Source organism: Streptomyces sp. NPDC050674 (genome assembly GCF_040654575.1).
Taxonomy (GTDB): Bacteria; Actinomycetota; Actinomycetes; order Streptomycetales; family Streptomycetaceae; genus Streptomyces.
Genome location: NZ_JBFAIG010000013.1, coordinates 109755 through 167246, shown reverse-complemented (window position 1 = coordinate 167246; position 57492 = coordinate 109755). Strand labels below are relative to the sequence as shown.

48 protein-coding genes (2 of these 48 running past the window's edge) are annotated in these 57492 nt (G+C 72.7%); 22 read left to right on the top strand and 26 right to left on the bottom strand.

Annotated features, from left to right (window positions below; all coding sequences use genetic code 11):
• The 5 genes from AB0I06_RS22485 to AB0I06_RS22465 form a co-directional block, all read left to right on the top strand.
• Positions 1-2312: the 3' portion of a glycosyl hydrolase 115 family protein gene (locus AB0I06_RS22485; protein WP_363120670.1), read on the top strand. 550 nt of this gene lie to the left of the window's left edge; 2312 of the gene's 2862 nt are visible here — the last part of the coding sequence; its start codon lies off the left edge, out of view; its stop codon occupies positions 2310-2312.
• Between the two features lie 414 nt (positions 2313-2726).
• Positions 2727-4115: a cytochrome P450 gene (locus tag AB0I06_RS22480; protein ID WP_363120605.1), complete on the top strand. Its 1389-nt coding sequence runs from the start codon at positions 2727-2729 to the stop codon at positions 4113-4115.
• Between the two features lie 575 nt (positions 4116-4690).
• Positions 4691-5101, top strand: coding sequence for a hypothetical protein (locus AB0I06_RS22475; protein WP_363120604.1), 411 nt, complete (start codon positions 4691-4693; stop codon positions 5099-5101).
• Between the two features lie 192 nt (positions 5102-5293).
• A complete protein-coding gene (locus AB0I06_RS22470; RefSeq protein WP_363120603.1) occupies positions 5294-8203 on the top strand; it encodes an AAA family ATPase in 2910 nt (969 codons plus the stop codon).
• Positions 8204-8333: 130 nt separating this feature from the next.
• Positions 8334-9410 carry a GDSL-type esterase/lipase family protein gene (locus tag AB0I06_RS22465; protein WP_363120602.1) on the top strand — a complete coding sequence of 359 codons (1077 nt, stop codon included), beginning with the start codon at positions 8334-8336 and terminating at the stop codon, positions 9408-9410.
• Positions 9411-9434: 24 nt separating this feature from the next.
• Here AB0I06_RS22465 and AB0I06_RS22460 read toward each other — a convergent pair whose 3' ends face one another.
• Positions 9435-10916, bottom strand: coding sequence for an MFS transporter (locus AB0I06_RS22460; RefSeq protein ID WP_363120669.1), 1482 nt, complete (start codon positions 10914-10916; stop codon positions 9435-9437).
• Positions 10917-11151: 235 nt separating this feature from the next.
• On the opposite strand from AB0I06_RS22460, the gene AB0I06_RS22455 reads away from it, so the two are divergent.
• Positions 11152-11757: a response regulator transcription factor gene (locus tag AB0I06_RS22455; RefSeq protein WP_363120601.1), complete on the top strand. Its 606-nt coding sequence runs from the start codon at positions 11152-11154 to the stop codon at positions 11755-11757.
• Between the two features lie 250 nt (positions 11758-12007).
• Here the strand turns inward: AB0I06_RS22455 and AB0I06_RS22450 are convergent, their stop codons facing one another.
• From AB0I06_RS22450 to AB0I06_RS22420, 7 genes are all read right to left on the bottom strand, one after another.
• A complete protein-coding gene (locus tag AB0I06_RS22450; RefSeq protein WP_363120600.1) occupies positions 12008-13411 on the bottom strand; it encodes a cytochrome P450 in 1404 nt (467 codons plus the stop codon).
• Positions 13412-13543: 132 nt separating this feature from the next.
• On the bottom strand, positions 13544-14650 hold the full coding sequence (locus tag AB0I06_RS22445) for an FAD-dependent oxidoreductase (RefSeq protein WP_363120599.1): 1107 nt from the start codon (positions 14648-14650) through the stop codon (positions 13544-13546).
• A gap of 194 nt (positions 14651-14844) precedes the next feature.
• Positions 14845-16008: a substrate-binding domain-containing protein gene (locus tag AB0I06_RS22440; RefSeq protein WP_363120598.1), complete on the bottom strand. Its 1164-nt coding sequence runs from the start codon at positions 16006-16008 to the stop codon at positions 14845-14847.
• A 41-nt stretch (positions 16009-16049) separates the two neighbouring features.
• Entirely contained in the window at positions 16050-17105 is a 1056-nt protein-coding gene (locus AB0I06_RS22435; RefSeq protein ID WP_363120597.1) for an ABC transporter permease, read from the bottom strand.
• Entirely contained in the window at positions 17102-18652 is a 1551-nt protein-coding gene (locus AB0I06_RS22430) for a sugar ABC transporter ATP-binding protein (RefSeq protein ID WP_363120596.1), read from the bottom strand. The genes AB0I06_RS22435 and AB0I06_RS22430 overlap by 4 nt, the downstream gene beginning before the upstream one ends.
• A gap of 54 nt (positions 18653-18706) precedes the next feature.
• Positions 18707-21964 carry a SpoIIE family protein phosphatase gene (locus AB0I06_RS22425; RefSeq protein ID WP_363120595.1) on the bottom strand — a complete coding sequence of 1086 codons (3258 nt, stop codon included), beginning with the start codon at positions 21962-21964 and terminating at the stop codon, positions 18707-18709.
• Between the two features lie 157 nt (positions 21965-22121).
• On the bottom strand, positions 22122-22544 hold the full coding sequence (locus AB0I06_RS22420) for a secondary thiamine-phosphate synthase enzyme YjbQ (protein WP_363120594.1): 423 nt from the start codon (positions 22542-22544) through the stop codon (positions 22122-22124).
• A gap of 146 nt (positions 22545-22690) precedes the next feature.
• Here AB0I06_RS22420 and AB0I06_RS22415 point away from each other — a divergent pair, with 146 nt between their 5' ends.
• A complete protein-coding gene (locus tag AB0I06_RS22415) occupies positions 22691-23767 on the top strand; it encodes an NAD(P)-binding domain-containing protein (protein WP_363120593.1) in 1077 nt (358 codons plus the stop codon).
• Positions 23768-23791: 24 nt separating this feature from the next.
• Here AB0I06_RS22415 and mltG read toward each other — a convergent pair whose 3' ends face one another.
• Positions 23792-24637, bottom strand: a complete 846-nt coding sequence (gene mltG / locus AB0I06_RS22410; protein WP_363120592.1) for an endolytic transglycosylase MltG — start codon at positions 24635-24637, stop codon at positions 23792-23794.
• Between the two features lie 43 nt (positions 24638-24680).
• Positions 24681-26483: an ABC transporter ATP-binding protein gene (locus AB0I06_RS22405; RefSeq protein ID WP_363120591.1), complete on the bottom strand. Its 1803-nt coding sequence runs from the start codon at positions 26481-26483 to the stop codon at positions 24681-24683.
• An 86-nt stretch (positions 26484-26569) separates the two neighbouring features.
• On the opposite strand from AB0I06_RS22405, the gene AB0I06_RS22400 reads away from it, so the two are divergent.
• Complete coding sequence (locus AB0I06_RS22400; RefSeq protein ID WP_363120590.1) at positions 26570-27019, top strand: MarR family transcriptional regulator; 450 nt, start codon at positions 26570-26572, stop codon at positions 27017-27019.
• Between the two features lie 75 nt (positions 27020-27094).
• On the opposite strand, the gene AB0I06_RS22395 is transcribed toward AB0I06_RS22400, so the two are convergent.
• From AB0I06_RS22395 to AB0I06_RS22385, 3 genes are all read right to left on the bottom strand, one after another.
• A complete protein-coding gene (locus tag AB0I06_RS22395) occupies positions 27095-28516 on the bottom strand; it encodes a cation:dicarboxylase symporter family transporter (RefSeq protein ID WP_363120589.1) in 1422 nt (473 codons plus the stop codon).
• A gap of 172 nt (positions 28517-28688) precedes the next feature.
• Complete coding sequence (locus tag AB0I06_RS22390) at positions 28689-30293, bottom strand: peptide-N4-asparagine amidase (RefSeq protein WP_363120588.1); 1605 nt, start codon at positions 30291-30293, stop codon at positions 28689-28691.
• A 41-nt stretch (positions 30294-30334) separates the two neighbouring features.
• Positions 30335-31066, bottom strand: coding sequence for a L,D-transpeptidase family protein (locus AB0I06_RS22385; RefSeq protein ID WP_363120587.1), 732 nt, complete (start codon positions 31064-31066; stop codon positions 30335-30337).
• A gap of 395 nt (positions 31067-31461) precedes the next feature.
• On the opposite strand from AB0I06_RS22385, the gene AB0I06_RS22380 reads away from it, so the two are divergent.
• The 4 genes from AB0I06_RS22380 to AB0I06_RS22365 all read left to right on the top strand — a co-directional run bounded on the left by AB0I06_RS22380 (position 31462) and on the right by AB0I06_RS22365 (position 36007).
• Positions 31462-33267: an ABC transporter ATP-binding protein gene (locus AB0I06_RS22380; protein ID WP_363120586.1), complete on the top strand. Its 1806-nt coding sequence runs from the start codon at positions 31462-31464 to the stop codon at positions 33265-33267.
• A complete protein-coding gene (locus AB0I06_RS22375) occupies positions 33264-35045 on the top strand; it encodes an ABC transporter ATP-binding protein (RefSeq protein ID WP_363120584.1) in 1782 nt (593 codons plus the stop codon). Before AB0I06_RS22380 ends, AB0I06_RS22375 begins: the two co-directional genes overlap by 4 nt.
• Positions 35046-35255: 210 nt before the next feature.
• Entirely contained in the window at positions 35256-35726 is a 471-nt protein-coding gene (locus AB0I06_RS22370; RefSeq protein WP_363120583.1) for a DUF5709 domain-containing protein, read from the top strand.
• A 35-nt stretch (positions 35727-35761) separates the two neighbouring features.
• Positions 35762-36007, top strand: coding sequence for a type B 50S ribosomal protein L31 (locus tag AB0I06_RS22365; RefSeq protein WP_363120582.1), 246 nt, complete (start codon positions 35762-35764; stop codon positions 36005-36007).
• 20 nt (positions 36008-36027) lie between these two features.
• Here AB0I06_RS22365 and AB0I06_RS22360 read toward each other — a convergent pair whose 3' ends face one another.
• Positions 36028-36822 (bottom strand): metal-dependent hydrolase, encoded by a 795-nt coding sequence (locus tag AB0I06_RS22360; RefSeq protein ID WP_363120581.1) that lies wholly within the window; start codon positions 36820-36822, stop codon positions 36028-36030.
• A gap of 145 nt (positions 36823-36967) precedes the next feature.
• On the opposite strand from AB0I06_RS22360, the gene AB0I06_RS22355 reads away from it, so the two are divergent.
• The 4 genes from AB0I06_RS22355 to AB0I06_RS22340 all read left to right on the top strand — a co-directional run bounded on the left by AB0I06_RS22355 (position 36968) and on the right by AB0I06_RS22340 (position 42043).
• Positions 36968-39481, top strand: coding sequence for a DUF3516 domain-containing protein (locus AB0I06_RS22355; RefSeq protein WP_363120580.1), 2514 nt, complete (start codon positions 36968-36970; stop codon positions 39479-39481).
• A 37-nt stretch (positions 39482-39518) separates the two neighbouring features.
• Complete coding sequence (locus AB0I06_RS22350; RefSeq protein WP_363120579.1) at positions 39519-40391, top strand: acyl-CoA thioesterase II; 873 nt, start codon at positions 39519-39521, stop codon at positions 40389-40391.
• Between the two features lie 127 nt (positions 40392-40518).
• Complete coding sequence (locus AB0I06_RS22345) at positions 40519-41415, top strand: DMT family transporter (RefSeq protein ID WP_363120668.1); 897 nt, start codon at positions 40519-40521, stop codon at positions 41413-41415.
• Positions 41393-42043: an SDR family NAD(P)-dependent oxidoreductase gene (locus AB0I06_RS22340; protein ID WP_363120578.1), complete on the top strand. Its 651-nt coding sequence runs from the start codon at positions 41393-41395 to the stop codon at positions 42041-42043. Before AB0I06_RS22345 ends, AB0I06_RS22340 begins: the two co-directional genes overlap by 23 nt.
• Here the strand turns inward: AB0I06_RS22340 and AB0I06_RS22335 are convergent.
• The 4 genes from AB0I06_RS22335 to AB0I06_RS22320 form a co-directional block, all read right to left on the bottom strand.
• Positions 41925-42710, bottom strand: coding sequence for a DNA-formamidopyrimidine glycosylase family protein (locus AB0I06_RS22335; RefSeq protein WP_363120577.1), 786 nt, complete (start codon positions 42708-42710; stop codon positions 41925-41927). The two genes, AB0I06_RS22340 and AB0I06_RS22335, sit on opposite strands and share 119 nt — an antisense overlap.
• Before the next feature lie 10 nt (positions 42711-42720).
• Entirely contained in the window at positions 42721-43092 is a 372-nt protein-coding gene (locus AB0I06_RS22330; protein WP_363120576.1) for a VOC family protein, read from the bottom strand.
• A gap of 99 nt (positions 43093-43191) precedes the next feature.
• Positions 43192-44115 (bottom strand): DUF6397 family protein, encoded by a 924-nt coding sequence (locus AB0I06_RS22325; RefSeq protein ID WP_363120575.1) that lies wholly within the window; start codon positions 44113-44115, stop codon positions 43192-43194.
• A gap of 125 nt (positions 44116-44240) precedes the next feature.
• Entirely contained in the window at positions 44241-44654 is a 414-nt protein-coding gene (locus AB0I06_RS22320; protein ID WP_363120574.1) for a roadblock/LC7 domain-containing protein, read from the bottom strand.
• 103 nt (positions 44655-44757) lie between these two features.
• On the opposite strand from AB0I06_RS22320, the gene AB0I06_RS22315 reads away from it, so the two are divergent.
• Positions 44758-45186: a PPOX class F420-dependent oxidoreductase gene (locus AB0I06_RS22315; RefSeq protein ID WP_363120573.1), complete on the top strand. Its 429-nt coding sequence runs from the start codon at positions 44758-44760 to the stop codon at positions 45184-45186.
• Positions 45187-45207: 21 nt separating this feature from the next.
• Here AB0I06_RS22315 and AB0I06_RS22310 read toward each other — a convergent pair whose 3' ends face one another.
• From AB0I06_RS22310 to AB0I06_RS22285, 6 genes are all read right to left on the bottom strand, one after another.
• Entirely contained in the window at positions 45208-45813 is a 606-nt protein-coding gene (locus AB0I06_RS22310; protein ID WP_363120572.1) for an ATP/GTP-binding protein, read from the bottom strand.
• 97 nt (positions 45814-45910) lie between these two features.
• Positions 45911-46321, bottom strand: coding sequence for a DUF742 domain-containing protein (locus AB0I06_RS22305; protein ID WP_363120571.1), 411 nt, complete (start codon positions 46319-46321; stop codon positions 45911-45913).
• Between the two features lie 22 nt (positions 46322-46343).
• On the bottom strand, positions 46344-46781 hold the full coding sequence (locus tag AB0I06_RS22300; RefSeq protein WP_363120570.1) for a roadblock/LC7 domain-containing protein: 438 nt from the start codon (positions 46779-46781) through the stop codon (positions 46344-46346).
• Positions 46778-47893 carry an ATP-binding protein gene (locus AB0I06_RS22295; protein WP_363120667.1) on the bottom strand — a complete coding sequence of 372 codons (1116 nt, stop codon included), beginning with the start codon at positions 47891-47893 and terminating at the stop codon, positions 46778-46780. Before AB0I06_RS22295 ends, AB0I06_RS22300 begins: the two co-directional genes overlap by 4 nt.
• Before the next feature lie 515 nt (positions 47894-48408).
• Positions 48409-49494: a nitrate- and nitrite sensing domain-containing protein gene (locus tag AB0I06_RS22290; protein WP_363120569.1), complete on the bottom strand. Its 1086-nt coding sequence runs from the start codon at positions 49492-49494 to the stop codon at positions 48409-48411.
• 111 nt (positions 49495-49605) lie between these two features.
• Positions 49606-50379, bottom strand: coding sequence for an MHYT domain-containing protein (locus AB0I06_RS22285; RefSeq protein WP_363120568.1), 774 nt, complete (start codon positions 50377-50379; stop codon positions 49606-49608).
• Positions 50380-50665: 286 nt separating this feature from the next.
• Here AB0I06_RS22285 and AB0I06_RS22280 point away from each other — a divergent pair, with 286 nt between their 5' ends.
• On the top strand, positions 50666-51265 hold the full coding sequence (locus AB0I06_RS22280; RefSeq protein WP_363120567.1) for a class I SAM-dependent methyltransferase: 600 nt from the start codon (positions 50666-50668) through the stop codon (positions 51263-51265).
• Positions 51266-51274: 9 nt separating this feature from the next.
• Here AB0I06_RS22280 and AB0I06_RS22275 read toward each other — a convergent pair whose 3' ends face one another.
• Positions 51275-52174, bottom strand: coding sequence for an oxygenase MpaB family protein (locus AB0I06_RS22275; RefSeq protein WP_363120666.1), 900 nt, complete (start codon positions 52172-52174; stop codon positions 51275-51277).
• A gap of 100 nt (positions 52175-52274) precedes the next feature.
• Between AB0I06_RS22275 and AB0I06_RS22270 the strand changes: the two genes are divergently transcribed.
• Both AB0I06_RS22270 and AB0I06_RS22265 read left to right on the top strand, forming a co-directional pair.
• Positions 52275-52571 carry a hypothetical protein gene (locus tag AB0I06_RS22270; RefSeq protein ID WP_363120566.1) on the top strand — a complete coding sequence of 99 codons (297 nt, stop codon included), beginning with the start codon at positions 52275-52277 and terminating at the stop codon, positions 52569-52571.
• 134 nt (positions 52572-52705) lie between these two features.
• Positions 52706-53572, top strand: coding sequence for a hypothetical protein (locus AB0I06_RS22265; RefSeq protein ID WP_363120565.1), 867 nt, complete (start codon positions 52706-52708; stop codon positions 53570-53572).
• A gap of 191 nt (positions 53573-53763) precedes the next feature.
• On the opposite strand, the gene AB0I06_RS22260 is transcribed toward AB0I06_RS22265, so the two are convergent.
• On the bottom strand, positions 53764-53946 hold the full coding sequence (locus tag AB0I06_RS22260) for a hypothetical protein (RefSeq protein ID WP_031107015.1): 183 nt from the start codon (positions 53944-53946) through the stop codon (positions 53764-53766).
• A gap of 223 nt (positions 53947-54169) precedes the next feature.
• Here AB0I06_RS22260 and AB0I06_RS22255 point away from each other — a divergent pair, with 223 nt between their 5' ends.
• On the top strand, positions 54170-57034 hold the full coding sequence (locus AB0I06_RS22255) for a DEAD/DEAH box helicase (RefSeq protein ID WP_363120665.1): 2865 nt from the start codon (positions 54170-54172) through the stop codon (positions 57032-57034).
• Positions 57031-57492, top strand: partial view of an SWF or SNF family helicase gene (locus AB0I06_RS22250; RefSeq protein WP_363120564.1) — the 5' portion only. Its footprint extends 849 nt past the window's final position; only the first 462 of its 1311 coding nucleotides appear in the window; its start codon is at positions 57031-57033; its stop codon lies off the right edge, out of view. The genes AB0I06_RS22255 and AB0I06_RS22250 overlap by 4 nt, the downstream gene beginning before the upstream one ends.

The following is a 57492-nucleotide window of genomic DNA, read 5'->3' as shown; positions in this document are numbered from 1 at the left end:
ACCGGGGCATCTTCATCAACGACGAGCAGAACCTCACCACCTGGTCCCGCCGCACCCAGGAGCCGGACAAGAACATCGGCCCGAAGACCTACGAGCGGGTCTTCGAGCTGCTGCTCCGCCTCAGGGCCAACTACCTCTGGCCGGCGATGCACCCCTACTCCGACTTCTTCAACAAGCACCGCGAGAACCCCGAACTGGCCGACCGCTATGGCATCGTGGTCGGCTCCAGCCACCCCGAGGCCATGCTGCGCAACGGCGTCCACGAATGGCAGCCGTGGGCCGAGGAGCACCGGGCCGCGGACGGCACGCTCCCCCTGTACGACTACACGGTGAACCCGTCCGTCATCTCCGACTACTGGCGGGCGCGGGCGCGCCAGAACGCCGCCTACGAGAGCAGCTGGACGATCGGCATGCGCGGGCTGCACGACTCGGCGCTGGAGACGAAGCACGCCACCACCGTCCCGGAGAAGGTCGCGGTGATGAACGACATCATCGCCGACCAGCGCCGCATCCTGGCCGAGGAGGTCGGCCCGGCCGCCGAGCCGCAGATCTTCATCCCGTACAAGGAGGTCCTGGAGCTGTACAACGCGGGCGTGCAGGTCCCCGAGGACGTCACGCTGATCTGGCCGGACGACAACCACGGCAACATGCGCCAGCTCCCGAACGACGCCGAGCGCCGCCGCCCCGGCGGCAACGGCATCTACTACCACCTCTCCTACTGGGGACGCCCCCGCAGCTATCTGTGGCTGGACACCACGCAGTTGAGCAAGGTGTGGCAGGAGCTGCGCCGGGTCCACGAGCACCGGGTGGACCGCATGTGGATCTTCAACGTCGGTGACATCAAGTCGATCGAGACGGGGCTGTCCTTCTGCCTGGACATGGCCTGGGACGTGGACCGGTGGGGCCCTGAGAACGTCGAGGACTTCCTCGTGGAGTGGGCCGGCCGCCAGTTCGGCCGACGCTACGGCGCGGAGATCGCCGCCCTGCGCACCGAGTACTACCGCCTCGCGGCGGAGCGGCGCCCGGAGTTCATCGACCGGGCGGTCTTCTCGACGGTGCACCACGGCGACGAGGCCGGCCGCCGCATGACGGCCTACGAGAACCTGCTGGAGCGGGCGCGCCGGCTCGGCGCGAAGCTGCCCGAGTCCTGCCGGGACGCCTACTTCGAGCTGATCGAGTACCCCGTCCACGGCGCGTACTTGATGAACCTCAAGTACTACTGGGCCGATCGCAACGCGCTCGCCGTCCGCCAGGGCCGCGGGGCCGGCACGAACCGTTTCGCGGACCTGGCCGAGGCGGCGCACGCCGAGGAGCAGGCGATCACCCGGCGCTACAACACGCAGATCGCGGGCGGCAAGTGGGACGGCATCGTCAACCCCTACCCGTCCGAGATCCCCAAGGCACCGGGCCGCCCGGCCGTGGCCAGGCTCCCCCGCCAGGAGACCTCGGGTCTGGGCATCGCCTCCGAGGGCAACGAGACGGGAACCGAACGGCCGTTGTCCTTCTCCTCCTACACCCGCGACCGCCGTTTCGTGGACGTCTTCAACACCGGCTTCCTGCCGCTGGAGTGGCGTGCCGAGCCGAGCGCCCCGTGGATCAAGCTGAGCACGACGGGCGGTGAACTCACCGACCAGCTCAGGGTGTGGGCCGAGATCGACTGGGCGCGGGTGCCGGAGGGCACGCACCGCCCGGCGCTGACCTTCACCGGCGCCGGCCGGAGCATCGAGGTGCCGCTGCTGGTGGTCGACGACGGGGAACGGGCGCGCCGTCGTGCCCGCGGCTTCGTCGAGGCCCACGGCTATGTGTCGATCGACGCCGCGCACTTCGACCGCGAGGTGTCGCGCGGCGGGGCGCGGTGGCGGGTGGTGCGCGGGCTGGGCCGCCGTACGGCGGCGGTCGAGGCGGTCCCGACGACGGCACCGCCGGTCACCGAGGACCTCACCACCCGGTCGCCGGAGCTGCGTTACCGGGTCCGCTTCTCCACGGCCGGCACGTTCCCGGTGACCGTCTTCCGTCTGCCCTCGCTGGACGAACGCGGCAAGCGACGTGTCGCCGTCGCCCTCGACGACCAGCCCCCGGCGGTCGTGTCGGGGCAGGCGGTCGCCACCGGCAACCGGGGCGACGCCTGGGCGCGCAACGTGGAGGAGGGCGTCGAGAAGCTGACGGCCCGGGTGACGGTGACCGCTCCGGGCGACCATGTGCTGAGGGTGTTCATGGTGGATCCGGGGATCGCGGTGGACCAGATCGTGATCGACACGGGCGGGGTGGGGGGCGGGTATTTGGCGCCGCCCGAGAGTTATCGCCGCTCCTGATCCGGGGCCGGGCGGCCCGGCGGCTCCGTGAGCGAGCCGTCGGTGCCGCCCGCCTGCTCTCGGCAGCATTTCCGGACCGGTGCATATCGGTGTATACGGAAAAGACGTGAGGACGCCCCGAGAAGCGCGAGTGACGGAAGAACACCGCTTTTTGCCTGACGTGCTTCGGAAGTGATGCACTCAGCGCTTCCCTGTGCACCCGTGCGCCCCCTTGGAGAAAGGGTTCGTCAAGTCAGCGGCGGGGTTGGACTGGGCAGGACATGGTGCAAGCGCCACGTCGGTGAAACGTCACCGTTTTCCCCGGTCGACCGAAGCGGGTGGTATTCGATGAACAGCCGCGTTCCCGAATCACAACAGGCATGGACGGTTGGTACTGCTCCAGGCATATTCCCATCCATCGGCCACGGTATCGCCTTGTTCCGCCGTCCGCTGGAGTTTCTGAATTCTCTTCCCGAGCAGGGTGATCTGGTCGAGATACGCCTGGGCCCCCAGCGGGCCTGGATGGTGTGTCACCCCGAGCTGGTCCACCTGATGCTCAGGGACACCCGCACGTTCGACAAGGGCGGACCGCAGTACGAGCGGCTGCGGGCGCTGATGGGCAACGGCGTCGTCACCTGCCCGCACGGGGAGCACCGGCGTCAGCGCCGCATGCTGCAACCCACCTTCCGCCCATCCCGGGTCGCCGCGCAGACGGACCTGATGGCCCGGGAGGCCGAGGCGTTGTGCCGTGACTGGCGGGACGGGCAGAAGGTCGACGTCAGTGCCGCCACGCTGACTCTGACGACCCGGCTGATCAGCCGGCTCCTGCTGTCCGACTCGCTCGGTCCGGCGGCGGCCGACGAGGTGCGGCACTGCCTCGCCGCCATCGTGCGCGGCCTGTTCGTGCGCACCGTCGTACCGGTCGACGTCCTGTTCCGTCTCCCCACTCCGGCCAACCGCCGCTACCGGCGTGCGGTGGAGCGGGTACGCGAACTCATCGACGCGGCCGTCGCCGAGCGCCGCGTGGGTGCGCCCCGCGACGATCTGCTGGGGCTCCTGCTCACGGCCGCCGCGGCCGAGGACGGCACGCCCCCGGTCACCGACCGGGAGGTCCAGGACCAGCTGGTGTCGCTCCTGCTCACCGGTTCGGAGAGCCCTTCGATGTGTCTGGCCTCGGTGTTCGGTCTCCTGGCCCAGCACCCGGAGGTGGAGCGGCGGCTGCACGCCGAGGTCGACACCGTCCTCGGCGGCCGGCTGCCGGACGCCGATGATCTGCCGCGTCTTGTGTACACCCGGTCCGTCCTCACGGAGACCCTGCGCCATTCCCCGCCGGGCTGGCTCTTCACCCGGGTCACGACCCGCGAGACGGAGCTGGCCGGGCGCCGGCTGCCGAGGGGGACCACCGTCCTGTACAGCCCGTATCTCCTGCACCACGACCCCGAGTCGTTCCCCGAGCCCGACCGGTTCCTGCCCGAGCGCTGGCTGGAGGGCGGTGCGGCCGCCGGTCCGCACGGGGCGCTGATCCCGTTCGCCGCCGGCAACCGCAAGTGCATCGGCGACCTGTTCTCCATGGCCGAGATGACCGTGGCCCTGGCCACGATCGCCGGACGCTGGCGGTTACGGCATCCCACCGGACGCGTCGCCCCGCCCCGCCCGGGAGCGACCCTGGGACCGAGGTCCCTGACGATGATCTGCGCCCCACGGGCGGACGCGCCGGGCGGCACCGCGCCGCACGCCGTCGCCGCCGCGCCCGGAGCCGCGCCGGCGGCGCCCGGGGTGGACAAGAGCCGGAGGGACGGTGACGACGGTGTCCACCACGCATGAGGAAGCGGCGATCGTCACGCCGGGCGGAACCGCCCCCGCGAGCCTGGTCGAGCTGATCGACACCCAGCTCCACATGCCCTTTCCGTTCCGGTGCAACACCCACGAGCCGGACGCCGCGGCGGCCGTCGACCACTGGCTGCGCGTGACCGGGCTGAGTGACGAACCGGGGCTGACGGCCATGATCTCCCGCACCCGCCCGGCCGAACTGGCCTCTTACAACAGCCCCGACGCGGATCCCGGCATCCTGCGGCTCGTCGCCCTCCAGATCGCCTACCAGTTCGTCTTCGACGACCGGGCCGAGGAGGTCGGCCGGCACGGGCCGGGGCTCCTGCTGCCGATGCTGTGCGAGAGCATCGCGATCCTGCGGGACGGCGCGGCACCCGCTACCCCGCTGGGTGCCGCCCTGGCCGACCTCCACCGCCAGGTCGGCGAACGCTGCACCCCGGCGCAGGCCGCGCGCTGGGCGTGGAAGAGCCGCGAGTACGTGCACGGGCTGCTGTACGAGGCGGTCGCGCAGAGCCACCCCTCCCCCCTCCGGTCCGGGCTGTGCACCTCGATACGGTCTCACCGCGGGCGTGGAGCCCTTCCACCCCCTGTGCGAGGCCGCGCAGCCGTGCGAGCTGACCCCCGGCGAGCTCCACCACCCGCTCATGCGGCGGCTCGCCCGGTTGTCGGCCGACGCGGCGGTGTGGATCCCCGACCTCTTCTCCGCGGTCAAGGAACAGCGGTCCGGCGGAATGATCAATCTGGCCCTCGCCTACCAGCGGGCCCATCAGTGCCCCCTGCCGGTGGCCGTCACCCTGGCCATCGAGCGGATCAACCGCACGATCCGCGAGTTCCAGGAGCTGCGCGCCGAGATCGAACCGTCGTTGAGCCCTTCGGGCGTCGGCTATGTGGAAGGCATGGCCGGGTGGATCCGCGGCTGCTACTACTGGTCCCGCACCGTGCCGCGCTACGCGGACGCGGCGGGCCCCCTGGCGGGGTGAGGGGGCGCTGATCAGGCCGCGCAGAGGGTGCCCATTCGGGCAACGGTACCCGCGGGATCGGTCTTTCACGCGGCTGTAGCAGGTCATTCACCCTTCTTCGTCGAGCTCGTTCCAGAATCCGGAACGGTGCCCATCGGGAGGCGTACGCTCTCGCTGCCTCCCGATGGCCGACGACAGGAAGCGGTACGCCCCATGGCGAACGAGCTGCGGCAACCCCCGTCCCAGACCCGGCCGTTGCTCGAGCGCCGCAAGGAGCTCCGCGCACTCGACTCGGCGCTGACGGGTCTGCGCGACAGCGTCGACGGCGTGCCTCAGGCGCCGCGCGGCGGGGTCCTCGCCTTCACCGGTCCGGCCGGGATGGGCAAGACCGCCCTGCTGACCGAGGCCCGGATCCGCGCCGGGGCGCAGGGGTTCACGGTGCTGTCGGGCAGGGGTGGTGAGAAGGAGCAGGGGCTCGCGTTCCACCTGGTGCGCCAGATCGTCCAGCCCGTCCTGGCCGCCATGGAGGAGGAGGAACGGCGCACCTTCCTGGGCGGCTGGCACGACATCGTCGCCGCCGCGCTCGGCCTGGTCGCGACGCCGGGCGGCCATGTGCCGGATCCGACCGGGGTCCGTGACGGTCTCGACTGGGTGATGACGCGCCTGGCGGTGACGAAGTGCCCTCTCGTGCTGCTGCTGGACGATCTGCACTGGGCCGACGTCGAGTCGCTGAGCTGGCTCGCCTCGTTCGCGCCCCGGGCCATGGATCTGTCACTGCTCGTCGTGGTCGCGTTCCGGCCCGACGAACTGCCGCTGGAGGCCGCTGCCTTCACTTCCCCGGCCGCCGATCTGGGCAGCCGTCCCTTCACTCTGGCGCCGCTCAGCGCCACGGCCGTGGCCCGGATCGTCCGGGACGAGGTCGGGGAGGAGGCCGAGGACGAGTTCTGCGAGGAGTGCTGGGAGGTCACCGCGGGGAGCCCGTTCGAGGCCGTGGAGCTCTCCATCAGGCTCGGCGAGCGCAGTCTGCGGGGCACCAGCGAGGACCTGCCGGCGATGCGTGACCTGGCGGCCGCGGTGAAGGGGCCGGGGCTGATCGAACGGCTTCAGGGGCTCGGCACCACCACCGTCCGCTTCGCCTACGCGGCGGCCGTGCTCGGGCAGGCCATCTCTCCGGAACTGGCCGCCCGTATCGCGGCGATCGGCAGCACCGCGGCGGCCGAGGCCACGCAGAAGCTGCGCGCCGCGCGCATTCTGGCCGACGGCGAGGGGCCCGGGGAGAGCCTGGACTTCGTGCACCCGCTGATCGCCACGACGATCTACCGGTCCATCCGTCCGAGCCTGCGGGAGGGACTGCACAACTCGGCCGCGGAGGTCGTGCGGGCGGCCGGGCTCGGCGACGCCGCCGCGGCCCGGCACCTCCTGGAAGTGCCCTGCGAGGGCAGCGGCGAGGCGGTGGCCTGTCTTCGGCGGGCCGCCCGGGAAGCTCTGCACTCCGGCGCGCCGGAGGCGGCCCGACGGCTGCTGAACCGGGCTCTGCAGGAGCCGCCGCTGCCGGAGGACCGGGCCGCGCTGCTGCACGAACTCGCCTGCGCGACCTTCCTCATCAAACCCACGGCCACCGTCACGCATCTGCGGGAGGCCCTCGCGGAACCTGACATCGACCCCGAGCTGCGCGCCTCGATGGTGTACCGGCTGACCCAGGCGCTGGCCCACACCGACCGGATGGCGGAGGCCGCGACGGTGGCCGCGGACGAGGCGCGGCGGGCCGCCCATCCGCGGATCCGGTTGCGGATGCAGGCCGACCACTTCGTGTGGAGCGCGTTCCGCGCCGACGAGTCGGATTCGTCCGCCCGCTCGCGGGCGCTGGCCCGGCTGGCCGACCGGCTGCCCGGGCGCGGTCTCGAGGAGCGGTACATCCTCGGGTCGCGCGCCTGGGACGCCATGATGTGCGGCGAGCCCCGGCACAAGGCGCTCGCGTTCGCCGAGGAGGCCTTGCGCGGCGGACTGAGCTGGACCCATGAGAACCGGGGCTTCGAGGTCCCCGTCTCGGTCGCGCTGGTGTTCATGTACTGCGACCAGCCACGGCGGGCCGAGGAGCTGTTCGCCAAGGGCATGGCCGAATGCGAGTCGAAGGGGTGGCGCGGCTCCCACCTGGCCCTGGGGCAGACCCTGGCCGGGTACATCCGGTACCGCCGCGGCTGCCTGGCCGAGGCCGAGAACCTGGTGCGGGAGGGGCTGCGCATCGCCGACCGGGTGGAAGGCGCGGTGCCGGCCCAGTGGTTCGCCATCGGCATCCTGATCCAGACGCTGCTGGCCCGCGGCCGGGTCCTGGCGGCACGCCGGCTCGCCGACACCTACCGCTACGGCGAGAGCATTCCGAACTCCGTCATCTATCCCGACCCGCGCACCGTCCACGCCGAGCTGCTCCTGGCGGAGGGCCGGCCCGACGAGGCCGCCGTCCTGCTGACCGAGGTCGGCGAGTGGCTGGAGGGCCGGGACTGGCGCAACCCCGCGTGGTGCCCCTGGCAGCTGGGACTGGCCTCCGCCCTGTCGCGCAGCGCCCCGGACCGGGCGGTGCGCCACGCGCAGGACGCCGTGAAGCGGGCCCGGGACTTCGGCGCGGCCTCCGCGATCGGCCAGGCCCTGCACGCCCAGGCGGAGGTGACGGGCGGGGACGCCGCGCTCGGACTGCACGCGGAGGCCGTCGACCACCTCCAGCAGTCGCCCGCCGCGTACGAACTGGCCCGTGCCCAGGTCGGCCACGGGGCCGCGCTGGCCCGGGCCGGGCACCTGCACGAGGCCGCCGACCGGCTCTACCAGGGCCTGGAAGGCGCGGTCCACTGCGGGGCCGAGGGCCTCGCCGCCCGGGCCAGGAGGGAACTGTCCGCCGCGGGCCTGCGCCCCCTGCCCCTGCGCTACGCCCAGACCGACATGCTCACGGCCCAGGAACGCAAAGCCGCCGAGATGACCGCCCAGGGCCACCCGGCCCCGGTGGTCGCGAAGCAGCTCCGCATCACCGAGCAGGGGGTGCGCCGTCAGCTGTCCTCGGTGTACCGAAAGCTCGGCACCGACGCGGCCGGTCTGGTGGCGGCCCTGGAGGCCTGCCCGCGGCCGGGGCGGTGAGCAGGGCGGCGGGTTCGTCCTCAACTACCGTACTGCGCACACTGCTTGACGTTGAACCGTTTCACTGCTTCCCTCATAAGGCTGCCTATGGGAGCGCTCCCAGCCCACACCCCCACGTGAAGGGAACCCCGTGCAGACCTCCCCCCACACCTCCCCCGGACGCGCCCTGCCCTCCCTGCTGACAGCCATGCTCATGGCCTGTCTGCTGTCCTTGACCGGCGGTTCGCCCGCGCAGGCCGCCCCGGGCGACGTCACGCCGAAGGCGGCCGCCCCCGGGCAGCCAGGCGATCCGAACATCAAGTTCGTCGGCCGCTGGGACACCACGAGTTCCAGCACCGCCTACACCCCGTACTGGGCGGGCGCGTACTACCGGGCCGGCTTCACCGGCCGGACGGTCAAGCTGAAGCAGCGGGGCACGATCGACCTGTGGGCGCGGATCGACAACGGTCCCGTGAAGTTCTACGACGACGTCAAGGGGACCGTGAACCTGACCCCGACCGCCCTCTCCCCCGGCAACCACACACTTCAGGTCAACTACCAGGTGGTGGCGGGCTCCTACCGGGGCGACGCCGTCTTCCAGGGGCTGGTCCTGGACAGCGGCGCGACGACGTTCGCGCCCGCGGCCCCGTCGAAGCTGGTCGAGTTCGTCGGCGACTCCATCACCGTGGGCACGACGAGTTCGCAGAACGCCCGTACCGCGTACGGCTGGCTGATCGGTGAGCGGCTGGGCGTCGAGCACACGCAGATCGCGCAGGGCGGGGCGTGCCTGGTGGCCGCGGCGGACGGATGCGTGGGACTGGAGCGGCAGTTCACCAAGCTCAACCCGAACGCGTCGACGCCCGACTGGAACTTCTCCCGCTACCGGGCCGACGCGGTCGTCATCAACCTCGGCACCAACGACGTGGGCCACGGGGTGAGTACCACGCAGTTCCAGTCGGCGTACAGCAGTCTGCTGCGCAAGGTGCGGGCCGCCTATCCGCAGGCGTGGATCTTCGCGCTGGAGACGTTCCGCGGACGGTTCGTCCCCCAGACCCAGGCCGCCGTGAAGGCCGCCGTAGCCGGAGGGGACGCCCGGGTCTCCTTCGTCGACACCACCGGCTGGCTGGGGTCGGGCGACCTGACGGACTCGGTGCACCCCAACGACCGGGGGCACCGGGTCATCGCCGACCGGCTCGCGCCGGTCATCGCGGCCCGGATCGGTTCGTAGGAGCCCGAAGGCCGGGGGCGGGCCTCACATCGGGCCGGGGCCCGCTCCCCCCTTGAGACGTTCGAGGTCCGAGGGTCGCACCTGGATGACGAGCAGGGCGATCAACGCGGCGACGGCGGTGAAGATCGCCGCCACGATGAAGGCGGCCGAGACGCCGGCGGTGAGGATCTCGTCGGACCAGGGCTTGGGCAGTTGCCCGGTGCGTTCGAACCGGATGCGCTCGGCCGGGGTCGCCTGCCGGAGGAAGTCCGGGACCTGCTTGTCCGCCTCGTTGGTGCTGGCGGTGCCGTACATCGTGACCAGGATGGACAGGCCGAGGGAGCCGCCGACCTGCTGGGTGGCGTTGAGGAGCCCGGAGGCCGCGCCGGTCTCCGGTGTGGGCACGTTGGACAGCGCCATGAGGGTCAGGGACACGAACTCCATGCCCATGCCCAGGCTGAAGACGAGCATCGGGCCGAGGACGCTGCCCGCGTACGTGGAGTGCACGTCGGTCAGGGTCAGCCAGGCCAGGCCCGTCGCGGCCAGGATCGCGCCCACCACCATGAACGGCTTGGGCCCGTAGACGGGCAGGAACCGTGAGGCCAGTCCGGCGCCGATGGCGATGACCGCGCTGACCGGCAGGAAGGCCAGTCCGGCCGAGAGCGGGCTGAACCCGAGCACGTTCTGCACGAACAGCGTGAGGAAGAAGAACATGCCGAAGATGGCGGCGGCCAGGCACAGCATGATGCCGTAGGTACCGGCGCGGTTGCGGTCGGCGAACATGTGCAGCGGTGTGATGGGCTGTTTCGACCGCCGCTCGATCGCGATGAAGGCCGCGAGGACCACGACCGCCCCGGCGAAGGAGGCGAGGGTGAGCGGGTCCCGCCAGCCGTCCTGCGCGGCTCTGATGAAGCCGTAGACGAGCAGCACCATGCCCGCGGTGGAGGTAAGGGCTCCGGCGATGTCGAAATGCCCCGGGTGACGCTCCGACTCCTTGATATAGCGCGGCGTGGCCAGGGCGATGAGCAGCCCGATCGGGACGTTGACGAAGAGCACCCAGCGCCAGTTGAGCCACTCGACCAGGACGCCGCCCGCCAGCAGCCCGATGGCGCCGCCGCCCGCGGAGACCGCGGCGAAGACACCGAAGGCCCGGTTGCGTTCGGGGCCTTCCCGGAAGGTCGTGCTGACCAGTGAGAGGGCCGTCGGCGAGGCGATGGCGCCGCCGACGCCCTGAAGGGCGCGGGCGCCCAGGAGTTGGCCGGCGTTCTGGGCGAACCCGCCGAGCAGGGAGGCGAGCGCGAACAGCAGCACGCCGAAGACGAAGACGCGCCGTCGGCCCAGGATGTCGCCGACCCGGCCGCCGAGGAGCAGCAGACCGCCGAAGGTGAGGGTGTAGGCGTTCACCACCCACGACAGGCTCGTGGTGGAGAACTCCAGCGCACTCTGGATGTGCGGCAGCGCGATGTTCACGATGGTGATGTCGAGGACCACCATCAACTGGCAGGAGGCGATGACCAGCAGTGCCATCGCGTTTCCGCCACCACCGGGTTCCCTGGTGGTGGTCGCCTGTGGTGAAGCCGGCTGCGGGCCGCCTGCGGTGTCCACCGTTCGACGGTACGCCCGCCTCTCCCGCCCCACCACTCGATCACCGTCGGGCCGGGCGGGGCCGGTTGGGTCGCGGCCGAGCTGAGATTCGCGCGCCGTGCGGGGATAATCCGGTCAAGGTGGCCCAGTGGGCCGCGTACGGCGGAGAGGAGCGACCGTGATCCGCGTTCTTCTCGTCGAGCGGACCCGTCTCGTGCGGGGTGCCTTCGCCGCTCTGCTGTCGCGGGAGGACGACATCGAGGTCGTCGCGGAGGCCGACGGCGACGGTGACGTCCTGGCGCGTGCCCTGGTGTGCCGGCCGGACGTGGCCGTGATCGGCGTGGACTCCAGGGAGGGCGAGGAGATCGCCGTCCGGGGCGAGCTGCGGGCGCGGCTGCCGGAGTGCCGGCTGCTGCTGATGATGGCCTCGACGACACCCGAGCGGCTGCGCCGCATGCTCGATCTGCACGCCGCCGGTGTCATCTGCACCAACGCCCCTCCCGACCGGCTGGTGCACGGTGTGCGCAAGCTGGTGCGGGGGCAGCGGTTCGTCGACCCCGAGTTCGCGCTCGCCGCGCTGGACGCGGGAGCGAACCCGCTCACCCCGCGCGAGGTGCAGGTGCTGCGGCTGACCGCCGACGGCACTCCGACGCGGGAGATCGCCGAGCGGCTGTGCCTGTCCGCGGCGACGGTGCGCAACCATCTGTCGGCGATCACCCGGAAGACGGGCGGGCGCAACCGGATCGACGCCATCAGGATCGCCACGGAGTCGGGCTGGGTGTGATCCTCCATGCTCCTGCACGCCCCCTCACGCCCCCGTCGCGGGCCCTGGCGCAGGGACGGCCGGGCAGGTCATCGAGGTGTACCTGCCCGGCCCCCGCGGGCCCTCGCGCCCTTCCCGGGATCTGCTTCGAGCATCCCAGCACGGGGGCGCCGTCCACCAGCGCCTTTTGTCACGCGTGCGGTGTGAAGGCGTCCTTCCCGGACCGTGAGGAACGTCGGTGCGGGATGGGCGTTCGAACTCGGTTGCGGGGTCAGCGGCCGCCGCGGATGAGGCCCGTCAGATAGCGCCAGAGCGAGGAGCGCTGCCGGGCGGCCGGGTCCGGCAGGACCTCCTCGGCCGCCCCCGGCGCGGGCTCGTCGGCCCACGGCCGGGGAGGCGGCGCGGAGGCGAGGTCGTACCGCACGGGCAGCGAGCGCAGGCCGCGCATGAAGGGCGAGGAGCGCCACGGCAGTTGGTCGGCGGGCAGGGCGAGGTCGAGGTAGTCGAACCGCTCGAAGAGGCGCCCCACCCCGGCCGCCGCGACCGCCGAGGCCAGTTCCCGCGCCGGGCACTGGCGCGGGCCCGCTCCCCAGGACAGGTGGGCCCGGGTGCTGATGGTGGTGCCCGAGGCGATGTGGTCGGCGAAGAGCGGGTCGGCGTGGGCGGCGCCCGGGGAGACCCAGACCGGGTCGCCGGCCCGGATGGTGTAGTTGCCGAGCGGGGTGTCCCGGGCGGCGAAGCGCGGGACGAAGTTGACCAGCGGCGGCTTGCGCATGACCACCCGGTTCATGGTCTCCCTGACCATCCCGGCGGACAGGCTGGCGCGCACACTGCCCTCGCCCGAGATGACCTCCACGACGGTGTTGGAGATGAGGATGCCGACGTGGTCGGAAGTCATGCCCAGCAGCATGAACAGCTCTCGGGCGAGATGGTCCAGCGACAGGTCCGGGTGGGCGGCCAGCAGGTAGGAGGGGAAGTCGTCGCCCGGCTTCTCCAGCTTGAGCGCGGCCAGTTCGGCCAGCGTCGCCAGCAGGCGCTCCAGTGCGGCCTCGGCGTCCGGGCCGGCGTCGAGCACCCGCCACATGTCCATCAGCGCGTCGTCGCCCTGCGAGCCGGGGAAGCCCAGCAGGTGGCTGGCCACCATCAGGGGCAGCGGCCGGGAGAACTGGGCGGACAGGTCCGCGAGGCCGCTCTTGCCGCCCTGCCCGATGAGGGTGATCAGTTCGTCGGCGTAGGCGGTGACGGCGGCCTTCAGGCGCTTGGCCTGGGGGTGGCGGGGGTCCTGGAAGGGCTTGAGGGCGACGTCCCAGGCGGTGCGCAGCGGCCGGTAGCCGGCGCCGCCCTGGATGAGGATGTGGTTGACCTCCAGGGAGGGTCCCAGCGGCCAGTCCGCGGGCACCCTGCCCTCGGAGCGGGCCCGCCAGTTCTCCAGGCCCTTGGGCCAGCCGTCGTCGTCCTGGAGCACCTGGAGCGACTCCCGGTAGCCGAGCACCAGCCAGGCGGGCACCCCCAGCAGGTCGACCGGCGCGACGGGGCCGTGCTCCCGGCGCAGCCGTTCGTAGACGAGCGCGGGACGCGTCTCGTAGTCCCTGGTCAGCAGCGGTTCGGGACTGAGTGTCTCCAGCCTCGTGTCGTCCAGGTCCACGGATCCGCCGTCACCCCACTGGGATTCCATCGTCTTGCCACCCTCCGACACGCCCTGTACCGGCGCACCATCAGTCGGTAGCCGGAAACGGTGGGGACCCTACCCCAGCTGAACCCACGGGTAACGACGGGGGTCGGGTGGTGGGGGCGGTGCCGTGGCGTGTCAGGCCGCCGTGTAACCGAGTTGGCGGCGCATGTAGGGCGTCATGAGGCTCTTCGCCTTGGCCAGGGTGGTGGTGCGGCCGCCCAGCACGGCGGATTCGCCGCCCGGCACGGGCAGCACGGTCAGTCCGTCGGCGGGGCCGAACGGCACGATGAGCGGGGTGCGCCGGATCGGGCGGTACAGGCGCGGCTCTTTGCGGTGCCTGCCCGGACTGCGCAGGTGGGCGCGGATGTTGTGGGCGGCGAGGTCCGCCTGGGCGAGCGCGGCGGGGGTGATCTTGAGCTCGCTGACGTCGTTCACGTCGCCGACGGCGAACACGTCCGGCCTGCCCTCGACGCGGAGCGTCCGGTCGACCTTGACGCGTCCGGCGGCGTCGAGCCAGTCGCCGTGCCCGGCCAGGCGCAGCCAGAGCGTGTTGGGGGTGGTGCCGGTCGCCCAGAAGGACAGGTCGGCCTCGATGACCGTGCCGCGGGCGTCGCGGTAGGTGCCGAAGTCGGTGCCGGGCGACATGAAGGACTCGAGCCGCACCTCGATGTCGTGGGACTCCAGCCAGGCCAGCGCCTTGCGTCCGGGGCGGGTCTGGCCGGTGGAGTCGAGCAGTGCGGACCCGGAGTGGGCGAGGGTGACCCGGGCGTCCGGGCGGGCGAGGCGGATCTCGGCGCTGAGTTCGACGCCGCCGGGGCCGCCGCCGACGACCAGGACGTGTTCGGCGGTGGCGATGTCGCGCTGGTGCTCGGCGAACGACTTGACCGCTTCCTCGGTGGTGGTGCCGGTGAAGCGGGCCGGTTCGGGGTAGTCGGCGCCGGTGGCGATCACGACCACGTCGTACGGCAGTCGCTCGCCGGTGGCGAGGACGACGTGCCGTTCGGCGGTGTCGAGGCGGACGGCCTTGCCGGTGACGACGCGGCCGTGGTGCAGCAGCCGGTCGTAGGGGATGAAGGGGGTGTGGGTCCACTCGGGGTGGACTCCGGCGCGCAGGGAGGCGATGCGGTGGAAGAAGACCTCCTTGCGGTCCACCAGCGTCACCCGGGCCGTGGTGTCGAGCCGTCTGGCCAGCCGGACACCGGCGTATCCGCCGCCGATCACCACTACGTCGCCGTCGTGCACACCGAGTCTCCTGTGCCTGTGTGTGGGGGGGGGAGCGAGGGCCGCCGCGGACGGGCCCCGCTCGGATCGACCCTCGGCGGCCACTCGACTGACGCGACAGTAGCGCTTGAAAACTAAAGGGATTCCGAGGTTCGGTGCATGTTCCGTGAAGGGTTCGGCACCTGACCGGCCGTCACGTGCCCCGGATCTTCCCGTCATCTGTCCCAGATCTTCCGGTACGCCTCCCGGTAACCCGACGGATCCCAGGTGGTGGCGCCTTCGCTGTTGTCGGCCGTGGCGATGTGCACCGGTGCCACGTACCCGCTGTCGGGACGGCCGGAGAAGGCGCGGTTGAACTCGTCGACGATCTGCCAGCCCTGGAGGGACAGCGGCTCGGGCACGGTGGCGGCCTGGTACTGCCTGCTGTTCACACGCTGGAAGGCGGAGGGGTCGCCGTCGCCCGCCCCGATGTTGAAGGGCGGCCCTGAGCCCTTCTCACCGGCGGCGCGGAAGGCCGGGGCGGCGTCGGCGAAGTACAGGTCGTTGATGGCCACGGAGTGGGTCCAGCGGTCCCGGAAGCGGGAGAGCAGGGAGGAGATCTCCCGGGGAGTGCGGCTGCTGGCGTCGGGGATCGGGATGTTCTCCACCGAGAGCAGCCGCACGCCCTGACAGCTCGTCAGTTCCTCGCGGATCAGGTCGGACTTGTTGCGCGCGAAGGGGATCGACGCGTCGGTGATGAGCACGACACCGGCGCGGCCGTCGGAGTCGGAGATGATCCACTGCGCGCTGATGCGGGCCACGTCCCGCACGCGGGTGGTGACGTTGGTGAACAGGTCGGGCCGTCGGCTGGGGCCGGGCTCGGGGACGGCGTGCCAGCCGATGAGCGGGATGCGCTGCGCGTTGGCCCTGGCGGTCTGCTGCGCCGTCGAGTCGGGGTCGAACCCGCCGATGACGATGCCCGAGGGACGCAGGGCCACGGCTTCGCTCATGGCCGCCTGGATACCGGCCGGGGTGCCGCCGCCGTCGATGACCCGGACCTTCCAGCCGATGGCCCGCGCGGCGTCCCGCACTCCGTCCGCGGCGCCCGCCACGCCGGGGTTGGTCATGGTCTGGGCGACGAAGACGATCGTCTTGCCCGGCACCGCCTCGGGGCCGCTGGTGGGCCCCGACCAGGGGATGTCGGTGCGCTGCGCGCGGGTGACGGCCTCGCGGGCCCTGGCGTGGACGGCGGGGCAGCCGTTCGGGCCCGTCGTGGACTCCTCCGCGGTCTCGGAGGAACCGCGTTCGCAGCCGGTGAGGGCGGCGGCCGCGGCCAGCAGGGCGCACGAGGCCAGCCGCGCGGTGCGGACTGCGGGGGCGGCCTTGCGGGTGCGGTGCACGGGAGCTCCAGTGAGGGTTCGGCGCGGGCGTGCCGGACGGGTCAGGGCGGTGACGTGCCGCCGTCGGGCGCCGGGGCGGACGGGGACGGCGCCGCGGGTGTGTCGCGGGCCGCGCCGCCGCGCAGCCTGCGGCGGGCCGCGTATCCGGCCAGGCCCACGGCGATCAGGAGGGTGCCGCCGTTGAACAGCGGCACCGTCCAGAACTCGGCGCCGAGCTGGGCGATGCCGGTGAGACCGACGGCGAGGACGGCGACGGCGACGAGGGTGCCGAGGGCGTTGGGTCGGCCGGGCTTGATCGCGGTGGAGCCGAGGAGGGCGCCGACGAAGGCGGGCAGCAGGTAGTCGAGGCCCACGCTCGGGTTGCCGATCTGCTGCTGGGCGGCGAGCAGGACCCCGGCGAAGCCCACGATCAGGCCCGAGGCGGCGAACGCGTGGACGGTGTACCTGCGGGTCGGGATGCCCAGGAGGTCGGCGGCGCGCGGGTTCGACCCGACGACGTACAGGTACCGGCCGAGCGGCAGTCGTTCCAGCACCAGCCAGAGGAGGGCCACGAGGGCGAGCACGTAGAAGGCGGGGACCGGGAGGCCGAGGAAGGAGGAGTCGTAGAGGTCGGTGAACGCGGGCGGCAGGCCCTGCGGGCCGGGGACGATCCGGCCGCCGTCGGTGATCCAGCCGGTCACGGCGTACATGATGCTGCCGGTGCCCAGCGTGGCGATGAAGGAGTCGATCCGGCCGAACTCGACGACGACGCCGTTCAGGACGCCCACGGCCAGCCCGCCGGCGAGCACGGTGAGGCAGGCCGGGGCCCAGGGCCAGCCCTGCTCGACGACGAGCCAGAGCACCATCACATGGGCCAGGCCGAGGGCGTATCCGAGGGAGAGGTCGAACGCGCCGGTGACGATGGGCAGCATGGCGGCGAGGGCGAGGACCGCCGGGATCGACTGGTTGGACAGGATCGAGTCGAGGGTGTCCAGCGTGGGGAACGTGTCCGGCAGGGCGAGGGAGAAGACCAGGTAGAGCAGGGCGGTGAGGGCGAGCAGGCCGTAGGCGCCGACGAGGTGGCCGCCGGGGCGGCGCCCTGGCCGCGGCGGCGTCATGGGTGCCCTGCCGGGGGCGGGGGCAGGGCCGAGGATGCCCGGGTCAGTCCGGCGACGGTGAGGGCGGGGCCGCTCAGCTCTTCCGTCACGGTCCCGCGCACGAAGACCAGCGTGCGCCTGCACACGCTCGTCACCTCCTCGAAGTCGGTGGACAGCAGCAGGACCGCGAGACCCGCCTCCAGCGCCTCGGCCAGCAGGCGGTGGATCGCCGTTTTGGCCCCGACGTCGACACTCGCGGTCGGCTCCTCCAGGATCAGCAGCCACAGGTCCGACCGCAGCCGGCGGCCGATCATGACCTTCTGCTGGTTGCCGCCGGACAGCGTGGCGATGGCGTTCTCGGGATCCGGCGGGCGCACCGCGAACCGTTCGATCAGGGCGGCGGCCCGGGCCCGTTCGCCGCGGGGGCCGATCCAGCGCGGTGCGCGCGGGCCTCCCGCGCGGGGGTCGGCCAGGAGGTTCTCCCGTACGGTCAGCTCGGCGAGGCAGCCTTCCCGCAGCCGGTCGCCCGGTACGAGACCGACCCCGAGGGCGACGGCCTCCGCGACCGAGCGGGGGCGGTACGGACGTCCCCGCAGCGCGGCCCGCCCTTCGAGCAGGGGCCGGGTGCCGGCGAGGGCTCGGCCGAGGTCCATGTGCCCGGCTCCGGAGAGGCCGACCAGGCCGAGCACCTCCCCGGCCGCCAGCTCCAGACTGACCGGCCCGGCCCCGGCGGTACGAACGCCGTCGAGGGTCAGGACGGGCGGCGCCGCGGCCGGTGCCCTTGCGGGGCGGGGGGTGGCCGGTGCGGCCGCCTCGCCGACGATGTCCTTGACCAGCCGGGCCGGGTCGCGGTCCGCCGTCCGGCCGTGACTGACGAGACGGCCGTCGCGCAGGACGGCGTACGCGTCTGCCACCTGGCGGACCTCGTCCAGGCGGTGGCTGACGTAGAGGAGGGCGTGCCCGCGGTCGCGCAGGTCGTGCAGGACGCCGAAGAGCCGGGCGCTGTCCGCGGCGGGCAGGCGGGCGGTCGGTTCGTCGAGGACGAGGAGCCGGGCGCGGGCGGCGAGGGCCCGGGCGATCGCGACCAGGGAGCGGTCGGCGGGCGTGAGGGTGGAGACCGGTGCGTCGGGGTCGAGGTGGGCGGCGACCGCGTGCAGGGCGCCGGCACAGCGCGCGCGGGTGCGCCGCCAGGAGATCAGCCCGGACCGGCGTGCGTAGCCGGTGGTCAGGGCGAGGTTCTCGGAGACGGTCATCCACTCCACGAGGCCGAGGTCCTGGTGGATGAAGGACATGCTCCGGGTGGCCGCGGGGCTGCCGAGCGGCTCCCCCGCGACGGTGATCTGACCGGCGTCGGCCTGGTGGACTCCGGCGAGGATCTTGATGAGGGTGGACTTCCCGGCGCCGTTGGGCCCGAGCAGGGCCAGGACGCTGCCGGGACGGACGTCCAGGTCGACCCCGGCCAGCGCGAGGGTGCCGCCGAACCGTTTGCTGAGCCCGCGGATGCGGAGCAGGGGTTCCGGCCCGAACGGCGAAGCCGTCTTCGCCGACCTGTCGGGAGTGTCGCGCACCCGATCAAATTACAGCATTTCGGGCACTCTTCGGCTCGTCGCGGCTCCACTCGCTCACGCGGCGTCGATCCCGCATTCGGCCCAGATGACCTTGCCCTCCGGCAGATAGCGCGTGCCCCAGCTCTGCGAGAGCTGCGCGACGAGGAACAGACCGCGGCCTCCCTCGTCGGTACTGGCCGCGCGGCGCAGGTGGGGGGCGGTGTTGCTGGCGTCGGAGACCTCGCAGATCAGCGTGCGGCCGTGGAGCAGCCGCACCCTGATGGGCTCGGCGCCGTGCCGGATGGCGTTGGTGATCAGCTCGCTGAGGATCAGCTCCGCGGCGAACGCGGTGTCGTCGAGGCCCCGCCCGGACAGCCACCGCATGGCGCACGCCCGGACCTCGCCGACGAGGGCCGGGTCGGCGGACAGCTCCCAGGTGGCGACCCGGGCGGGATCCATGGCGTGCACGCGGGCGACCAGCAGGGCGATGTCGTCGTGCGGGTGCGCGGGCGCGACGGTGTCCAGGACCGCCTGGCAGGTCTCCTCGGGGGCGCGCCCGGGACGGGCCAGGGCCTCGCGCAGCTGCTCCAGGACCAGGTCGACGTCGCGGTGCCGGTCCTCGATGAGCCCGTCGGTGTACAGGACCAGCTGGCTGCCCGCCGGGAGGTCGACCTCGACGGCGTCGAAGGGCAGGCCTCCGAGACCGAGCGGGGGCCCGGCGGGGAGGTCGGGGAAGCTCACGGTGCCGTCGGGGAGCACGAGCGCGGGCGGCGGGTGACCGGCCCGGGCCATCAGGCACCGCTGCGTGGTCGGGTCGTGGATGGCGTAGAGACAGGTCGCGCCGATGACGCCGGCGCCCTTGCCGTCCGGGTCCTCCCGGTCGAGGCGGCCCACGAGGTTGTCCAGGTGGGTGAGGACCTCCTCCGGCGGGAAGTCGAGCTCGGCGAAGCTGCGCGCGGCGGTGCGCAACCGGCCCATCGTGGCCGCGGAGAGCATGCCGTGGCCGACGACGTCGCCGACGAGCAGTCCGACACGGGCACCGGACAGGGGGATGACGTCGTACCAGTCACCGCCCACGTCGGACTCGGCGGGCAGATAGCGGTGGGCGACCTCGACGGCGTCCTGGTCGGGCAGGCCGTGCGGGAGGAGCCGGCGCTGGAGGGCCAGGACCATGGTGCGTTCGTGGGTGTAGCGCCGGGCGTTGTCGATGGACAGGGCGGCGCGGGAGGCGAGCTCCTGAGCCAGGGAGCGGTCGTCGTCCCCGAAGGAGCCGCCCGCTCGGTAGAAGCTGGCGATGCCGAGGACCACGCCCCGGGCGAGCAGGGGCACCGCGATCAGGGACTGCACGTGGGTCAGCAGGCGCTCGGTGTGCTCGGGGTCCTGGGCGAGCCAGCCCGCGGCGGCCTTCAGATCCGGCTCCAGCACGGCCTCGCCACGGGTGAGACAGCGCAGCTGGGGTGCGGTCGGACCGTAGTCCATACGCTTGCCGGGCGGGGTGAAGGGCAGTCCCTCATGGATGCCGTGGAGAACGGTGCGGCGCAGGTCGGCGAGGGGGTCGGCGGACTCCTCGCCTCGCAGCACGGCGTCGGGCAGGTCGATGGTGACGAAGTCGGCCAGTCCGGGAACGGCCGTCTCGGCCAGTTCCTCGGCGGTGCGGCGCACGTCCAGGGTGGTGCCGATGCGGGTGCTGGCCTCGGACAGCAACTCCAGACGCCGGCGCGCGGCCAGGGCGTAGGCCCCGACGTGCGGCTCCCCCAGCATCACCAGTCCCCGTGCGGGGAACGCGGCTTCGGACGGCACACCGGGCGGGCGACGCCCTCCGCCGTCCGGCGGCGGTGCACCGTCAGGCGTGGGTGCACCGTTCGGCGTGGGTGCACCGTCAGGCGTGGGTGCGTCGGGTTCGGCGGCGCTGCGACCGCCGTCGGCCGTGACGACCGCGTCGGGCTCGCCCGGGCCGTCCGCTTCCGGCGTGGCCCCACCCCCCTCGACCGCCGCCGGAAGGCCTCCGTCGGGCCCGGCAGGCGCATCCGGCCCGGAGGCCGCCCCTGACCAGGCCGTCGCGCCACCGGGCCAGGAGGCATCCCCACGGTTGCCGGGCGCCCCGGGGGTGAGGGGTGCGTCAGGCTCGGCGGTGGTGCCGGACGCGCCGGGGGCGACGGATGGGTCGGGCCCGTCGGTCATACCGGGCGCACCGGTCATACCGGGGGCGACGGGTTCGGCGGGCCCGTCGGACCCGGTGACCGCGCCCGCTGCGGCGGAACCGCCACCTCCGGTGGAGGTGGCCGCCCGGCCGGGGGACGCGGCGAGGAAGCCGGACGGAAGGGTGAGCGCCGGGCGCGCGAACGAGAGCGGGGCGGCGAGCGGGAGGAGTTCGTCCGTCTGGTGGGGTATGACGAGGGCCTCTCCCGCCGGGATGCCCGGCAGCTCGGCCTCGATGGCGATGCCCCGCACGCCGGATCCGCTCCTCACCGGGCGGCTCACGAGCGTCACCCGCCGGCCGTCGGACAGGGTCACCTCGAGGGTCCCCGGCCGGGCGCCGGAGATCAGCGCGGCGGCCTTCTCCTTCAAGAGCTCCTGGTCGACGGGACGCAACGCGTTCACCAGGGCATCCACGGCCACACCGCGGCGCGGACCGGCCGTCTCGGCCGCGGTGGCCAGATACGTCCGCAGCAGGGCGCGCTCGTGCGCCGAGCTCTGGCCCAGCAGCCGCCGTTCGATGCCCTCGGCGGCCCTGCGGATGGCGACGCCCAGCGCGGGCCGCTCGAAGCCACGCGGGTAGCCGAGGCACAGCACGCCCTCGATGCGCCCGCTGAGCGGGTCCCGGACGGGCAGCGCGACGCACGCGCTCTGCTGGGAGCGCTCCGCGAAGTGCTCGGCGCCGTAGACGCGGATGAGCTGCCGCTCCGCCAGGGCCAGCCCGATGCCGTTGGTGCCGGCTACCTGCTCGGCGAAGACGAACCCGGGCACGACCTGGATGGCCGGCAGACTCCTGGCCATCGACGGGTCCCCGAAGCGGCGCAGCAGCACCGTCCCGTTCGCGTCGGCCACGGAGATGTTGACCTGGCTCCCGGCGAACGTGGCCTGCAAACGGTCGAGCACCGGCGCGGCCGCCCGGACGATCCGGCTCCCCGGGTCGAAGTCGTCCCGGTAGGGCAGGTCGACCGCGTCCGGCGACAGCCCCAGGGAGCGGCTGCGCTGCCACGAGTTGAGGATGGACGTCCGTACGCCGGCCGCGACCGGCTCGCCCTGGAGAAACCGTTCGCGAAGACTCACGGGCCCCGTGCCGTTCGTCGCACGCCCCGCCGGCTTGGGTTCCTCGTCGGACCGAACCACGCTTCGCCTCACTTGCGCCCGCGATAATCCGCTGCTGGGAAGAGAGTCTGGCATTGATGAGGATACGGGCATTACGGTCACGCGTCACGGTGCACCCGGGACCCACGGGGCCGGTGAGCGGCGGACGGGAGCGGACGGCGGAGCGGACGGGCTGCGCTCACCCCAGGAAACTCAGGCGTACCTTGCGTTCGGGGTTGTCCCTGTTGGTGTCGACCAGGCACACCGACTGCCAGGTGCCGAGTTCCAGTCGGCCGCCCACCACCGGCAGGGTCGCGTGCGGCGGGACGAGGGCGGGCAGGACGTGGTCGCGGCCGTGACCGGGGCTGCCGTGCCGGTGCTGCCAGCGGTCGTCGGCGGGCAGCAGGGTGTGCAGCGCGGCCAGCAGGTCGTCGTCGCTGCCGGCACCGGTCTCCAGGACGGCGATGCCGGCCGTCGCGTGCGGGACGAAGACATTGAGCAGACCGTCGCGGCCGGCCGCCGCCTCGCGCAGGAAGGACTCACAGTCGCCGGTGATGTCGAGGACCCGCTCGGCGGTACCGGTGCTGACGTTCAGGACTCGCGTGGTGAAGACATCTGACATGCTCCCATCCTGACGTACCCGGTGGCCGTCCCCGGGCCATGCCCGGCCGGTGGCGAGCCCTCCCCCCGCCGCCGTCTGTCCAACCTCCCGCCGCGCCGGACGATCGCCGAGGGAAGATCCACGCCTCCGCCCCGGTTAGTAGAAGTGTGAACAACACACACGAGGTCGACGTGGTCGTCATCGGCGCGGGTCAGGCAGGTCTGGCCGCCGCCTACCACCTGCGGCGATCCGGTTTCGAGCCGGACCGCGACTTCGTCGTGCTGGACCACTCCCCCGGCCCCGGCGGCGCCTGGCAGTTCCGGTGGCCCTCGCTCACGTACGGCAAGGTGCACGGGATGCACGCCCTGCCGGGCATGGAACTGACGGACGCCGACCCGGAGCGGCCGTCCGCCGAGGTGATCAGCGCCTACTTCGACCGCTACGAGCGGGCCTTCGATCTGCGGGTCAGGCGTCCGGTGGACGTGCGGGCCGTACGCGAGGGGCCCGGTGGCCGGCTGCTCGTGGAGACCTCGGACGGCGTGTGGGCGGCTCGCGCGCTGATCAACGCGACCGGCACCTGGGACCGGCCGTTCTGGCCGCGCTACCCCGGCCAGGAGACCTTCCGGGGGCGGCAGCTGCACACGGCGCGGTACCCCGGGCCCGAGCAGTTCGCCGGGCAGCGGGTCGTGGTGGTGGGCGGCGGCGCCTCGGGCACCCAGCATCTGCTGGAGATCGCCTCGTACGCCACGGCCACCACCTGGGTGACACGGCGCCCGCCGGTCTTCCGTGAGGGACCCTTCGACGAGGACGCGGGCCGCGCGGCGGTCGCGCTCGTCGAGGAACGGGTGCGTCAGGGACTGCCGCCCCGCAGCGTCGTCTCGGTGACGGGGCTGCCGCTCAACGACGCGATCCGGCAGGGCATCGAGGACGGGGTGCTCGACCGGCAGCCGATGTTCGACCGCATCACGCCCACAGGTGTGGACTGGGCCGACGGCCGCCACGTCGACGCCGACGTGATCCTCTGGGCCACCGGCTTCCGCGCCGCCCTCGGCCACCTCGCCCCGCTCCGGCTGCGCGCCCCGGGCGGCGGCATCCGCATGGAGGGAACGCACGCGGCGGCGGACCCCCGCGTCCACCTCGTCGGCTACGGCCCGTCGGCCAGCACCATCGGGGCCAACCGGGCCGGCCGCGCCGCCGTACGGGACATCAGGCGACTGCTGGAGAGGGAGCCGGCCGCGGCGTGAGGCCGGGCGGCACCGACGCGCCCGTCACCCGGCCGCCCGCACCCCGCTCTTGTGGTTCCGCGCGTTGAACTCCGCGACATTGCGCTGGTGTTGCTGGTAGTCCGCCGTGAAGCGGGTGTCGCCCGGGCGGACCGTGACGAAGTACAGCCAGTCGCCCGGTGGCGGGTTGACGGCCGCGCGCATCGCTTCCTCGCCCGGGTTGTCGATGGGCGTGGGCGGCAGGCCCATGCGCTGGTACGAGTTGTAGGGGCTGTCGATCCGGGTGTCGCTCTCCGTCGTGCGGAGGGTGGAGCGGTTGAGGGCGTAGTTGATGGTGGAGTCCATCTGCAGCGGCATGCCGCGTTCGAGGCGGTTGAAGATCACCCGGGCCACCTTGCCCATGTCGGCCCTGGTGGCCGCCTCCGCCTGGACGATGCTCGCGATGGTGACGGCCTGGTAGACGTTCATGGCGTTGCGCTGCGCCCCGGCGGCGATGGGCGCGCCGTTGAACTTCTCGTTGGCGGTGTCGACCATCAGCGCGAGGAGCCTGTCCGGCGTGGTGTTCTCCCGGAGCGGATAGGTGGCCGGGAAGAGGTAGCCCTCCGGATTGCCCTCGGCGTCGTTCGGCAGTTTCAGGGCGGCTTTGTCCAGGGACTTCCTGGTACTTCCCGCGGGCAGGGCGAGGACCTTGTCGACGGCCGCGTAGACCTGGCTCGCACGCCAGCCCTCCGGGACGGCCAGCGTCGTGGGCCGGCCCTCTTCCTCGGTGCCGAGAGTCAGCAGCGGCACCGCCACGGCGGTACCGACCACGACGGCTCCGGTCGCGACGAGGGCGATGCGGCCCCGGCGCGTCAGTCGAATCGTGCTCCGTGGCGGAGTGTTCTTCTGCATGCGGGCACGGTAACCCGCATATCGTCACAAACCCGGCATATTTTCATCTTGTCGGTTCCAGTTGGGCGTCCCGGCGTACGAGCGCCGCATACCGGCCGCCCAGGTCCAGGAGCTCCTCGTGCGTGCCGCGTTCCACCGCCCGCCCCGCGTCGAGGACCACGATCTGGTCGGCGCCGCGCACGGTGGAGAGCCGGTGGGCGATGGTGAGGGTGGTGCGGTTCGCCGACAAGGCGTCGATGGCGTCCTGGACGGCCGCCTCGGTCCGGGTGTCCAGGGCGCTGGTGGCCTCGTCGAGGATGAGGACCGGCGGGTCGCGCAGGATGGTGCGGGCGATGGCCAGGCGCTGCTTCTCCCCGCCGGAGAAGCGGTGACCGCGCTCACCGACGACGGTGTCGTAGCCGTCGGGCAGGGCGGCGATGTGGTCGTGGATCTGCGCCGCCTCGGCCGCCTGACGCAGTTCCTCGTCGGTGGCGTCGGGCTTGGCGAAGCGCAGGTTGTCGGCGACCGAGGCGTGGAAGAGGTACGTCTCCTGCGAGACGACGCCGACCGCGCGGGCCAGGGTGTCGAAGTCGAGGTCGCGGACGTCGACCCCGTCGAGGGTGACGCGGCCGCCGGTGACGTCGTAGAGCCGGGGCACCAGATAGCCGAGGGTGGACTTGCCCGCGCCGGTGGGGCCGACGATCGCGAGGCTGCCTCCGGCCGGGACGGTGAGGTCGATGCCGTCGAGGACGGGACCGCCCTTGCCGTCGTAGCCGAAGGAGACGTTCTCGAAGCGCACCTCGCCCTTGACCCGGTCCAGGCGCACCGGGTCGGGGCGCTCGGTGATGTCGATCGGCAGGTCGAGGTACTCGAAGATGCGCTGGAAGAGGGCGAGCGAGGTCTGGATCTGCACACCGGTCGACAACAGGCTCACGGCCGGGCGGAACAGGCCCTGCTGGAGCGAGACGAAGGCGACGATGGTGCCGATGGAGACCTCGGGGCCGCCCAGCTGGAGGGCCATGCCGGCGGTCCAGTAGATGACGGCGGGCAGGGCGGCCATGACGATGGTGATGACGGCCATGCGCCACCGTCCGGCCATGTTCGACCGGACCTCGAGGTCGACGAGTTCCTCCGACTCCTCGGCGAAGGACCTGGTCAGCGAGTCCGAGCGGCCCATGGTGCGGCCGAGCAGGATGCCGCTGACGGAGAGCGACTCGGTGACGGTGGCGGCCATGGCGGCCATCTGCTTCTGGCGCTGGGTGGTGATCTTCCGGCGTTCGTTGCCGACGCGGCGGCTGATCCACACGAACACCGGCAGCAACAGCAGGGAGACCACCGTCAGGCGCCAGTCCAGGGCGATCATCGCGACGATCGTGGCGACCACGCTGGTGACGTTGGAGACCAGGGAGGTCGCGGTGGAGGTGACGGTGGCCTGCATGCCGCCGATGTCGTTGGCGATGCGCGACTGCACCTCGCCCGTGCGCGTGCGCGTGAAGAAGGCCAACGACATCCGCTGGAGCCGGCCGTAGACGGCGGTGCGCAGATCGTGCATGACGCGCTGGCCGACCGTCGTGGAGATCAGGGTCTGGAGGACTCCGAAGACGCTGGTGAGGACCGCGCTGAGGATCATGCCGAGGGCGAGCAGACTGAGCAGGCCCGTGCGCCCCTGGGGGATCGCGACGTCCAGGATCTCCTTCAGCAGGAAGGGGGTGGCGACCGAGACCAGCGACGCGGCACCGACCAGCAGGCCGACGATCGCGAGGCGGCCCCGGTAGGGGCGGAAGAGGCCGAGGATGCGGCGGACCTGCCGGGGCTGCTCCTTCGAGTCGGCCGGTGGGGTCCAGGAGGCTTCACGGTCGGGATGCATGGGCTCCTACGAGGGATGCGGCGGATCGGATCACAGCTCATTGTTACCTATACTCACAATGAACTGCATCCTGATATTGTTCCCGCATGACCACGCCCGACTCCGACGGCCTGCTCGCCGAGCAGTTGCTGCGGCTCACCCGTCGTGTGCACCGCATCCAGAAGCGCCATCTGGAGCAGCGCGACCTCGGCATCACCCCGGCCCAGTCCCGGCTGCTGCGCACACTGGCGCACTGGGGCTCGCCGCCGCGCATGGCGGACCTGGCGGAGCGCCTCGAGGTGGTGCCGCGGGCCGTGACGACTCTGGTCGACGCCCTGGAGGCGAGCGGCAAGGTGCGCCGGGTCCCGGACCCGGCGAACCGGCGGGTGATCCGCATCGAGCTCACGGACGACGGCCGGGGTGCGCTGCGCGAGCTGCGGGCGGCCCGCAGGTCGGCCGCCGAGGAGATCCTCGCGCCGCTGACGGGCGATCAGCGCGAGGCGCTCGGCGGGCTGCTGAACACGCTGATCGACGGGGAGCCGGTGCGGTCCTGCTGACCGGCCGAACCCCGCAGACGGGCCGCGGCCGTCGCTCCTCCGTACGGAGCGGCGGCCGCGGTCCGTGCGGTCCGTTCAACTCGCCCCGGCGGCGGGCTCCCTGAGCTCCTCGGGCGCCGTGGACTTCTGGGCCGGGATGCCCGCGGCGAGCATGCCGGCGCCGGTCTCACCGCCGGCGGCGCCCTCATCGTCGTCCGGTTGGGAGGTGTCCTCCCCGTCGAGCGCCCTCTTGGCCCTGTCGGTGTCGAGGGCTCCCTCCCAGCGGGACACCGCGAAGACGGCGACACAGTTGCCGAGCAGGTTCGTCACGACCCGCATCGAGTCCATGATGCGGTCCACACCGAGCAGCAGCGCGACGGCGCCGGTGGGGATCGCCCCCAGGGACGAGGCGGTCGCGGACAGGGCGAGGAACGCGGAACCGGGAACGCCCGCCATGCCCTTGCTCGTCAGCATCAGCACCAGGACGACGGTGACCTGCTGGCCGAGGCTCAGGTCCACGCCCACCGCCTGGGCGATGAACAGCGTGCCGATGGACAGGTAGAGCGAGGCCCCGTCGAGGTTGAAGGAGTAGCCGGTGGGGAGCACCAGCCCCACGGCGTCGTCCCGGGCACCGGCCCGGCGCAGTTTCTGCATCACGCGCGGCATGACCGACTCGGTGGAGGCGGTACCGAGCGCCAGGAGCATCTCCTCGCGGATGTAGCGCAGGAATTTCCAGAGGCTGAGCCCTGTGACGGCCTTCAGGGCGACGGCGAGCAGCGCGAGGAACAGCGCCGCGGCCACGTAGCAGAGCACGATGAGCTTGGCGTACGTCCGTATCACGCCCAGCCCGTAGTTGCCGACCAGGTGGGCCATCGCCCCGAACACCGCGAGCGGTGCCAGCCGCATGATGAAACCGACGACCGCGAAGACGATCTCCTGCGCCTGCTCGACGGCGGGCAGGATCCTCGGCACCTTGGTGTGCCCGAGGTGCAGCAGGGCCGCGCCCACCAGGCAGGCCAGGATGAGGACTTGGAGCAGCTCGTTCTCGGCGAAGGCGCCGACGAAACTCTGCGGCAGCGCGTTCAGGACGAACTCGGTCGTCGAGGGCAGGTGACCCCCGCCGGTCGTCGCGTCCACCGCCTTGGTGTCCAGCGAGGCGGGGTCGACGTTCATGCCCTTGCCCGGTCCGACGACATTGGCCGCGACGAGACCGATGACCAGGGCTGCCGTGGAGGCGATCTCGAACCAGACGAGGGCCTTGACCCCGATCCGGCCGAACGCCTTGAGGTCTCCGGCCTTGGCGATGCCGACGACGACCACGCAGAACACCAGGGGCGAGATCACCGTCTTGATGAGCCGGGTGAAACCGTCGCCGAGCGGCTGGAGAGCCGTGGCCGTGTCCGGCCACAGCTTCCCGACGACGATTCCGAGGACCAGCGCAACGGAAACCTGCGCGAAAAGCGAGGTGCGTAGGGTGCGTGCGAGGCGGCGCGGGAAGGACGCTGCGGAGGGCGGCACGAGGCCTCCTAAGGGGGACGGGGCGCGCAGAAGCCGGAGGGGACTTCTGTGATACGGAATCCGAGTTCCGTTTACGACACTCTGGGCGCTGTCTCGATCACGCACAAGACCGCAGCGTTTCGGCCAGGTAAAAATGCCATCGCCGCCGCGCCTCACACGCCCCGCGGCTCCCTCAGCAGCGCCTGCGGTCTCCCGTGAGCACCCCCTGAACAGTGGTCAGGGTGCGGTCGTGGCAGCCGTGCGAGCCGTACAGCCGGTAGCGCTCGCTCGTGGTGCCGACCGCGTGACGCTGGTCGCGCGGCACGTTCGCCGTGTAGGTCGCGTCGCCCGTGACGGTGTCGTCGAGCGTCGACCACGCGACGCGCCGCCCGCCGTGCGTCCTGACGACCGTGGCGCGGTCGCCCAGGGTCAGCACGGTGCGCAGCCGGTCGCCCGCGCCGAGGGTGGTCGTGCCGTCCATGGTGTAGGTGCGGTGGGTGCGCGTGGCGCGTCCGTCGACGGTCACCGACTCGGCGTCGGTCCACGTGGCGTCGAGTGCGTCGGTCGTCTCACCGTCGGTCCAGCGGTGCGTGGAGGCGTGGGCCAGCGAGCGGCTGACCGTCGTCCTGACACGGCCGTGCGAGGTGTCGACGTAGCCGCCCACGGTCAGCCGGTGGGCGCCCTCGGTCGCGACGCTGTGCTCGGAACCGGGCGTGTAGGCGGACGAGTTCGTGAGGCCGTCCGCCCTGTGCTCGGTGAGCTTCCCGGTGACCCGCTCGCTTCGCTCGTCCTGCCAGACGAGGACGTTCACCGGCGCGCTCCAGCCGCTCTGCCCCTCGGGCACGCCGGCGACCGTGACCTCGACGCGGTGCGGACGGCCGTCGTTGAGGATCCCGGCGAAGGGCGTGAGGTCATAGGTGACCGGCTTGACGTCGAAGGCGCGCGGACCCGGGATCACGTACCAGAGGAAGGGGTTGGACCAGCCCCCGGTCCACACCGTCGGGAACGGGGCGGCGATGCCCGCGAGCCGCCCGTCGACGCTGATCCGCACCTCCCGGTAGGGGCCCTGCCCGGCCTTGCAGGAGTACGGCGCCGGTTCGGGGACCGTCAGGTACCAGTACTCCTCGCAGCCGCCGCCGGAGCCGGTCGCGTAGACCTCGGCGAGGACGCGCTCACTGTTGCGCGGGGTGGTGAGGGCCGAGTCGCCGTCGAGGGTGAGGACCCGGTCGGGAGTCGTCCCATCGGGGCGGCCCGGATGGAACGTCAGCGTGACCTCGACGTCGAACACGCCCGTGTAGGTGTCGTCGACGACGTTGCCGATGAGCATCTCGACGTCCCCGGCCGCGCGGAAGGTGCCGCTGTAGCGCGTGACGTCCTTCTCCACGGACCACTCGATGCCGTCCGGGGAGGGCTGCGGAGTCGATGTCCGCAAGACCTCCACCCCGCCGACGTGGAGGTGGCCCAGCCGGTCGTACTGGCGCCCCTTGACCTTGCCGTCCAGCCGGAGCACCACCTTGCTCCAGCGGTCGCCACAGCCGGCCGGCGGGGTGTACGTGCCGCGGTACGGGGTGAAGTCGCGGAACCGCGCCCGCACGAGGGTGACTTCGCAGGACTTCCCGGCGGGCCTCTCGACGGGCGGCGCGGCCATGACCGGGTCGTGCCAGTCGGTGCCGAACTCGGCGGGTGCGCCGGCCGCCGGGGCCGGGGCGGCCGACGCCCCGGCGGGACCGGTACCGAGGAGGGTGCCCGCCAGGAGGGTCGCTCCGGCGAGCATGGACATGACGATCCGTCTCTTCATGGCGGTGTTCTACGGGCAGTCGGCCACCCGCGCAATGAGGACTAAGCCGCCAGGTCGGCCCGGTCCCCCATCACCACCACGGGACGCTGTCGCGGGTCGAGCGTGCGCAGCAGGTACCTCATCGCCTGCTCGGGCAGGCTGACGCAGGCCGACGTGCCGCTGCCGTGGTCCATGTGCAGCCAGATCCCGCCACCCTTCTTCCGACCCTCGGGGCGGGTCTGGTCGTTCGGCGGGGTGCCCTTGACGCGGTTGTAGTCGATGGCGATGACGTAGTCGAAGTCGTGCCAGTAGGACTTGGACCACCAGCGCGGTGCCGCGAAGGCCGCGGAGTGGGTGTACGGGAGCCGGGAGCCCGGGTCCGGCAGCACGCCGCCCGCGTCGCTGAGGGTGAACACGCCCACGGGGCTGCGATCGTCGTCCTCGTGGTGGTCGGTGGTCCAGCCCTTCTTGCCGTTGTGGCCGGCCCAGCCGCGCTCACGCTGCCAGGTCGAGCCGTGCTTGGTGTAGAGCACGACCGTGGAGGCGGCGGAGTCCTTCCCGTCGCCGTAGACCGCGACGACCTGGCGGGAGCCGGACGGGATCCGCCGCTGGAGCCGCTCGCCGACGCCGGGAACGCGCGTCGGGGCGGCCTTGGCCGCGGGGGTGTGGGCCGCCCGGCCCGCGGCATCCGTGCCCCCGGTGCCCTTCGTACCGCCGCAGGCGGACAGAGCCGTCAAGAAAGAGGCGAGGACCGCCGCCGCGGCCACCGCTCGTCGTACGCCACCACTGTGCATCGCTCCATGGTCGCACCGGGTTCGCGACGACGGTGGGTGAGGTCCGGACGGCCGGCCCGTCGCCGGGCGAGTGCGGAGGCCCGGGCAGCCGGCCGTCGCCGGGCGAGTGCGCGCGGCTCACTGTCGGCCGCCGGTCGCTTCCGTGCGGCCATCGGCCGATTCCGCACGCCTGTCGGCCGATTCCGAGCGACGGCCGGCCGGTTCCGCAACGCGCGACGGCCGAATCCGCACGACGGTCGGCCGGTTCCGTACGGCGGAGGGAAAACCGTTTGCCTCCGGCCCCGTCGCGCCGCGAACCTGTCACGGTTTGCTGCCTCCGTCGGCGGGCGCCCTCGCCTCCCCCGCCGACCCGCCTCCCCATCCGTTCGCCCCCTGACACGAGCCACTGGGACGTCATGCAGATTCAAGATCTTCCCTACCCCGACCCAGGCGTGCCGGACGCGCGTTCGGGACCCCGATTCCTGTGGTGGCTCTTCCGGAATCAGCTGGGCGGCCAACTCAAGTCGCTGGCCTGGGGGCTGCTGCACTTCGCCTCCGTCGCCGCGCTGCCCTTCTGTGTCGGCGTCGCCGTCCAGGCCGTCGTCGACCGCTCCGGCTCCCGACTCGCCCTGGCGGGCGGGCTGCTGGCGCTGGCCTGCGTCGGAAACGCGGTCGGCGACACCTTCCTGCACCGCACCGCCATCACCAACTGGATCACGGCCGCCGCCCGCGTGCAGCAACTCCTCGCCCGCAAGGCCGCCCAGCTGGGCTCGGCACTGACCCGGCGCGTCGCGGCCGGTGAAGTGGTGGCGGTCTCGACGGGCGACGTCGAGAAGATCGGCTGGTTCGTCGAGGCACTGTCCCGGTTCACCGCGGCCCTGGTCACCATCGTGCTGGTCTGCGCCGGCCTGCTCGTCTACCAGCCGGCACTCGGTGTGGTCGTCGCCGTGGGGCTGCCCGCGCTGGCGCTCGCCGTGCTGCCGCTGCTCCCCCGCGCCACCCGGCGCGCCGACACCCAGCGGGAGAAGGCCGGACGCGCCACCGAACTCGCCTCGGACACCGTCGCCGGCCTGCGCGTGCTGCGCGGCATCGGCGGCGAGCAGCTGTTCCTCGACCGCTACCGCGGCGCCTCCCAGGAGGTCCGCCACGCGGCCGTGCGCAGCGCCCGGATGTGGTCCCTGATCTCCGCGATCCAGGTCCTGCTGCCGGGGCTGCTGCTCATCGCCGTCGTCTGGCACGGCGTGCGGCTGGCGCGGGAGGGCCGGATCGCCGTCGGGGAACTGGTCACCGTCTACAGCTCGGTCATGATCCTCACCTACCCGCTGCGGCACTTCGAGGAGATCGCCATGGCGTACTCCTTCTCCCGGCCCTCCGCCAAGCGGGCCGCGGGAGTGCTGTCCCTTCAGCGGGCCACGGACACCGCCGGGTCGCGCGCCGCCGACGTCCCCTCCGGTGACCTCTACGACCCGCAGACGGGACTGCTCGCGCCTGCCGGTCGGCTCACCGCCGTGGTGTGCGGCGACCCGGACGCGGCGGGCCTGCTGGCCGAGCGGCTGGGCGGGCACGCGTCCCAGGAGGGCACCTCGGTGCTGCTCGGCGGGGTGCCGCTCGACGAACTCCCGCTGGACAGCGCCCGCACGGCCGTCCTCGTCCAGGACAAGGACCCGGTGCTCCTGTCCGGCACGCTGCGCGAACTGCTCGACGTGCCCGCGTCGGGTGACGTCCCACCGCGGGCGGCGCTGGCGGCAGCGCAGTGCGACGACGTGCTGGCGGCGCTGGTGCAGGGCTCGCTGGAGGCGGCCGATCCGATGGACGCGCGGATCACCGAGCGCGGCCGGTCCCTGTCCGGCGGTCAGCGCCAGCGGCTCGCACTGGCCCGGTCGCTGGTGACCGACCCCGAGGCGCTCGTCCTGGACGAGCCGACCTCGGCCGTCGACTCCCACACCGAGGCACGGATCGCGCAGGGCGTGCGGGAGTTGCGCGCGGGACGCACGACCGTGGTGTTCACCTCCTCGCCGCTGCTGCTGGACCGCGCCGACCGGGTGGTGTTCCTGCACGAGGGCGAGGCCGTGGCCGTGGGCGCCCACCGCGAGCTGGTGCGGAGCGAGCCCCGCTACCGGGCGGTGGTCACCCGCGAGACGGACGGCGAGGCTGCGCCGAACGGTTCCGTCGCCCTGAAGGACGTCCTCCAGGAACTGCAAGAGATCGAGGAGAAGGCATGATCGGCGTAGCGCCACCGGCGTACGACCCGGCGGCCCCGACCACGGCGAGCACCCTGCCGGTCGGCGCCCCCGAGACCGTCCGCGCCTACGTGGCCGAACTGCTGCGGCGGCACCGGCGGGCGTTCCTGCTGCTGATCGCCGTCAACACCGCCGCCGTGATCGCTTCGATGGCCGGCCCCTGGCTGCTCGGCGGGCTCGTGGAGCGGGTCTCGGACGGGGCGCGTGACCTGCGCCTGGAGTTCACGGCCGGGCTCTTCGTGGCCGCGCTGGCCGTGCAGGCGGTGTTCGTCCGTCAGGTGCGGCTGCGCGGCGCCATGCTGGGCGAGCGGATGCTGGCCGACCTGCGCGAGGACTTCCTCGTCCGGTCGGTCGGGCTGCCGCCCGGGGTGCTGGAGCGGGCCGGGACCGGCGATCTGCTGTCCCGGATCACGACCGACATCGACCGCCTGGGCAACGCCATGCGCGAGGCGGTGCCGCAGCTGTCGATCGGCGTGGTGTGGGTGATCCTGCTGATGGGCGGGCTGGTGATCACGGCGCCGCCGCTGGCGCTCGCCGTGCTGCTCGCCCTGCCGCTGCTGATCGTCGGCTGCCGCTGGTACTTCCGGCGGGCCGCCTCGGCCTACCGTTCCGAGGCCGCCGGGTACGCCGCCGTGGCCGCCGCGCTCGCCGAGACCGTGGACGCCGGGCGCACCGTCGAGGCCCACCGCCTGGGCGAGCGCCGCGTCGCGCTGTCGGAGCGCCGGATCCGGGAGTGGACGGCCTGGGAGCGGTACACGCTCTGGCTGCGGTCGGTGCTCTTCCCGGTCATCAACGTCACCCACGTGTCCGTGCTCGCCTCGGTCCTGATGATCGGCGGCGTGTTCGCCCTGCACGGGTGGATCGACGTCGGACAGCTGACGACCGGCGCGCTGATCGCCCAGATGCTGGTCGACCCGGTGGGCATGATCCTGCGCTGGTACGACGAGCTCCAGGTGGCCCAGGTGTCGCTGGCCCGGCTGGTCGGGGTCCGGGACATCGAGCCGGACGCCGGTGATCCGTCGGTGGCCCCCGAGGGACGCCACGTGCACGCCGACCGGGTGCACTTCGGTTACCTGGAGGGCGTGGACGTGCTGCGCAAGGTGTCCCTGGAGGTCTCCCCCGGCACCCGGCTGGCCCTGGTCGGCCCCTCGGGTGCGGGCAAGTCCACGCTGGGCCGGCTGCTCGCCGGGATCTACGCGCCCCGGGACGGCCGCATCACCCTGGGCGACGCCGAGCTGTCCCGGATGCCCGCCGAGCGCGTCCGCTCCCATGTGGCCCTGGTCAACCAGGAGCACCACGTCTTCGTGGGGTCCCTGCGCGACAATCTCCGGCTCGCGCGGACCGGTGCCCTCGACGCCGAGCTGTGGGCCGCGCTGGGCGCGGTCGACGCCGACGGCTGGGCCCGGGCGCTGGAGGAGGGCCTGGACACCGAGGTCGGCTCGGGCGGTCTGGCGCTCACCCCGGCCCAGGCGCAGCAGATCGCCCTGGCCCGCCTGGTGCTGGCGGACCCGCACACGCTGGTCCTGGACGAGGCGACGTCGCTGCTCGACCCGCGCGCCGCCCGCAACCTGGAACGGTCCCTGGCCCGGGTCCTCGACGGCCGGACCGTCGTCGCCATCGCGCACCGGCTGCACACCGCCCACGACGCGGACGTCATCGCCGTCGTCGAGAACGGCCGCATCAGCGAGCTCGGCAGTCACGACGAGCTGGTCGCGGCGGACGGGGCGTACGCGGCGCTGTGGAGGTCGTGGCACGGCTGAGGGCGGAGCGGGGCGGGCCCGGGGGCCGCGCGGTCCTTGGCGTTGCGCGGTTCTTGGCGTTGCGCGGTCCCGAGCCGGGGTGAAGGCTGGAATCAGGCACCGGCTCGGGGACGTCCGGGAACCAGCGGTTCGGGCGACGCCAGTGCTCCGCGGCGGCGGCCCGGCGCGGGCTCCGTGAGAAGGGCCCGCCCCCACCCCCTGGAGGTACCCGTGAACAGCTCCGACGGCTGGGGAGACGACGTCTACCAGCCGGACCAGGACGAGCAGAGGGAGGACACGGGGCTGCTCGACGCCGAGGACACCCTGGAGTACGACGGCGTCGACGATCCCCTGGACCGGGGCTGGTCCCCGCCCGAGCGGCCCTGGGCCGTCGAGCACCTCGGCGTGACGGCGGCCGAGCGGCAGCGGGGCGAGACGCTGGACCAGCGGCTCTCCGAGGAGCTGCCGGACGCCGCCGCCCCCGACGGTGACGGTCTCGGGGACTGCGCGGGGACCGACGGGGAACTCCTGGACAACGAGGTCGGTGCCGCGCGCTCCGGCCGGCTCGTGGCACCCGACGAGGGCGCCCACGAGGACGAGGAGGAGGCGCTGGTCGCCACGGACGTGGGCATCGACGGCGCCGCCGCGTCGGCCGAGGAGGCCGCCGTGCACATCGTCGACGAGGACACCCTGTACGGCTGATCGCAGCACCGGCCCGAGTCGTTCGAGGAGCATCCATGCAGCAGGACAAGCACCCCGACTACCACCCCGTCGTCTTCCGCGACCGCGCCGCCGGGTACGCGTTCCTCACCCGGTCCACCGCGGCCAGTGATCAGACCATCGAATGGGACGACGGGGAGACCTACCCGGTCGTGGACGTGGAGATCTCCTCGGAGAGCCACCCCTTCTACACGGGCAAGGCCCGGACGGTGGACTCGGAGGGCCGGGTCGCCGCGTTCGAGCGGCGCTACGGCGGCGGCTGAGGCCGGCGAGGGGCGCGAGGCTAGATGACGTTGAGCGCCGCCGCGCAGCCCACCCCGCCGAGCAGCATGAACACCGGCATCAGCACCTTGAGCTCGACCCAGCTGCCGGCCCGGAACCGCATGACCTTCGGCGGCCCGACCGGATACCAGCGCTTGCGCCCGACGGGGATCGGCCACAGGATCGGGCAGCCGGACACGGTGAGCGCGTCCCCGATGTCGTGCACGATCGCGCCGAGCACCACGGGCAGCCCCAGCCACAGGTACTCCTGGCCCGGCGCCGTGAACAGCCAGTCCGCGCCGTTGCCCGGCTTGTCCAGGACGCCCGCGAGGATCCACGCGGTGGTCGCGGCGAGCAGCCAGACGAGCACGTCGGCGCTGGAACCCCGGGTCGCGCGCCACAGCAGGCCCTCGATGGCGAGCACCAGATGCACGAAGAGGATCGCCAGCACGCCCCAGCGGTCACTGGTGATCGCCACGACCGAGGTGCCCGCTCCGATCAGGACCGCCCACAGCCAGGTGTGCGTGAGGGTGCGGTGACCGCCGGAGCGGCGCGGGTCGCCCTGCTTCTTCGTGGCCTTGTAGACGGCGTAGGACAGCTTGTCGACGACTTCGCACAGCCAGCGTGACAGCGGTCCGAAGGCCCGGGAGATGGTGGCGGCCTTGTGATCGAGGTCCGGGGCGAGGGCGGCTCCGGCGCAGATCAGGGCCCCGGCGAGGAGGACGGGCCAGGGCATCGGGTGCCCGGCCGCCGCGGCGGCCGCGCCGACGCCGAGCCAGGCGGCGGCTCCCGACAGTGAGTGTGCTGGTCCCATCATGGCCGCTGCCCGCCCCATTCCTCGTCCGCCGCTGTCCAGTTGACCGGGCGTGCTGACGTCCCGTCGGCGCCCCAGCGTAGCGCCGGTGATCTTCGGGCCCGCAGCCGATTCCCGCATCGGGCACCGGGCCAGGCAAGATGGGGGCGTGACCCTCATCGATCAGCTGCCGCGGACCGCCGACCCCGACGCCTTGTACGAAGCCTTCGAGTCGTGGGCCGGTGAGCGGGGGCTCACCCTCTACTCCCACCAGGAGGAGGCGCTGATCGAGGTGGTCTCCGGTGCGAACGTGATCGTGTCGACGCCCACCGGCTCCGGCAAGAGCATGATCGCGGCGGGCGCGCACTTCGCGGCTCTCGCCCGTGACGAGGTCACCTTCTACACCGCCCCGATCAAGGCGCTGGTGTCGGAGAAGTTCTTCGAGCTGTGCAAGATCTTCGGGACCGAGAACGTCGGCATGCTCACCGGCGACGCCTCCGTCAACGCGGACGCTCCCGTCATCTGCTGCACCGCCGAGGTGCTGGCGTCGATCGCGTTGCGCGACGGCAGGAACGCGGACGTCGGCCAGGTCGTGATGGACGAGTTCCACTTCTACGCCGAGGGCGACCGCGGCTGGGCCTGGCAGATCCCGATCCTGGAGCTGCCGCAGGCGCAGTTCGTGCTGATGTCGGCGACCCTCGGCGACGTGTCCTTCTTCGAGAAGGATCTCGCCCGCCGCACCGGTCGCCCCACCGCGGTGGTCCGCTCGGCGACCCGCCCCGTGCCGCTGTCCTACGAGTACCGCTACACCCCGCTCACCGAGACCCTCACCGATCTGCTCTCCGCCCGGCAGGCCCCCGTCTACATCGTGCACTTCACGCAGGCGCAGGCCGTGGAGCGGGCGCAGGCGCTGATGAGCATCAACATGTGCTCGAAGGAGGAGAAGGAGCAGATCGCCGACCTGATCGGCAACTTCCGCTTCACCACCAAGTTCGGCCGCAACCTCTCCCGTTACGTCCGGCACGGCATCGGTGTGCACCACGCCGGCATGCTGCCCAAGTACCGCCGCCTGGTCGAGAAGCTCGCCCAGGCCGGTCTGCTGAAGGTCATCTGCGGCACCGACACACTCGGTGTGGGCGTCAACGTCCCCATCCGCACAGTGCTGTTCACGGCCCTCACCAAGTACGACGGCACCCGCGTCCGCACGCTGCGCGCCCGGGAGTTCCACCAGATCGCGGGCCGGGCCGGGCGTGCCGGGTACGACACGGAGGGCTTCGTCGTCGCGCAGGCGCCCGAGCACGTCGTGGAGAACGAGAAGGCCCTCGCCAAGGCCGGCGACGATCCGAAGAAGCGCCGCAAGGTCGTCCGCAAGAAGGCACCGGAGGGCTTCGTCGCCTGGTCGGAGCAGACCTTCGAGAAGCTCATCGGCTCCGAGCCGGAGCCGCTGACCTCTCGGTTCCGGGTGACGCACACCATGCTGCTGTCGGTGATCGCCCGACCCGGCAACGCGTTCGAGGCGATGCGCCGGCTGCTGGAGGACAACCACGAGCCGCGCAAGCAGCAGTTGCGGCACATCCGTCGGGCCATCGCGATCTACCGTTCGCTGCTGGACGGCGGCATCGTCGAGAAGCTCGACCAGCCGGACGCCGAGGGCCGCGTCGTCCGCCTCACGGTCGACCTCCAGCAGGACTTCGCCCTCAACCAGCCGCTGTCCACGTTCGCCCTCGCCGCGTTCGAGCTGCTCGACCCCGAGTCGCCGTCGTACGCGCTCGACATGGTGTCCGTCGTGGAGTCCACGCTCGACGACCCGCGGCAGATCCTCGCCGCCCAGCAGAACAAGGCGCGTGGCGAGGCCGTGGCCCAGATGAAGGCGGACGGCGTCGAGTACGAGGAGCGCATGGAGCGCCTCCAGGACATCACGTACCCGAAACCCCTGGAGGAGCTGCTCTTCCACGCGTACAACACGTACCGCAAGAGCCACCCCTGGGTCGGCGACCATCCGCTGTCGCCCAAGTCGGTCATCCGTGACATGTACGAACGGGCGATGTCCTTCACCGAGTTGGTGTCCCACTACGAGCTGGCCCGCACCGAGGGCATCGTGCTGCGCTACCTCGCCAGCGCCTTCAAGGCCCTCGACCACACCGTCCCCGACGACCTCAAGTCCGAGGACCTCCAGGACCTGATCGCCTGGCTGGGCGAGATGGTGCGCCAGGTCGACTCCAGCCTGCTGGACGAGTGGGAGCAGCTGGCCAACCCGGCGGAGATGACCGCCGAGGAGGCCCAGGAGAAGGCCGACGAGGTCAAGCCGGTCACCGCCAACGCGCGCGCCTTCCGGGTCCTGGTCCGCAACGCCATGTTCCGCCGTGTCGAACTCGCCGCGCTCGACCAGGTCGGGGTACTGGGCGAGATGGACGCCGAGTCCGGCTGGGACGCCGACGCGTGGGGCGAGGCCATGGACAAGTACTGGGACGAGTACGAGGATCTTGGCACCGGCCCCGACGCCCGCGGCCCCAAGCTGCTGCTCATCGAGGAGGAGCCGGAGAACGCCCTGTGGCGGGTCCGGCAGATCTTCCACGACCCGAACGGCGACCACGACTGGGGCATCAGCGCGGAGGTCGACCTCACGGCCTCGGACGCGGAGGGCCGCGCGGTCGTCCGCGTGACCGACGTCGGCCAGCTGTGACGGGCCGGGCAGCAGCGAGCACAGGAGAATCCCACCCATGACGACGAACCCTGCCGAGAGACTTGTCGACCTGCTCGACCTGGAGCAGATCGAGGTCGACATCTTCCGCGGCCGCAGCCCGCAGGAGTCCCTCCAGCGGGTCTTCGGCGGCCAGGTGGCGGGGCAGGCCCTGGTCGCCGCGGGCCGCACCACGGAGGGCGACCGCCCGGTGCACTCGCTGCACGCGTACTTCCTGCGCCCGGGCCGGCCGGGCGTGCCGATCGTCTACCAGGTCGAGCATGTGCGCGACGGGCGGTCGTTCACCACCCGACGGGTGACGGCCGTGCAGCAGGGCCGCACGATCTTCAACCTCACCGCGTCCTTCCACAAGCCGGAGGAGGGCAGCTTCGAGCACCAGCTGCCGCCGGCCCGCGAGGTCCCGGATCCGGAGTCCCTGCCCACGGTCACCGACGAGATCCGGCAGCACCTGGGCACACTGCCCGAGCAGCTGGAGCGGATGGCCCGCCGCCAGCCGTTCGACATCCGCTATGTGGACCGGCTGCGCTGGAGCACCGCCGAGGTCGAGGACGCCGAGCCGCGCAGCGCGGTGTGGATGCGCGCGGTCGGGCCCCTCGGCGACGACCCGCTCGTGCACACCTGCGCCCTCACCTACGCCAGTGACATGACGCTCCTGGACGCCGTCCGCATCCCCGTCGAGCCGCTGTGGGGCCCGCGCGGCTTCGACATGGCGTCGCTGGACCACGCCATGTGGTTCCACCGCCCGTTCCGCGCGGACGACTGGCTGCTCTACGACCAGGAGTCGCCGATCGCGGTCGGCGGCCGTGGCCTGGCCCGGGGCCGGATCTACGACCGTGAGGGCCGTCTGGTCGTGTCCGTGGTGCAGGAGGGGCTCTTCCGCAAGCTCGGCTGACCTGGCTCCTGGCCCGTCCGGGGCCCGCGCGGCGGGGTTCCGATCGCGTCCCCGACCGGATCCGGCGACCATGGCAGGAGCAGGCACAGCCGACGTCACACGCCCTCCGCTCCGGGAGGTGGCCACGCTGCACACCGTGCTCCCCGTCGTGTTCGCCATCTGCGCGGCCTTCAGCAATGCCGTCGCGACCGTGCTGCAACGCAAGGCGGCGCTCACCGTGCCCGCGTCCCAAGGGCTGCGGGCCGGGCTGATCGTCGACCTGCTGCGCCGGCCCGTGTGGCTGGCCGGCATCCTCGCGGTGATCGGCGCCGCCGTCTGCCAGGCGCTGGCGCTGGCCACCGGGCCTTTGACGATCGTGCAGCCGCTGTTCGTGCTGGAGCTGCCGCTCACCCTGATCGTCGCGTCCCTGCTCATGCACCGGCACCTGCCGGGCAGGGGCTGGCTGGCCGTGACGGTGGTGGTGGCCGGTCTGGCGATCGCGCTCGCCGCCGCCTCCCCCGCCGGCAACCGCACCCATGTGGCGCTGGACCGCTGGATTCCCGCGCTCGCCGTGTGCGCGGGGGCCGTCGTCGCCCTGGCTTTCGCGGCGCTGCGGCGCCCGGAGGGCCGGGCCCGGGCGGCCTGCCTGGGTGCCGCGACGGCGATCAGCTACGCGGTGACCGCCGCGCTGATGAAGGCCGCCACCCACATCCTCGACGAGCAGGGCCTCGTCGGTTTCCTCACCGCCTGGCAGACCTATGCCTTCGCCGCGACCGGCGTGTGCGCGCTGTTCCTGCTGGAGAACGCCATGCAGGCCGGCCCGCTGGTCGCCTCGCAGCCCGCGCTCACCCTGGGTGACGCGCTGGTGAGCCTGGCCCTCGGCATCACCCTGTACGAGGAGACCGTCCGCGCCGGGTGGTGGCTGCTGCCCCAGCTGTTCGGTGTCGCGCTGATCGCCGCGGGAGTGCTCGCGCTGGCACGGATTCCGCTCACGCAGTCGCTGGTGGCCCCGGACGAGGAGCATGAGACCGCGGCGGCACCCTGACCGAAGGTGGTCCAGCATGGGACGCCTCGGCGAGCGGGCGGTGATCGTCACCGGCGGCGCCGGAGGCATCGGGAGCACCCTGGCACGCTCCCTCGCGGCCGAGGGCGCCTCCGTGGTGATCGCCGACGTCCGGGACGCCGAGGGGACGGACCTCGCCGCTGCTCTCGGCGGCCGGGCCGGCTTCCGGCACGGCCGGCCTCGGCGACGCGTGCACCCACGGGGCAGCCCATCCCCCGCTTCGGAAAGCCCGGGGAAGTCGCCCGCAGGGTGCTGTTCATCGTCACCGACGACCTTCTCCACGGGCTGCGCGTTCATCGTGGACGGCGGCCTCCTGCCGGGGCACCGGCCGTCCTGGACCCCGGCGGCGATGACCGAATCGCCGGTGACCGCATCGCCGGGGTGCCCGCCCGGGCACCGGCCGATCCGGGCCGCCGCCGACCGACCGGTGGCCGACCGGCGGGACCCGGCTGGACAGGAGCCGGCCGACGGGAGCGGGTCGTGCCGGTGGGTCACCGGTCCGGCTGGCACCGCGGGCACCACACCGTGCCCCGACCGCCCATCCGGGACCTGCGCAGCCCGCTGCCGCACCGCGGGCACCTCGGGTCCGGGCCGTCCCGGTGACCGGTGAGCCAGGAGTCACGCGGCGGCACGCAACCGGCGGCGACGGACCGGCGCAGGGTGCGGCGCATCTCGCTGTACAGACGCCGGCGTTCCTCCTGCGTGAGATCAGCTGCCCCGTGGGCAGGTCGCAGCCGGGCCCGCCACAGGATCTCGTCGGCGAGCAGGTTGCCCAGCCCGGCGAGGACGGACTGGTCGGTGAGGACCGTCTTGAGGCGCCCCCGGTGCGACGAGAGCGCCTCGTCGAACCCGGCCCGGTCCACCGCCAGCGCGTCCGGCCCCTGCGAGTCGAGCAGCCGCTCCACATCGGACTCGTCGTGGGCCAGCCAGAGCCCCTGGAGTTTGCGCTGGTCACGAAAGCGCAGCTGACGGCCCCCGCCCAGGGTGAACAGGACCCGGTCGTACGCGTGGACGGGATCATCGGCCTGCCCGCAGACCAGCCGCCCGGTCATGCCGAAGTGCAGTACGAGGGTCGGGCCGCCGGTGCGGGCGAGCAGCCACTTGCCGTGCCGCTCCGGCGAACCGAACCGCCGCCCCTCCAAGGCGTCCCGCAGCCGCCGGGCGTCGACGCCGTGCAGGACACCCGCGTCCCGCACGTCGACGCGCCGGATGACGCGGCCCTTCGCGCAGGACTCCAGCACCTGCCGGTAGCCCTCGACGTCGGGGAGCTCGGGCATGTGCGGCGCGTCAGGTTTCCTGGAGGACGGACAGCACGTTCCCCGCCGGGTCGGTGAACCACGCGATCAGCGGGCCGCCGCCCCGGAAGATGCCCTTGTCGTCCGTCTCCAGGTGGTCGTAGCGCTCGAACCGCACGCCTCGTCCGCCCAGCTCGTCGACCGCGGCCTCGATGTCGTCGACCGGGAAGTTGAGGATGGTGAACGTCGCGGGGGTGTGATCCGGTTTGGGGTAGACCAGGGTGTCCCGGTCGCCCGCGAGGTGCAGGATCAGCATCCCGTTCTCCTCCGACACACGCAGACCGAGTGTGTCGCCGTAGAACGCCCTGGCCGCGTCGATGTCGTCCACCGAGAACCCGCTGAACGCCTTCGTCGTACCGAACATGATCGCCTCCTCGGGCCAGTCTCCTCGGAGGTGGGACCCCGGCGCATCCGGAAACTCATCGGTCGGCTCCTCGCCCGGCGGTGACGCGGTGCCGCGGGGTCACCCGGCCGGCCGCCTGCCTCTGCGGAGGAGTCTGCTCAGCAGGCCGGGGGGAGGTGTGGGGTCCGGGGACGCGAGTGTTTCCGCGGCCGGTGCCCGGAACGGCCCGGGCGGCTCCGGTGCCGATGGGTGTGTCAGGGGTGCCTCTGCCGGAGGGAGGTGCCTTCGGGCGGTCGCCACCGTGTGGGCCAGGTCCGCTCGGAACCAGGCCACCTCGTCCGGCTCGCTCGCGGTCATCAGCGTCTCGGCCAGCTCGGCTGCCGGCGAACCGGGGGTGCCGTGCGCCGGGAGCCGCGGACGGCAGCGGTCCAGTTGGGCTCGCTCGTGCCGGTCGGGGACGACGTCCGCCACGTCGGCGGGGTCGAGGAGACAGGCGACGGCCGCGGCGCGTGCCCAGGGGTCGTCGCCCGCCTGCCGCAACAGGAATCCGATGTGCCGCCCCCGCCAGTTGCGGGGGCGTCGGTCCATCTTGGCCTTCAGCCCCTCCCGGACCTCCGCGGGTGTGCGGCGGCCCGTCAGCAGCCGGGCGTTGCTCGGCTCGGCCGCGAACTGCCGCAGTTCCTCGGCGAGATACAGCCAGACGACCGTGCGATAGCGGTTCAGGTAAAAGGTCACCGGGATCAGCAGGCCGAAGCGTGCGAGGCTCGTGAACCTGGTGGGCGTCACCCCCATGAGCCGGGCGCCCTCCGTGGTGCCGACGGTCGCGACGCGTTCGCGCAGGGCGCCCGGGAAGCCGTCCGCGGAGCGCACCCGGTCGATCTCGGCCCGGGGAACGCGCCGGCCTCCGCCTCCTTCGTCGGGGACGGTCCGGATCAACCCCAGGTTCACCGCGAGCTCGAACTCGCTTCGTTTGAGGTCCAGTTCGCGGGCGGCCCGGCTCGGGGCGCAGGTGAGGTGGTGGGGCGTCGTGCTGATGCGTGCCATGGTCGGTCTCCCCCGTGGAGTCGGCGGCTCACGCCGTGTGCGGTCGCCGTGGAAAAACCGTAGCCGCTGCGGCGCATCTCGTGGCGAGCCTGTGGATAACTCCGGAGGGAGGACAGACGTGCAGGTCAGAGGTCTGCGATCGGTTTTTGTTCCGGCTGGCGGGCGTCCACGTCGAGGTGCTCGCCGACCCGGTTGACCAGCAGTGTCATCTCGTAGGCGATCTGGCCGATGTCGGCCTCGGCGCCGCTGAGGACGCACAGACAGCTGCCGGTTCCGGCGGCGGTGACGAAGAGCACCGCGTCGTCGAACTCGATCATCGTCTGGCGTACGTTGCCCGCGCCGAAGTGCCGTCCGGAGCCTTTGGCCAGGCTGTGCAAACCGGACGACACGGCCGCGAGGTGTTCGGCGTCCTCGCGGCGCAGTCCGGTGCTCGCGCCGGTCACCAGGCCGTCGTTGGACAGGACCAGTGCGTGACGCACCTCGTGGACACGCTCGGTCAGGTCGTCCAGCAGCCAGTCGAGTCCCTGGTTCTGCGCCATGTCCGTTCTCCCCGTTTTCTCCCCGTGCGATTCTCCTCCTGGCCGGAGGATCTCCATGCCAGCCTTCACCACGACCGCTGCCGGGGCAAGGAGGATGGGAGCCATGGCAGAGAAGATGACCGACGCGCAATGGCGGGAGTTCGTCTCCCACGGCACACGCACCGCGAAGCTCTCCACCGTCCGGGCCGACGGCAGCCCGCACGTGACTCCGATCTGGTTCCTGCTGGACGGCGACGAGGTGGTGTTCAACACCGGTCAGGACAGCGTGAAGGGGCGCAACATCGTCCGGGACGGCCGGGTCGCCCTGTGCGTGGACGACGACCGGCCGCCGTACTCCTTCGTGGTGTTGCGGGGCCGTGCCCGCGTCGTCGAGGACCTCGACGAGGTGCGGCACTGGGCCACCCGGATCGGCGCCCGGTACATGGGTGAGGAACGCGCCGAGGAGTTCGGCGCGCGCAACGGCGTGCCCGGCGAACTCCTCGTCCGGGTCACGGTCGACAGGGTGCTGGCGGAGCGAGGCGTCGCGCACTGACCGCGGGACACCCGCCCCCGGTCAGCCGACCGAGTCGAGCAGCCGGGCGGTGTGCATCCGCCCGGCGTACTCGACGAGCCGGATCAGCACCTCTTTCCCCGAGTCGCGGTCACGGGCGTCGCACAGCACCACGGGCGTTCCCTTGTCGAGGTCGAGGGCGCGCGAGACGTCCGGGACGCCGTGCCGCCGGGCGCCCGCGAAGCAGTTGACGGCCACGACGAACGGAATGCGCCGGTGCTCGAAGTAGTCGACCGCCGGGAAGCAGTCCTCCAGGCGTCGGGTGTCCGCGAGGACCACCGCGCCGAGCGCCCCTTGCGACAACTCGTCCCACAGGAACCAGAACCGGTCCTGGCCGGGCGTGCCGAACAGGTACAGCGAGAGACCGGACCGGATGGTGATGCGGCCGAAGTCCATGGCGACCGTCGTGGTGGTCTTGTGGTCCACGCCGTCGGTGTCGTCCACCGACTGCCCCGCTTCGCTGAGCAGTTCCTCGGTGCGCAGCGGCCGGATCTCACTGACGGCGCCGACCAGGGTGGTCTTGCCCACCCCGAACCCGCCGGCGACCAGGATCTTCAACGCCAGCGCGGCGGTCTCGCCGCCCGGGTCGTCGGAGTGCTCGGAGACCATTGATCACTTCTCTCAGGAGTGCCGGGTGTCGTGGGTAACGCGCGGGGGGTGTGGGTGATGTCGGGGACGGTCACGTGGTGCGAGCGGGGCGTGGGAGCTACAGCGCCCTCAGCCCCTCGATCACCTCGCGCAGGATGCGCTCGTCGGGCAACTGCGCCGGTGGTACGGGGCGGCTGACGGTGACGGAGCCGAGTTCCATGAGGTCGCCCAGGAGGACTCTGACCACGCCGACGGGCAGGTCCGCGCCGGCGGCGAGTTCGGCGACCGACTGGGTCTCCGTACGGCACAGGTCGAGGAGGTTGCGGTGTTCCGGGCCGAGCGGGGCGTCGTCGGCGCCGGGTGCGCCCGGATCCAGCGTGACCAGGGCGATCAGGTCGAACCGGACGCCCGTGGGGCCGGGCCGGGTGCGTCCGCCCGTCATGGCGTAGGGGCGGACCAGCGGGCCGGCCTCGTGGTCGTACCACTGGCTGCCCTGTTCGAGCGGGGTGTCCGTCATGTCCTCGGTCATCTGCGCGGGCCGTTCTCCTGGTTCATCCGGCGGCGGGTGGCCGGGCGGCGGCACGGGGCGCGGTGCCGAGGTGCTCGCCGACACGCTTGACCAGGCGTGCCATCTCGTAGGCCACGAGGCCGATGTCGGCGGTGACGGCGGTGAGGAGGGCTAGGCAGGATCCGTCACCCGCGGCGGCCACGAACAGGAACCCCTCGTCCATCTCCACCATGGTCTGGCGGACCCCGCCGGCGCCGAAGTGCCGTCCCGCCCCCTTGGCGAGGCTGTGGAAGCCCGAGGCGACCGCGGCCAGGTGCTCGGCGTCCTCACGGCGCAGGCCGGTCGAGGCGCCCACGGCGAGACCGTCGTTGGACAGCACCACGGCGTGCCGTATGTCGCTCACGCGGAGCACCAGGTCGTCCAGCAGCCAGTCGAGTTCGCCGGAGCGCCGGGCGGAGTGTGTGGTCGGGTCCTGGATCATGCGGGGTCTCCTTCGCTGCTGTCGCTGCCCGTGGCGGGGTGGTGCGTGAGGGCGCGGCCGGGTCGCCTGCCGCCGCCGCGCGCCCAGCCGTCGCGGTAGGCCGCCATGCGGTCCCGTACGAGTTCGGGGGTGCGTTCGTCGTCCTGGGAGGCGGGCGTCGGCGGTCGCTCCTCGGGGCGCCCGTCGCGCAGTTGGGGGGCGAGGCTGGCCTGTCGTACGCGGCGCGGGAGGTCGTCGGAGTCGTCGGGCTGCGGCGGGCGGTGCAGTCGCAAGGTGGCGACTCCTGGTGGTGGGGTCTGGCTCGGGGTCTCCAGATGACGCGGGCCCTCCGTGTGACGCGACAGGTCCGCGAGGCACGACGAGTCCTCGATACCGGATGAGTCCTCGTGACGGGACGGGTCTTCGTGCCACGACGGGTCCTCGTGACGCGGAGGGGCTTGGTGACCCGACCGGTCCGCGTCACGCGAGAAGTGCTCATCGCGCGAGGGGCCCGCGTGAGGCACGCGCTCGTTCTGCGTGGCGACCGGTACGGGAGCCACGAGGGCACGCCGGTCACTCTGGGCGGGGACGGCGTCCTGGAGCCGGGTGGACTCGGGCACGCGCGCGTAGGCGCGTTCCTCGGACGGCCGCACGGGTTCCACCGCTTCGGGGGAGCGCTCCGCCATCCCCGTCTGGAGCAGGGCCGTCGGCAGCAGGACGACCGCGGTGGTGCCGCCGTACGGTGAGGTCCTCAGGTGGACCTTGACGTCGTGCCGGGCGGCCAGTCTGCTGACCACGAACAGGCCGAGCCGGTCGCTGTCGAACAGGTCGAGCGCCTCGGAGTGCGCGATACGGCGGTTGGCCTCGGCGAGGGTTTCCTTGCCCATGCCGAGGCCGCGGTCCTCGACCTCGACGGCGTAGCCGTTGCCGACGGGTTCACCGGTGACGCGTACGCGCGTGTGGGGTGGCGAGAACTGGGCGGCGTTCTCGATGATCTCGGCCAGCAGATGGGTGAGGTCGGCGACGGCCGAGCCGACGACGGCTGCCTCGGGGAGCCGGCGGACCTCCACGCGCGCGTAGTCCTCCACTTCGGAGACGGCCGCGCGGACCACGTCGGTCAGGGAGACGGGCATGCGCCAGGCCCGCCCGGGGGCGGCTCCGGAGAGGATGATCAGGCTCTCCGCGTGGCGTCGCATGCGGGTGGTGAGGTGGTCGAGGCGGAACAGGTCGCTCAGTTCGTTCGGGTCGTCGGAGCGGCGTTCCATGCTGTCGAGGAGGGCCAGTTGCCGGTGCACGAGGATCTGGCTGCGGCGGGCCAGGTTGACGAAGACGCCGGAGATGCCGCTGGCGAGCTCGGCGCGTTCGACGGCGGCCCGCAGCGCGGCGCGGTGCACGGTGGTGAGGGCCTCGGCGACCTGCCCTGTCTCGTCCTCCGCGGGCGTTCCCGCAGGCGCCTCGACCCGGATGTCGATCTCCTCGCCCGCACGCAGTTTCCTCATGGCGTCGGGGAGTTTGCGCCGGGCGATCTCCAGGGCGGTGTTGCGCAGGTCGACCAGTTCCACGACGAGGCCGCGTCCGATGCGCACGGAGATGACGAGCGAGGCGGCGACGGCGGCGAGGCCGAGCAGGACGGCGGCGCCGGCGGGGGTCAGAAGCCCTCGGGTGAAGGGGTCGGCGTCCCGCGCGACACCGCGTGCGGCGTCGTTCTCGATGGTGCGCATGCCGTTCTGCACGCGCGCGTGGGCGGTGCTCCAGGCGCTCTCGGGGGCCGCATCGACGGCCTTGGCGCCCGGCCCCGGGCGAGGACGCCGTCCTCGGCGTCGGTCACGGTGGTGAAGGCGATGTCGTCGGCCAGGGTGTCCCAGGCGGCGCGTTCTGTGCCGCTCAGATCCGCGACGGCCGATGCGGTGAGCGTGCGGCGCAGTTCGACGGCGCCGGTGAAGAGCCGGAACCGCTCGCCGCTCAGGGTGCCGTCCAGGCGGGCACTCGCCAGCACCGCGTCCTCCTGGGCGAGCGCCTCGCCCGCGCGGGCGAACTCCAGCAGCACGCGCGCGTCGGATCCGAGATCGGCGTCCTGGATCCCCGTGAGGGCACCTTCGACGCCGAGAGCGGCCGCGATGGTCCGGGTGTAGCGGTCGTACGTCTCGGCCCAGCCGGCGCGCCGCTCCCGTACCGCGGAGCGCAACGGCCGTAGGTGTTCGGCGCCGGTGACGAACTGCTCGAGCCGGTGGGCCACTCCGGTGGGCAGTTCCCCGCTGTCGGCGACGGTGTTGCCGCTGCCGAGCCGCAGTTTCGCGACGGCCCGGTCGGTGCGCCGGGCGAGCTCGTCCAGTTCGCCGGTGCGGACGGCGGACGGATCGGTGGCGTGCCGTACGGCGGCCGCGCGTTCCGCCTGGAGGGCGGTGACGGCGGCCGAGACGGGGGCGCGGACCGTGGCGTCCACGCGCTGGACCTGCCGCAGCCGGGAGATGTCCTGGGCGGTGGTCACGGTGGCGTAGCCCCACAGCGCCAGGAGGGAGACGACCGGCACCATCAGCAGGCAGACGATCTTGGCCCGCACGGTGCGCGGGCGTATGTGCCAGCGCTCCGCCCGCGCGGGTATCCCGTCCGCCGTGGCGCCCGGGTCCGTGTCGGGGCCCTCTTCGGCCGGTGGTCCGGCGTGCGCACGGCGACCGCGCACGGGCGGAGGCGGCGGCTCGACGCCGTCGGTGGGGCTCCTACGGGGTGTTCGCATGGACTCCTCGCTCGGGAGTGGGTCGGGGGCGGGCGAGCCGGAGTTCGGGCCGGGGACACCGCCGGGGTTCGGGGCGCACGGCGGGACCGGAGGCGGTCGTCGAGCCGTTCGCTAGGGGGCCGCGTTCTGAACGGGCCGCTGGGCCGAGGCGGACGCCGCTCGCTCCCCCGCGGTCGGAGACAGGGCGACGAAGGCCGAGGTGAGGAAGAGGTAGGAGCCGAGGCCGACGGCGAGGGGGAAGATGAACTGCATCGCCGTCGCCCCGGGCAGGGCCTCCCCGGAAGGCGTCACGCGCACCCCCACCGCGAACATCCCGGTGTAGTGCATGCTGCTGACGGCCGCGCCCATGATCAGCGAGGCGATGGTGACCGCCACGGGCGACTTGATGTTGAGGGCCGCCCACAGGGCCGCCGTCGCGGCGACGACGGCGATCAGCACGGAGAGTCCGACGAGCAGCGGGTCGTAGGTGACGTCTCCGTGCAGACGGACGGCGGCCATGCCCAGGTAGTGCATGCTCGCGACGCCGAGGCCGGTGGTGAGCCCGCCGACGAGCAGCGCCCGGCCCCGGTCCTTGCCGTAGCCGACGGCGAAGACGCCGGCGCTGACGACGACCATGGCGACGAGCAGGCTCAGCAGGGTGAGCGGGACGTCGTAGCGGATGTCGGTGCCGGTGACGCCGAAGCCGAGCATGGCCACGAAGTGCATGGTCCAGATGCCGGTGCCGATCGCCGAGGCGGCGGTGACGAGCCAGTTGCGGCGCGAGCGCCCGGTGGTGGCGAGGGCGCGGACGGTGCAGCGCAGACCGAGCGCGGCGCCTATGCAGGCCATCACGTACGACAGTGCGGGGGTCAGCCACCCCAGGGCTGCGTGGTCCAGGTGTCCCATGGCCCCGGGACGCTAGACCCGGCTGGGGCGCACGAAGGGGGCGCATTTCGAAAGGTGCTGGAATATGTCGCAAGGAGGTGCCGGAACGATCGGGTCACTTTCGAACGTGTGCACTGAGGCGTCCTCCTTGCCGGTGACTCGGCCTCTGTGCCGGTATGGCGCCCTTCAGGCGGGTCATCCCTCTCCGCCGGTGCGACGCCCTCCGGGCGAGTCGTCCCGCTGCGCCGGTGCGGCGCCCTCCGCTCCGGTGCGGCGCCCTCCGCTCCGATGCGGAATCATGCCGTACATGAGCGACGAGCAGACGCGTGTCCAGGAGTTCTTCACCGCCCGCGCCGCCGACTGGGACAGCCGGTTCCCCGACGACGGCCCGGCCTACACCGCCGCGGTGGCCGAACTCGGACTGCGGGCGGGCGACCGGGTGCTCGACGCGGGGTGTGGGACCGGACGCGCCCTGCCGCCCCTGCGAGCCGCCGTGGGGGCCTCGGGCGTGGTCATCGGGGCGGACCTGACGCCGGCGATGCTGCGGGAGGCCGTGCGGGCCGGGCGCGACCGAGACGGGCGGTTGCTGCTCACGGACGTCGCCGCGCTGCCCCTGCGCTCCCGGTCGCTGGACGCCGTGTTCGGGGCCGGTCTCATCTCGCACCTGGGGAGGCCGGCCGAGGACCTGCGGGAGCTGGCGCGCGTGGTGCGCCCCGGCGGGGTGCTGGCGCTGTTCCACCCGATCGGCAGGGCGGCTCTCGCGGCCCGCCACGGCCGCCCGCTCACCCCGGACGACCTGCGTGCCGAGCCCAACCTCCGCCCCCTGCTGGCCGGTTCCGGCTGGCGTCTGACCTCGTACGCCGACGAGGACTCCCGCTTCCTCGCGCTGGCCGTGCGCGAGGACTGAGCCGTCGCGTCAGCCCTCCTCGGCGTCCGGCGCGGCGTGCCGCACGGGGCAGCCCCGGACACCCGGGACCGGGCGGGTGCCGAGGTCGGCGATCCGGTAGCCGTAGGGGTAACTCTTGATCTCCCAGTTCTGGCGGGCGAAGTGCGGGGCGCGCCGGGGCGGCAGCAGACGGACGGCTCGGCCCCGGAGCCGGACCGCGCGACGCACCCACGCGCGCGTGGCGGCGCTCGGCGGGGTGTAGCGGAAGGCGCGCAGCAGCGAGTCGTCGAGCAGCGCGAGGGTCGTGGTGCGCAGCAGGGGCGCGAGGGGGGCGGGGTACCAGGAGGCCATCAGAGCGAGCGTGGCGTCCGACACGCGCCGGGCGTCCTCGTCCCAGGCGAAGTGGGCGGCCTCGTAGGAGTCGAGGAAGCTCTCGAACTCCTCGTAGGTCTCGGGGATGTCCTTGATGCCCATGTGCCGGCCCAGGGTGCGGTAGTGGACGACACTGGCGACGATCTCGTGGCGTGACATCCTGCGCCAGCCGTAGGCGTCGATCCACCGCTTGGGCATCACGACGAAGGTGCAGAGCACGTAGCGCATGTCGTCGTCGCTGATGTCGTAACTGCGGTGCATCTGGTTGACGCGGCGGATCGCGGTCCGGCCCTGGTCACTTGCGAAACCGTGCTCGACCACGGCGTCCAGGAGCAGCGAGGTGTCGTCGTAGCGCTTCTGCGTCCGGTCGGTGAGCTCCGCGGTCCGCGCGAGCAGCCGGCCGATGCCGGGGACGGCGTACGTGCGGTACAGAGCCAGCTCCAGGGCACGTGTGAAGTCCCAGGGGAACTCGTAGGCCACGCTGAGCCGGTAGATCTCTGTAGCCTCCTCGTACGGGTCCATCCGCCGGATCTGTTCGAGCCGTGAAAAGCGCTTCACCGTGCCGTCCCCCTTCTGCCACAGGTTCACCAACTTTACGTTGGGGGCAGGGAGATGGAGGAAGTGGCACCGCGGGGGCGCAGGGGGAGAGGTGGTCAGCATGTGGGGCAGGTTCCGCAAGGCCGGGGGAAGGGTCGCCGACGCGTGGCGCACCGAGCCGAAGGCAGCTGGCGAAGAGCGCCCGCACAATCTGTTCGAGGCCGCGGCGACGTATGTCACGGCGAGCGCGGAGGACGACCAGGAGCGGGCCGACGAGGCGGCCGGCTGGGTGTCTCCCGAGGCGCTGTCGTTCGGTGTGAACGAGCTGGCCTGCCGGGCCGTGGTCGCACTCGCCCGGGAACGCGGCGAGTCGCCGGAGACCGTGGCCCGCGGATTGCTGGGGCTGCCGGCGGCGTGAGGGGGCGCCCCTGACGGCCGATTCGCCCCGTCCGCCGGGAAACGGCAGCTCCGAGTGCGCGGGACAGGCCGTGACAAGGTGCTCGCGGGCGCATTAGGGTGCGCGCCGGTGGACGAACCGATGGGGAGGCTGGGATGGCCGGGACGGACGAGGAAGCCGTCGCCGCCGCGGACGACGCACTTTATGTGCTCACGGCGGTGCTGCTGACGCCGGCGAAGTTCCCGAGCGTGCTGGGCGACGACTACCCCGAGGCATGCGCGGCGCTCGGCCTCGCGCCGCTCGCCGACGGCTACGGGCTGGTGCTCGGCCAGGACGGCGAGGGCGCCCGGTGGACGGTGGCCATCGACGACGTCTCCCTGGTGGCCGTGGCGATCGCGTCCTGGGACTGCGGCATGGAGTACGAGCTGTCGCCCGACGAGCGCACGGTTGTCGCGGCCCTGCCCGGCTGGCCCCTGGAGGTCGCCGTCGCGGCCCCCGGGGTGCCCGCGCCCCACGACCCCGACCCGGAGGCGGACGACCGGCCCCCGCTGGCCCCTCCGGACGCCGGTGCCTGGGGTCCGGCCCAGCGGCGCCTGGGAGCCGACGAGATCGCGCTCCAGTGGGCGGCGTGGCGGGAGCAGGTGGACGACGCGGCCTTCCCGGCGCCCGGCTCCACGGCGACGCCGGGTGACGGGGAGGGTGCGGCCGACGGCGAGGGCGCGGCCGGAGGCGCCGAGAGCGGGTCCGAAGGGGGGCACCGCGGCATCCGGCGCGTCCTCGCGGAGGCCCGCGCCTACCTCGACTCGCCGCCGCCTCTGGGCCGGGTCCGGTCGTCGTTCGCGTCGGGTGACGCCAGGACCCTGCGGGCCGACGGTCCGGGCTGGTCGCTCGTGGCCCGGACCGACGACATCGCGTTCGTGCTGCTCGACGAGGAACCCGGTGAGGTGCTGCCGGTGGGCCGGGGGCCGGAGCTGCCGGGCCTCCTCGAAGCGCTCGACAAGATGGCCGTACGGCCGAACTGAGCCGGCTCGGCCGGGCCCGGATGACGCGCCCCCGATGGGGCCGGGCCTCGTCGACACGCCGGTTCGGCCTGGACCCGTCGACACGCCGGTTCGGCCTGGGCCCCGTCGGCACGCCGGTCCGGCCGGGCCCGGTGACGCGTCGATTCGGCCGCCCGGTGACGCGCTGGGCCGGGCCGCCCCGGGTCAGCGCCTCAGCGGCCGAGCTCCTTGCGGGTGGTGCGGCGCAGCCGGCGCCGCTGCGACGGGTCCAGCGCGAGGTACGCGGCGGCCGGGACGCCCAGGATGATCAGGAGTGATGCCCACCAGGGCAGCCAGATCAGCAGGATGAGCCCGACCGCCACACCGCCTGCGGCGATCTTGGCGTTGTTCGACATGACTGTCGCCTCCTTCGCGGTCACTGCCGCTCTCTGTCCCGAGAACGGACCCGCGCTCACGGCGGTTCCGGACCGCGACCCTGAGACATCCCCGAGGTGCGCCCCCTACGCACCCCCGAGACCTCCATGGTGACCCAGCTCACGTACAAGTCACACCCACGCGCATCGAAAGTGCTGTACTCTCGGCGACTCCGTTCCACTAGTCAAATTTGAGGAATCAGTCATAGCCGAGCATCCGACTCCCCCGGACTCTTCCACCGACCTCTGCGAACTGGCCCTCTGCCCCTCGGTGTTCGTGCCCGGCGACCCCGCGCGCGCCGGCAGGGTCGCCTTCTGGCGGCCCGATGGAACCGCTCCTCCGGTCGTGGCGTCCGCGTCCGTCGCGGACCTGACCGTCGTCGTGCCTCACGGCGGCGGGGTCGAGGAGGTGAGTGTGCCCGCCACCCTGGTGCCGGTGCGCTCGGCCCTGCCGGTCCTCACGCGTGCGCGCGCCGACGGACAAGGGCACCGGTCCACGGTCTTCTGGGGCGCCGCGGCCCTGCACGCCCTGCACCTCGTGGCGCGCGGGCTGCTGCTGCCCGGCCTGTCCCCGGGCGACCACGACGCCTGGCGCGCGGGCCCCCTGCGCACACCGGACGTCGAGGCCGTACGCCGTCTCGCCGCCGCGATGCCCCCCGAGGCGCACGCCGTGCCCCTGGAAGGTGCCGGGCCCGGGCGACTGCCGGACCCGGAGCAGCTCCTGCGCGCCTTCCTCGACGCGGTCGCCGACACCCTGCCCCGCTCCCCCGCCGCCGTGCTGGTGACGGGCGGCCCGGCCTACGCCGCGCCCGAGCCGGTGCGGATGCCCGGGCAACGCGCCTGGGCCGCCGATGTCGCCGCAGGACACGACGCGGGCGTCCGGCTGTCGTTGCGGATCGAGGCGGACGGCCTGGGAGACGCGGTGGCCGACGACTCGGACGTGCGGTTCCGAGCCGTGCCGCAGGTGCACAGCGTGAGCGATCCCGCGCTGGTCGCGGACGCCGCGGACGTCTGGGCCGGCGCCGGGGGCGAGGCCTTCGGCCCGCGTGCGCGGATGGACGCCCTCCTCGCGTTGCGCCGTGCGGCCCGGGCCTGGGCCCCGCTCACGCCTCTGCTGTCGAAGACGGTTCCGGACGCGGCCGAACTCGCCGACGAGGAGGTCACCGAGCTTCTCGGCGCGGGCGCCCGTGCGCTGAGCGCGGCCGGGGTCGACGTGCACTGGCCCAAGGGGCTGACCCGCGAGTTCACCACGCATGCCGAGGTGGGCCCGGCCGAAGGCGAGCCGGAGTCCGGCCGGTCCTTCGCGGCCGTGCCGTCGTTCCTGTCCGCCGACGCGCTGCTGGCCTTCTCCTGGTCGTTCGCCCTCGGTGACCGGCGGCTGGACAGGGAGGAACTGGACCGGCTGGCCGAGGCCAAACGTCCGGTGGTGCGACTGCGCGACCAGTGGGTCCTGATCGACCCTCAGGAGGTGCGCGTGGCCCGCTCCCGGCAGGACCGCAAGGTGACACCGGTGGATGCCCTGGGCGCTGCCCTGACGGGCTGGGCGGAGGTGGAGGGCCGCCGGGTGGAGGTACGGCCCACCGGGTGGCTGGCCGCCCTGCGGGAGCGGCTGGCCGACCCCGAGGGACAGCAGCCGGTGGAGCAGCCGGCCGCCCTCGCGGCCACCCTGCGGGACTACCAGCGGCGGGGCCTGAACTGGCTCTCCGGTATGACGTCGCTGGGCCTGGGATGCTGTCTCGCCGACGACATGGGACTCGGCAAGACGATCACCCTGATCGCCCTCCATCTGCACCGGCAGACCGCGTCGGAGTCCGCCGGACCCACCCTGGTGGTCTGCCCGACGTCCCTGATGGGCAACTGGCAGCGGGAGATCGAACGGTTCGCGCCCGGCACACCGGTGCGGCGCTTCCACGGCGCCGGACGCGGCCTGGACGACCTGGCGGACGGCGAGTTCGTGCTGACCACGTACGGCACGATGCGCCTGGACGCGCCCCGGCTGGCCGGAGTGCCGTGGGGCCTGCTCGTGGCGGACGAGGCCCAGCACGTGAAGAACCCCTACTCCTCTACCGCGCGGGAGCTGCGTTCCATCGGGGCACGCGCGCGCGTGGCGCTCACCGGCACCCCGGTGGAGAACAACCTCTCGGAGCTGTGGGCGATCCTCGACTGGACGACGCCGGGGCTGCTGGGCCGGCTCGGCACCTTCCGCCGGCGGTACGCGGAAGCCGTCGAGGGCGGCCGGGACCCGGCCGCGGCCGACCGTCTGGCCCGGCTCGTCGGTCCGTTCCTGCTGCGGCGCCGCAAGTCCGACCCGGGGATCGCGCCCGAGTTGCCGCCCAAGACCGAGACGGATCACGCCGTGTCGCTCACCCAGGGGCAGGCGGCGCTGTACGAGGCGGTGGTGCGCGAGGCGCTCACGGAGATCTCCGGCGCCGGCAGCATGGCCCGCCGGGGCCTGATCGTGAAGCTGCTGACCGGTCTCAAGCAGATCTGCAACCACCCGGCCCAGTACCTCAAGGAGGACCGTCCGGTGATCGCCGGACGGTCGGGGAAGCTGGAGCTGCTGGACGAACTGCTCGACACGATCCTCGCCGAGGGGGCGGGGGTGCTGGTGTTCACGCAGTACGTGCAGATGGCCCGTCTTCTGGAGCGGCATCTGGCCGCCCGGGGCACGCCGACGCAGTTCCTGCACGGCGGGACCCCGGTCCCGGAGCGCGAGGCCATGGTGCGGCGCTTCCAGGACGGTGAGGTGCCGGTGTTCCTGCTGTCGCTGAAGGCGGCGGGCACCGGCCTGAACCTCACGCGGGCCGAGCACGTCGTGCACTACGACCGCTGGTGGAACCCGGCGGTCGAGGCGCAGGCCACCGACCGCGCGTACCGCATCGGCCAGACCCGTCCCGTGCAGGTGCACCGGATCATCGCGGAGGGAACCATCGAGGACCGCATCGCCGAACTGCTGCTGCGCAAGCGGGAGCTGGCCGATTCGGTGCTGGGCGCGGGTGAGGCGGCGCTCACGGAACTCACGGACGCGGAACTGTCGGATCTGGTCGAACTGCGAGGGGACCTGCGATGAGTCGGCACGAGGGCGACACGGAACGCACCTTCGCGGCGCTGCCGCCCGCGCAGGGACGGGGCTTCGCACAGACCTGGTGGGGTCAGGCGTGGCTGACGGCGCTGGAGGGCACGGCGCTGGACTCGGCGCAGCTCAAGGCGGGGCGCCGGCTCGCCCGCGCGGGTGCGGTCGGCGCGGTGTCGGTGCGGCCGGGGCGGCTCACGGCCGTCGTCCAGGACCGCGACCGCACGGCACACCGGGCCGACGTGCTGCTGGAGGAGCTCTCGCCCGGACAGTGGGAGCGTTTCCTGGACATGGCGGCCGAGCGGGCCGGTCATGTGGCGGCGCTGCTGGACCGGGACATGCCGCCGCACCTGGTCGAGGACGCGGCGGACGCGGGCGTCGAACTTCTGCCCGGCCTGGGTGATCTGGAGCCCCGGTGCGACTGCGGGGGCTGGGACCACTGCGGGCACACGGCG

Coding starts and splice junctions, on each gene's coding strand:
- AB0I06_RS22470 (WP_363120603.1), top strand. CDS start 5,294: ATGGCGAACGAGCTGCGGCAACCCCCGTCCCAGACCCGGCCGTTGCTC.
- AB0I06_RS22460 (WP_363120669.1), bottom strand. CDS start 10,916: ATGGCACTGCTGGTCATCGCCTCCTGCCAGTTGATGGTGGTCCTCGAC.
- AB0I06_RS22450 (WP_363120600.1), bottom strand. CDS start 13,411: ATGGAATCCCAGTGGGGTGACGGCGGATCCGTGGACCTGGACGACACG.
- AB0I06_RS22435 (WP_363120597.1), bottom strand. CDS start 17,105: ATGACGCCGCCGCGGCCAGGGCGCCGCCCCGGCGGCCACCTCGTCGGC.
- AB0I06_RS22420 (WP_363120594.1), bottom strand. CDS start 22,544: ATGTCAGATGTCTTCACCACGCGAGTCCTGAACGTCAGCACCGGTACC.
- mltG (WP_363120592.1), bottom strand. CDS start 24,637: ATGCAGAAGAACACTCCGCCACGGAGCACGATTCGACTGACGCGCCGG.
- AB0I06_RS22405 (WP_363120591.1), bottom strand. CDS start 26,483: ATGCATCCCGACCGTGAAGCCTCCTGGACCCCACCGGCCGACTCGAAG.
- AB0I06_RS22400 (WP_363120590.1), top strand. CDS start 26,570: ATGACCACGCCCGACTCCGACGGCCTGCTCGCCGAGCAGTTGCTGCGG.
- AB0I06_RS22390 (WP_363120588.1), bottom strand. CDS start 30,293: ATGAAGAGACGGATCGTCATGTCCATGCTCGCCGGAGCGACCCTCCTG.
- AB0I06_RS22385 (WP_363120587.1), bottom strand. CDS start 31,066: ATGCACAGTGGTGGCGTACGACGAGCGGTGGCCGCGGCGGCGGTCCTC.
- AB0I06_RS22380 (WP_363120586.1), top strand. CDS start 31,462: ATGCAGATTCAAGATCTTCCCTACCCCGACCCAGGCGTGCCGGACGCG.
- AB0I06_RS22375 (WP_363120584.1), top strand. CDS start 33,264: ATGATCGGCGTAGCGCCACCGGCGTACGACCCGGCGGCCCCGACCACG.
- AB0I06_RS22365 (WP_363120582.1), top strand. CDS start 35,762: ATGCAGCAGGACAAGCACCCCGACTACCACCCCGTCGTCTTCCGCGAC.
- AB0I06_RS22360 (WP_363120581.1), bottom strand. CDS start 36,822: ATGATGGGACCAGCACACTCACTGTCGGGAGCCGCCGCCTGGCTCGGC.
- AB0I06_RS22350 (WP_363120579.1), top strand. CDS start 39,519: ATGACGACGAACCCTGCCGAGAGACTTGTCGACCTGCTCGACCTGGAG.
- AB0I06_RS22340 (WP_363120578.1), top strand. CDS start 41,393: ATGAGACCGCGGCGGCACCCTGACCGAAGGTGGTCCAGCATGGGACGC.
- AB0I06_RS22335 (WP_363120577.1), bottom strand. CDS start 42,710: ATGCCCGAGCTCCCCGACGTCGAGGGCTACCGGCAGGTGCTGGAGTCC.
- AB0I06_RS22330 (WP_363120576.1), bottom strand. CDS start 43,092: ATGTTCGGTACGACGAAGGCGTTCAGCGGGTTCTCGGTGGACGACATC.
- AB0I06_RS22325 (WP_363120575.1), bottom strand. CDS start 44,115: ATGGCACGCATCAGCACGACGCCCCACCACCTCACCTGCGCCCCGAGC.
- AB0I06_RS22320 (WP_363120574.1), bottom strand. CDS start 44,654: ATGGCGCAGAACCAGGGACTCGACTGGCTGCTGGACGACCTGACCGAG.
- AB0I06_RS22315 (WP_363120573.1), top strand. CDS start 44,758: ATGGCAGAGAAGATGACCGACGCGCAATGGCGGGAGTTCGTCTCCCAC.
- AB0I06_RS22310 (WP_363120572.1), bottom strand. CDS start 45,813: ATGGTCTCCGAGCACTCCGACGACCCGGGCGGCGAGACCGCCGCGCTG.
- AB0I06_RS22305 (WP_363120571.1), bottom strand. CDS start 46,321: ATGACCGAGGACATGACGGACACCCCGCTCGAACAGGGCAGCCAGTGG.
- AB0I06_RS22300 (WP_363120570.1), bottom strand. CDS start 46,781: ATGATCCAGGACCCGACCACACACTCCGCCCGGCGCTCCGGCGAACTC.
- AB0I06_RS22295 (WP_363120667.1), bottom strand. CDS start 47,893: ATGCCCGTCTCCCTGACCGACGTGGTCCGCGCGGCCGTCTCCGAAGTG.
- AB0I06_RS22290 (WP_363120569.1), bottom strand. CDS start 49,494: ATGCGAACACCCCGTAGGAGCCCCACCGACGGCGTCGAGCCGCCGCCT.
- AB0I06_RS22285 (WP_363120568.1), bottom strand. CDS start 50,379: ATGGGACACCTGGACCACGCAGCCCTGGGGTGGCTGACCCCCGCACTG.
- AB0I06_RS22280 (WP_363120567.1), top strand. CDS start 50,666: ATGAGCGACGAGCAGACGCGTGTCCAGGAGTTCTTCACCGCCCGCGCC.
- AB0I06_RS22270 (WP_363120566.1), top strand. CDS start 52,275: ATGTGGGGCAGGTTCCGCAAGGCCGGGGGAAGGGTCGCCGACGCGTGG.
- AB0I06_RS22265 (WP_363120565.1), top strand. CDS start 52,706: ATGGCCGGGACGGACGAGGAAGCCGTCGCCGCCGCGGACGACGCACTT.
- AB0I06_RS22260 (WP_031107015.1), bottom strand. CDS start 53,946: ATGTCGAACAACGCCAAGATCGCCGCAGGCGGTGTGGCGGTCGGGCTC.